The organism is Streptomyces resistomycificus (genome assembly GCF_001514265.1).
Taxonomy (GTDB): Bacteria; Actinomycetota; Actinomycetes; order Streptomycetales; family Streptomycetaceae; genus Streptomyces; species Streptomyces resistomycificus.
On sequence record NZ_KQ949006.1, the window covers coordinates 114,018 to 164,016 of the forward strand.

General features: G+C 71.4%; 41 protein-coding genes (1 of these 41 running past the window's edge). 14 read left to right on the forward strand and 27 right to left on the reverse strand.

Annotated elements, in window-relative coordinates; translation table 11 throughout:
* From AQJ84_RS38005 to AQJ84_RS38015, 3 genes are all read right to left on the reverse strand, one after another.
* Window positions 1-2,203 carry the 5' portion of a S8 family serine peptidase gene (locus tag AQJ84_RS38005; protein ID WP_053192342.1) on the reverse strand. The gene continues 1,097 nt to the left of window position 1, outside the view, so 2,203 of the gene's 3,300 nt are visible here — the first part of the coding sequence; the start codon lies at window positions 2,201-2,203; the stop codon falls past the left edge of the window.
* A 218-nt stretch (window positions 2,204-2,421) separates the two neighbouring features.
* On the reverse strand, window positions 2,422-4,182 hold the full coding sequence (locus AQJ84_RS38010) for a TIGR03767 family metallophosphoesterase (protein ID WP_030044360.1): 1,761 nt from the start codon (window positions 4,180-4,182) through the stop codon (window positions 2,422-2,424).
* A 295-nt stretch (window positions 4,183-4,477) separates the two neighbouring features.
* Complete coding sequence (locus AQJ84_RS38015; RefSeq protein ID WP_198536367.1) at window positions 4,478-4,945, reverse strand: NUDIX hydrolase; 468 nt, start codon at window positions 4,943-4,945, stop codon at window positions 4,478-4,480.
* 165 nt (window positions 4,946-5,110) lie between these two features.
* Here AQJ84_RS38015 and AQJ84_RS38020 point away from each other — a divergent pair, with 165 nt between their 5' ends.
* A complete protein-coding gene (locus AQJ84_RS38020) occupies window positions 5,111-6,256 on the forward strand; it encodes a serine hydrolase domain-containing protein (protein WP_198536366.1) in 1,146 nt (381 codons plus the stop codon).
* Between the two features lie 83 nt (window positions 6,257-6,339).
* Here the strand turns inward: AQJ84_RS38020 and AQJ84_RS38025 are convergent, their stop codons facing one another.
* Window positions 6,340-7,401: a serine/threonine-protein kinase gene (locus tag AQJ84_RS38025; protein ID WP_030044363.1), complete on the reverse strand. Its 1,062-nt coding sequence runs from the start codon at window positions 7,399-7,401 to the stop codon at window positions 6,340-6,342.
* A 209-nt stretch (window positions 7,402-7,610) separates the two neighbouring features.
* Window positions 7,611-10,190: an aminopeptidase N gene (pepN, locus tag AQJ84_RS38030; RefSeq protein WP_030044364.1), complete on the reverse strand. Its 2,580-nt coding sequence runs from the start codon at window positions 10,188-10,190 to the stop codon at window positions 7,611-7,613.
* Between the two features lie 135 nt (window positions 10,191-10,325).
* Here pepN and AQJ84_RS38035 point away from each other — a divergent pair, with 135 nt between their 5' ends.
* Window positions 10,326-10,988: a mycothiol-dependent nitroreductase Rv2466c family protein gene (locus tag AQJ84_RS38035; protein ID WP_030044365.1), complete on the forward strand. Its 663-nt coding sequence runs from the start codon at window positions 10,326-10,328 to the stop codon at window positions 10,986-10,988.
* A 6-nt stretch (window positions 10,989-10,994) separates the two neighbouring features.
* On the opposite strand, the gene AQJ84_RS38040 is transcribed toward AQJ84_RS38035, so the two are convergent.
* The 10 genes from AQJ84_RS38040 to AQJ84_RS38085 all read right to left on the reverse strand — a co-directional run bounded on the left by AQJ84_RS38040 (window position 10,995) and on the right by AQJ84_RS38085 (window position 21,040).
* Window positions 10,995-11,225, reverse strand: a complete 231-nt coding sequence (locus AQJ84_RS38040) for a hypothetical protein (RefSeq protein WP_053192338.1) — start codon at window positions 11,223-11,225, stop codon at window positions 10,995-10,997.
* Entirely contained in the window at window positions 11,222-12,343 is a 1,122-nt protein-coding gene (locus AQJ84_RS38045) for a glycerophosphodiester phosphodiesterase (protein ID WP_030044366.1), read from the reverse strand. The genes AQJ84_RS38040 and AQJ84_RS38045 overlap by 4 nt, the downstream gene beginning before the upstream one ends.
* Before the next feature lie 26 nt (window positions 12,344-12,369).
* Window positions 12,370-13,797, reverse strand: a complete 1,428-nt coding sequence (locus tag AQJ84_RS38050; protein WP_053192336.1) for an FGGY-family carbohydrate kinase — start codon at window positions 13,795-13,797, stop codon at window positions 12,370-12,372.
* Window positions 13,798-13,889: 92 nt separating this feature from the next.
* Complete coding sequence (locus tag AQJ84_RS38055) at window positions 13,890-14,924, reverse strand: 2-hydroxyacid dehydrogenase (RefSeq protein WP_053192334.1); 1,035 nt, start codon at window positions 14,922-14,924, stop codon at window positions 13,890-13,892.
* Complete coding sequence (locus tag AQJ84_RS38060) at window positions 14,921-15,997, reverse strand: ABC transporter ATP-binding protein (protein WP_030044368.1); 1,077 nt, start codon at window positions 15,995-15,997, stop codon at window positions 14,921-14,923. The genes AQJ84_RS38055 and AQJ84_RS38060 overlap by 4 nt, the downstream gene beginning before the upstream one ends.
* Complete coding sequence (locus AQJ84_RS38065) at window positions 15,975-16,817, reverse strand: DeoR/GlpR family DNA-binding transcription regulator (RefSeq protein WP_030044369.1); 843 nt, start codon at window positions 16,815-16,817, stop codon at window positions 15,975-15,977. The genes AQJ84_RS38060 and AQJ84_RS38065 overlap by 23 nt, the downstream gene beginning before the upstream one ends.
* Window positions 16,814-17,905 carry an ABC transporter ATP-binding protein gene (locus tag AQJ84_RS38070; protein WP_030044370.1) on the reverse strand — a complete coding sequence of 364 codons (1,092 nt, stop codon included), beginning with the start codon at window positions 17,903-17,905 and terminating at the stop codon, window positions 16,814-16,816. The genes AQJ84_RS38065 and AQJ84_RS38070 overlap by 4 nt, the downstream gene beginning before the upstream one ends.
* Window positions 17,902-18,732 (reverse strand): carbohydrate ABC transporter permease, encoded by an 831-nt coding sequence (locus tag AQJ84_RS38075; RefSeq protein ID WP_030044371.1) that lies wholly within the window; start codon window positions 18,730-18,732, stop codon window positions 17,902-17,904. Before AQJ84_RS38075 ends, AQJ84_RS38070 begins: the two co-directional genes overlap by 4 nt.
* On the reverse strand, window positions 18,729-19,613 hold the full coding sequence (locus AQJ84_RS38080) for a carbohydrate ABC transporter permease (protein ID WP_030044372.1): 885 nt from the start codon (window positions 19,611-19,613) through the stop codon (window positions 18,729-18,731). Before AQJ84_RS38080 ends, AQJ84_RS38075 begins: the two co-directional genes overlap by 4 nt.
* 5 nt (window positions 19,614-19,618) lie before the next feature.
* A complete protein-coding gene (locus tag AQJ84_RS38085) occupies window positions 19,619-21,040 on the reverse strand; it encodes an ABC transporter substrate-binding protein (RefSeq protein WP_030044373.1) in 1,422 nt (473 codons plus the stop codon).
* Between the two features lie 166 nt (window positions 21,041-21,206).
* On the opposite strand from AQJ84_RS38085, the gene AQJ84_RS38090 reads away from it, so the two are divergent.
* Genes AQJ84_RS38090 through AQJ84_RS38100 form a run of 3 tightly spaced genes read left to right on the forward strand, consistent with a single transcriptional unit; the run spans window position 21,207 to window position 24,162 of the window.
* Complete coding sequence (locus AQJ84_RS38090) at window positions 21,207-22,688, forward strand: FGGY-family carbohydrate kinase (protein WP_030044374.1); 1,482 nt, start codon at window positions 21,207-21,209, stop codon at window positions 22,686-22,688.
* 43 nt (window positions 22,689-22,731) lie between these two features.
* Window positions 22,732-23,370 carry a histidine phosphatase family protein gene (locus tag AQJ84_RS38095; protein ID WP_030044375.1) on the forward strand — a complete coding sequence of 213 codons (639 nt, stop codon included), beginning with the start codon at window positions 22,732-22,734 and terminating at the stop codon, window positions 23,368-23,370.
* Window positions 23,371-23,382: 12 nt separating this feature from the next.
* Window positions 23,383-24,162 (forward strand): SAM-dependent methyltransferase, encoded by a 780-nt coding sequence (locus tag AQJ84_RS38100; protein ID WP_030044376.1) that lies wholly within the window; start codon window positions 23,383-23,385, stop codon window positions 24,160-24,162.
* 110 nt (window positions 24,163-24,272) lie between these two features.
* Here the strand turns inward: AQJ84_RS38100 and AQJ84_RS38105 are convergent, their stop codons facing one another.
* A complete protein-coding gene (locus tag AQJ84_RS38105; RefSeq protein WP_030044377.1) occupies window positions 24,273-24,914 on the reverse strand; it encodes a superoxide dismutase in 642 nt (213 codons plus the stop codon).
* A gap of 150 nt (window positions 24,915-25,064) precedes the next feature.
* On the opposite strand from AQJ84_RS38105, the gene AQJ84_RS44545 reads away from it, so the two are divergent.
* Together AQJ84_RS44545 and AQJ84_RS38115 are read left to right on the forward strand one after the other, a co-directional pair.
* A complete protein-coding gene (locus AQJ84_RS44545) occupies window positions 25,065-25,484 on the forward strand; it encodes a hypothetical protein (protein ID WP_030044378.1) in 420 nt (139 codons plus the stop codon).
* Window positions 25,481-27,664: a tetratricopeptide repeat protein gene (locus AQJ84_RS38115; RefSeq protein ID WP_037804383.1), complete on the forward strand. Its 2,184-nt coding sequence runs from the start codon at window positions 25,481-25,483 to the stop codon at window positions 27,662-27,664. Before AQJ84_RS44545 ends, AQJ84_RS38115 begins: the two co-directional genes overlap by 4 nt.
* Here AQJ84_RS38115 and AQJ84_RS38120 read toward each other — a convergent pair whose 3' ends face one another.
* The 7 genes from AQJ84_RS38120 to AQJ84_RS38150 all read right to left on the reverse strand — a co-directional run bounded on the left by AQJ84_RS38120 (window position 27,665) and on the right by AQJ84_RS38150 (window position 35,742).
* Window positions 27,665-29,059: an amino acid permease gene (locus AQJ84_RS38120; protein WP_053192331.1), complete on the reverse strand. Its 1,395-nt coding sequence runs from the start codon at window positions 29,057-29,059 to the stop codon at window positions 27,665-27,667.
* 113 nt (window positions 29,060-29,172) lie between these two features.
* On the reverse strand, window positions 29,173-30,096 hold the full coding sequence (locus AQJ84_RS38125; protein ID WP_053192330.1) for a TauD/TfdA dioxygenase family protein: 924 nt from the start codon (window positions 30,094-30,096) through the stop codon (window positions 29,173-29,175).
* Between the two features lie 12 nt (window positions 30,097-30,108).
* Entirely contained in the window at window positions 30,109-31,449 is a 1,341-nt protein-coding gene (locus AQJ84_RS38130) for an LLM class flavin-dependent oxidoreductase (protein WP_107082782.1), read from the reverse strand.
* Entirely contained in the window at window positions 31,446-32,180 is a 735-nt protein-coding gene (locus AQJ84_RS38135) for an ABC transporter ATP-binding protein (protein ID WP_030044385.1), read from the reverse strand. The genes AQJ84_RS38130 and AQJ84_RS38135 overlap by 4 nt, the downstream gene beginning before the upstream one ends.
* Window positions 32,156-33,061 carry an ABC transporter permease gene (locus tag AQJ84_RS38140; protein ID WP_053192351.1) on the reverse strand — a complete coding sequence of 302 codons (906 nt, stop codon included), beginning with the start codon at window positions 33,059-33,061 and terminating at the stop codon, window positions 32,156-32,158. Before AQJ84_RS38140 ends, AQJ84_RS38135 begins: the two co-directional genes overlap by 25 nt.
* 146 nt (window positions 33,062-33,207) lie before the next feature.
* Window positions 33,208-34,272 (reverse strand): ABC transporter substrate-binding protein, encoded by a 1,065-nt coding sequence (locus AQJ84_RS38145; protein ID WP_030044386.1) that lies wholly within the window; start codon window positions 34,270-34,272, stop codon window positions 33,208-33,210.
* A gap of 264 nt (window positions 34,273-34,536) precedes the next feature.
* Window positions 34,537-35,742: an ROK family transcriptional regulator gene (locus AQJ84_RS38150; RefSeq protein WP_053192328.1), complete on the reverse strand. Its 1,206-nt coding sequence runs from the start codon at window positions 35,740-35,742 to the stop codon at window positions 34,537-34,539.
* A gap of 469 nt (window positions 35,743-36,211) precedes the next feature.
* Here AQJ84_RS38150 and AQJ84_RS38155 point away from each other — a divergent pair, with 469 nt between their 5' ends.
* On the forward strand, window positions 36,212-36,790 hold the full coding sequence (locus AQJ84_RS38155) for a biotin transporter BioY (protein ID WP_053192326.1): 579 nt from the start codon (window positions 36,212-36,214) through the stop codon (window positions 36,788-36,790).
* Here the strand turns inward: AQJ84_RS38155 and AQJ84_RS42735 are convergent.
* Both AQJ84_RS42735 and AQJ84_RS38160 read right to left on the reverse strand, forming a co-directional pair.
* On the reverse strand, window positions 36,780-36,875 hold the full coding sequence (locus AQJ84_RS42735) for a BBE domain-containing protein (RefSeq protein WP_374935424.1): 96 nt from the start codon (window positions 36,873-36,875) through the stop codon (window positions 36,780-36,782). The two genes, AQJ84_RS38155 and AQJ84_RS42735, sit on opposite strands and share 11 nt — an antisense overlap.
* Window positions 36,876-37,029: 154 nt before the next feature.
* On the reverse strand, window positions 37,030-37,752 hold the full coding sequence (locus AQJ84_RS38160; protein WP_037804385.1) for an LPXTG cell wall anchor domain-containing protein: 723 nt from the start codon (window positions 37,750-37,752) through the stop codon (window positions 37,030-37,032).
* A 230-nt stretch (window positions 37,753-37,982) separates the two neighbouring features.
* Between AQJ84_RS38160 and AQJ84_RS45280 the strand changes: the two genes are divergently transcribed.
* On the forward strand, window positions 37,983-40,754 hold the full coding sequence (locus AQJ84_RS45280; RefSeq protein ID WP_450370807.1) for a protein kinase domain-containing protein: 2,772 nt from the start codon (window positions 37,983-37,985) through the stop codon (window positions 40,752-40,754).
* A 77-nt stretch (window positions 40,755-40,831) separates the two neighbouring features.
* Here AQJ84_RS45280 and AQJ84_RS38170 read toward each other — a convergent pair whose 3' ends face one another.
* Complete coding sequence (locus AQJ84_RS38170; protein WP_037804387.1) at window positions 40,832-42,277, reverse strand: amino acid permease; 1,446 nt, start codon at window positions 42,275-42,277, stop codon at window positions 40,832-40,834.
* A 228-nt stretch (window positions 42,278-42,505) separates the two neighbouring features.
* On the opposite strand from AQJ84_RS38170, the gene AQJ84_RS38175 reads away from it, so the two are divergent.
* On the forward strand, window positions 42,506-42,991 hold the full coding sequence (locus tag AQJ84_RS38175; RefSeq protein WP_030044395.1) for a ribose-5-phosphate isomerase: 486 nt from the start codon (window positions 42,506-42,508) through the stop codon (window positions 42,989-42,991).
* Window positions 42,992-43,041: 50 nt separating this feature from the next.
* The gene (locus AQJ84_RS38180; protein WP_053190426.1) at window positions 43,042-43,848 is read left to right on the forward strand and encodes an Fpg/Nei family DNA glycosylase; all 807 of its coding nucleotides are present in this window, start codon (window positions 43,042-43,044) and stop codon (window positions 43,846-43,848) included.
* Between the two features lie 34 nt (window positions 43,849-43,882).
* Here AQJ84_RS38180 and AQJ84_RS38185 read toward each other — a convergent pair whose 3' ends face one another.
* Complete coding sequence (locus tag AQJ84_RS38185; protein WP_030044397.1) at window positions 43,883-45,112, reverse strand: GNAT family N-acetyltransferase; 1,230 nt, start codon at window positions 45,110-45,112, stop codon at window positions 43,883-43,885.
* Between the two features lie 162 nt (window positions 45,113-45,274).
* Between AQJ84_RS38185 and AQJ84_RS38190 the strand changes: the two genes are divergently transcribed.
* From AQJ84_RS38190 to AQJ84_RS38200, 3 genes are all read left to right on the forward strand, one after another.
* A complete protein-coding gene (locus AQJ84_RS38190) occupies window positions 45,275-46,462 on the forward strand; it encodes a PP2C family protein-serine/threonine phosphatase (protein ID WP_053190425.1) in 1,188 nt (395 codons plus the stop codon).
* Between the two features lie 222 nt (window positions 46,463-46,684).
* The gene (locus AQJ84_RS44550; protein WP_225889252.1) at window positions 46,685-49,108 is read left to right on the forward strand and encodes a hypothetical protein; all 2,424 of its coding nucleotides are present in this window, start codon (window positions 46,685-46,687) and stop codon (window positions 49,106-49,108) included.
* Window positions 49,109-49,159: 51 nt separating this feature from the next.
* Window positions 49,160-49,870 (forward strand): hypothetical protein, encoded by a 711-nt coding sequence (locus AQJ84_RS38200; protein ID WP_051870225.1) that lies wholly within the window; start codon window positions 49,160-49,162, stop codon window positions 49,868-49,870.
* The last annotated feature ends 129 nt before the right edge of the window (window positions 49,871-49,999 follow it).

The window sequence follows — 49,999 nt, forward strand, 5'->3', positions numbered from 1 at the left end:
GGTTCAGCGGCAGCTTCACCTCGTCGGAGCCGACGATCTTGAAGGTGTTCGCCGCGTTGTTCTCGAAGTACAGCTCGTGGCGGACCGGCTTGTCGGCACCGGACGTACGGGTGATCGTGACGTCGTACGTCTTCTTCTTGCCGGCCTTGAGGCCGCCCTCACGGTCGTACAGGCCCGTGCCGAAGCCCGGGGTCTTCAGGAACTGGTCGACCGCGGTGTCGACCGGCGCCTTCACCGTGTAGTCGTGCGCGGTGGCGCCGTCGAGGATCGAGTCCCAGGCGTCCGGGATGTTGATGAGGCCGACACCCTCCTCGTACGCCTGCGTCCCCTTGATGTGGTCGGCGGTCGAGGTCAGCGCGGTGCGCAGGGCGGCGGGCTTCAGCTCGAAACCCTTGGCCTTGGCGGCGGACAGCAGCAGCGCGGAGGCACCGGCGGCCTGCGGGGACGCCATCGAGGTGCCCTGCAGCATGCCGTAGCCGGCCGGCAGGGTGTAGCCCGCCTCGGCGACCGGGGCGCCCGGCAGCCAGGTCTGGATGGTGTTGATCGCGGCACCCGGGGCGACCAGGGTGGGCGTGAACCCGCCGTCCTCACGCGGACCGCGCGAGGAGAACGGCATCATGGCGTACTTCTTCTCCACGGCCGAGCCGTAGTTGGCGGCCCAGGTCTCCTTGGAGATGGACGCGCCGACCGAGATGACCTTGTCGGCCAGACCGGGGTCGCCGATCGTGTTGGCACCGGGGCCGGAGTTGCCGGCCGAGATCACCAGCTGGACGCCGTAGGTGTCGATGAGGCGCGTGTACAGCTCGGCGCGCGCGTTGTTGCCGTCGTTCAGCGCGGGCAGACCGCCGATCGACATGTTGACGATGTCGACACCGCGGTTGGCGACGAGGTCGATCATGCCCTCGGTGAGGGCGACGTTGGTGCAGCCGCCGGTCCAGGTGCAGGCACGGGAGGAGACGATCTTCGCGCCGGGCGCGGCACCGTCCATCCGGCCGCCGAAGAGGCCGTTGGCCGCGGTGATACCGGCGACGTGCGTGCCGTGCTCGGACTCGATGACGCCGATGTTGACGAAGTCGGTCTTCGCGCCGGCGGCGTTGTAGACGACGTCCTTGCGGATCTCGACGACGAACGGCTGCCGTTCGGCGACGTCGGTCGCCGGGTTGTCGGTGCCGAACCAGCCGATCTGGAAGCCGTCCTTGTACGGCTTCATCGGGGTGTCGTCACCGAAGTCGTTGTTGTTGTTCAGGTCGACCCGGACGGTGCCGTTCGCCTTGTCGTACAGCACACCCCACACGTCGGTGGTGTCGCCGTCGCGGTTCGCGTCGCCCTTGGCGTCGCCGCCCGTGGTGGCGGACTCGCGGAACACGTTGATCTCGTACGACCCGGCGGGCGCCGTCCAGCTCTGGCCGCCGTAGGTGAAGGTGGGGCCGGCCACCGCGGTCAGCATCGCGCGCCAGGTGGCGTCACCGTCGGCGACCGGGTCGGTCGCCGTCACCCAGTCGACGATCTTGCGCTCGCCGGTGGTGGTCTTCTGCAGCGCCGGGTGGGAGAGGTCCACGCCCGAGTCCAGGACACCGATGGTGACGCCCCGGCCGTCCGCCTTCGGGTGGTCCTCCACGAAGTCGACGGCGCCCGTCTCGAAGGACGGGTTGTACGGGTTCTCGGCGGGGGTCCGCTTGTTCGGCGCGGCGGCGGCGGCGGTGGTGCCCTTGCCCGCGGCGCCCTTGACGGTGTCGGCGCTCGGCGTCGGGTCGTCCAGCGGGATGTCCTGGCGCAGGTCGATGCCGTGCACGGAGGACAGCTTCGCGGCGGCGGCGATGGCCGAGTCCGCCTTGCCGGTGGGAACCGTGGCGCGGACGTAGCCGAGCTTGTCGTAGGTACGGCCGACCAGGCCGCCCTTGACCGAGTCGAGCTGCTCGGCGACCGTCTCGGTCTGCCCGGGCGCGGTGGCCACCATCATCGTGACGGTCTTGTCGCCGGCGGCCTTCGCCTCGGCGAGCAGGTCCGCGTCGTCGGAACCGAGCTTGTCGTGGGCGGACTTCACGCCCGGGTCGGCTGCGACGGGTGCGTCGTCCGCGGCGAGGGCCATGGGTAGCGGCCCCGCCGCGGAGAGTGCGGCCACCAGACCGGCGGCCACGGCTATCCGCGCCGCGCGTCTCGCTCCCGGTATCGGTTCACGGTCGCGCTGGGGGGTGAGGGTCATCGGCATCCCTTGTAGGTAAAGGAACGAGCGGGTTGCGGCCGGGTCGATCGGTCCTGACCGCGGTGGCCCGGAATGCGATCCCGGACGATCGCACAGCTTTACTCATGGGAAGGATGTTTAGGGAGAGTTGACCGAATCGATATGGACGGATGGGGAAAACCCCCGATGCCCTTTGAGGAGATGCGCGGCGAAAGGGGCGAAACGGCTCGGGTCGGGGTTCAGCCCTTCCTCAGCAGCAGCTCCGTGTTGCGGTCCTTCGACTCCCCGGCCAGGTCCGTCCGGGCGCCGGGGGCGTTGAAGGACAGTTCGCGGTAGAGGGCGGCCAGACCGGTCTGGGAGAGGTCGGCGAAGTCGGTGCGGTGCGGGGCCGTGGACTCGACGCAGGTGGTGAAGAGCGAGAGGGTGCCGTCCTTGTTGTCCACCAGCTCGATGACGCGGGCGAGCTGCGGGTAGTCGACGTGGGAGGCGGTGGAGATCTCCCAGAAGGAGCGGCCGTCGGGGGCGGAGTGCGGGGTGATGTCGTTGCGGTGGATGTGCCCGTTCACCCAGGCCAGGACGTTGGCGTGGCTGCCGAGGAGAGCGACGACCTCCTTGCCGTTGTGCCGCCGCTCGCCGGGCCGGGCCGGGTCGGGACGGGTGTTGGTCATGCTCTTGCTGGTGTGGTGGCTGAAGACGACCGCGTACGAGTCCTTGTTGTCGCGCAGCGTCCTGTCCAGCCACCTCAGCTGGGCCGTCCCGATGGAGCCGTTGTAGTGGCCGCCGGGGTCGGTGGTGTCGAGGCTGATGCCGATGACGTCGTCGGCGATGCGGAAGCTGTAGTACTGGGTGCCCGCGTCGACGTTCGCCGAGGAGTAGCCGTGCCCTACCGGGCCGACACCCCGGTAGGCGGGGTCGAGGTGGGCCTTGAGGTAGTCGGTGGCCGTGTAGGGGGCGCGCTTCTCGTCCGGCGTGACCGAGCGCATGTCCCGGGTGTGCGCCTTGAGCAGGTCGCGGAACGCCGTCCCCTTCGGGTCCTTGCCGTTCGTGATGGCGTCCTGGAGCTTCTTCGCCTCCGACGCGGACAGGCTCATCAGTTTCTTGCCGCCGACGGCGTACTCGGCGAGCCAGGAGTCGCCGTGGCCGTAGCAGCCCAGCGGCATGGCGTCGTGGTTGCCGACCGTGGAGTACCAGGGCAGGTTGAGGCCCGGGCTGTTCAACTCCCGTACGGCCGCCGTCAGGAAGCCCTCCAGGTGCGGGAAGCCGAGCTGCTTGTCGGCGTCGCGCACGCTCGCGTCGGGCTGCCAGTACTGCTTGAGACCACTGTTCTGGACGCCCTCGTAGCGGCGCGGGTCACCGGAGTTGGGGGTGATCCGGCCGCCGCTCATGACGGTCAGAAACCACTCCAGCTCGGTCCTGGCGTTGTTGTCCGTGTTGTCGCCGGTCGTCATGGCGAAGTGCAGCGGGGCGCCGGTGACGGGGGCCCCGCGCAGCGCGTTGACCCGCTCCACCAGCGAGACCGCGCCGTGCACCGTCAGCGCCTCGTGCGGCCGCCAGGCGTGCACGTCCGTCGAGCGCAGGTACTCCAGGCGCATCGGGTGCTGGGCGTCGATCAGGTGCATGTCGGTGAGCTGCACGAACGCGGCGAGGGTGGTCCGGCGTCCGGCCCGGCCGGTCTTCGGCGCGGCGAGCTCGCCACGGACCCGCCGCTTCCAGCCCGGGCCGTCCCCCAGACGCCGGTAGCCGGAGCTGGTCCGCGGGGTGGCGACGGAGGAGAGGGTGGTGCCGCGGGTGTACGGCGCCAGGGGCGCGGCCGGCGCCCGACGGGACTGGGCGACGGGCGCCCCGGCGGCCTCGGTGCCGGTGCCGGTGGCGGCCCGGCTGTCGGTGGGCCGCAGGGCGTAGCCGACGCCCGCGGAGACGGTCACGGCCGCTGCGGCGGCGAGGGCGGAACGGCGGTTGATCTCCAGCGTGGAGCCGGCGACAGAGCGTGTGCGCGGCATGGCGCGATCTCCCCGGGTGACGAACGCGTCGACAGTGGTCGCGGGGGTTCACCGCCGGTCGCAGCCGCGAACTTCCCGCTCACTTCGGATCGTTGGCACCGGGGATGACCTGTGCGTGAACGAGACGGCAACGCGCAACGCCGATCACCGTACGTCGATCTTGGACTACCCTGCGCGCCCACGGGCGCTCCCCGGACGGCCGGGGAGCGGTCACGCGGTGTTCATCTCCGCGGGCAGGAGGGGTGTTCCGGGGCCCCTCGGGCGGTGGCGCGGCCGAGCGGGTCGGAGGGTGCGGTCAGGCCGGCTCCCGGCCCTCCGCCGCCCGCCCCGACGGCGGCCGCTCCCGCCACAGCCGCAGCCCGATGTCGACGAGGCCCACCCGGTTCAGGCCTGGCACGGCGTCCAGGTCGTGCCAGGCGGCCATGTCCGTGGAGCCGCCGACCTCGTAGCACAGCTCACCGCCGGTGATCCGGGCCTCGTAGACCAGGCGGACGCCGTGGCGGTCGAGCGCGCGGCCGAGGCGGCGGGGGAAGGCGCGGCGGCTGGAGTGGACGCCGAGCAGGGCGGTGACCTCGGCGCGGTAGCCGGTCTCCTCGGCCAGCTCCCGCAGGACGGTGTCGTGGGGGTCCTCGCCGTGCTCCATGCCGCCGCCGGGCAGCACCCACTCCGGCGGGCCGCCGTCCGGCGCGGGGGAGCGGGAGAGCAGGAGCTGTCCGTCGCGGACGCATACGGCGTAGGCCGCCACCCTCAACCTTCTTCGCACCCACGGACGTTAACGCAGCGAACGAAGAAGGGCCGAAACCCGCTCAACCGACCTAAGGCACCTCAACCCCGGCGGCCCCTGCCGGGTCTGTCCCCGCGACCCCGCTCGACGACCTGACGACGAGCGGACAGGCGCGACGACGACAACGACAACGGGGAGCAGGACATGACCGTACGGACGACCTTCGTGGCGGTGACCGCCGTGGCACTCACGGCGGCCCTGGCGGCGCCCGCCATCGCGGCGGCGCCCAACGGGAGCGGCAGCCGGCACGACGCGACCCGCGAGGCGATCCAGGCCGCGGTGGCGGACGGCGTGCCCGGCGTGACGGCGACGGCGAGGGACTCCCACGGGCCCTGGTCGGCGACGGCCGGCGTGGGGGACCTCAAGACGCAGAAGCCGCGTTCACCGCACGACCGTTACCGGGTCGGCAGCATCACCAAGACCTTCGTCGCCACGGTGCTGCTCCAACTGGAGGCGGAGGGGCGTCTGTCGCTGGACGACAAGGTGGACACGTGGCTGCCGGGCCTGGTCCGGGGCAACGGCCACGACGGCAGGAGGATCACCCTGCGCCAACTCCTCAACCACACCAGCGGGATCTTCAACTACACGGACGACGAGACCTTCGTCCGCACGCACTTCCTCAAGGAAGGTTTCTTCGAGCACCGTTACGACCGCAAGAAGCCCGAGGAACTCGTCGCGATCGCCATGTCCCACAAGCCCGACTTCGCGCCGGGCACGTCCTGGAACTACTCCAACACCAACTACACCCTGGCCGCGCTGGTGATCGAGAGCGTCACGGACCGCCCGTACGGCGCGGCGGTCCGCGACCGTGTCATCGAGCCCCTGCACCTGCGCGCCACGTCGGTGCCCGGCACGAGGTCCACCCTTCCGCGGCCCAGCAGCCGCGCCTACGGCAAGCTGGCCCGGACGACGACCGGTCCGACGTACGACGTCACGGAACTGAACCCGTCCCTGGCCTTCGGATCCGGGGACATGATCTCCAACTCCGGCGACCTGAACCGCTTCTACACGGCCCTGCTCCGCGGCCGCCTCCTGCCGGCCGAGCAACTGAAGGAGATGAAGACCACGGTGGCCGTCGACGTCATCCCTGACGCCGGGTACGGCCTCGGCCTCATCGACCGCGAGCTGAGCTGCGGCGTCCACGTCTGGGGCCACGGCGGCGGCATCCACGGCTCCTCGTCGGAGGCCGTGACCACGGCCGACGGCCGCCACTCCCTCGCCCTCAACTTCAACGGCGACTGGACGGGCGACAGCGACGCGGTGATCGAGGCGGAGTACTGCGGCAAGTAGCGGAAGACGGCACGAGGAGGGGCCGCCGGGTGCGTGCGCCCGCGGCCCCTCCTCTCCCCTCCTGATTCCGCCCCGGTCCGTCACTACCGGGGCAGCACCACGACATACGCGGCGGGATCGCGGTCGCCGGACGCCATCAGCGCCGTGCGGACCACCGCCGCCTGCTGCTCCCTCGCGTCGCGCAGCTTCTTGGGCGTGATGTGGACGACCGTGATGCCGAGCCGCTCCAGGTGCTCGCGCTTGCGGGCGTATTCGGACCACAGGGCGTCGTCGTCCTGGCGCGGGGCGCGGGTGTCGAGCTCGACCGCCACCGCCTGCTCCGGCCAGTAGGCGTCCAGGCCGCCCAGGTGCGGACCGCCCGGCAGGCGCAGGTCCACGTTCCAGACCGGGTCGGGGAGGCCGTACTCGTGGACCATCGCGTACAGGCGGCCCTCCGCGATCGACCTGCCCTCCGCCAGCAACGAGTCCACCGCGTCCACCACGTGCGGCCGGCTCAGCAGCTTGGCGTTGTTCAACTCCCGTACGACCGCCGCGGGTTCGCAGTGACCGGCGCGTACCGCCTCCGTCAGCAGCCGGCGTACGGCCCCCGCGTCGGTCAGTTCGGTCACCGCGTCGGCCAGGGCGCGCGGGACCGGGGCGACCGGGACGCCGGTGACCATCTGCGGGGTCGGCAGGGCGGCGCTGCGGACGATGTGGGCGCAGCCCGTCGTGCGCAGCCGGCGCAGGCGCGGGACCAGGACGTCGATCCGGTCCAGGGCGGTGAGCGGGGGCGTCGTGGAGAAGCCGTACAGGGTCAGCGCCGCCAGGCCCGTGATCATCGCCTCCGCGTACATCGGCCGCCGGTGCGGGTCCTCCGCGCCGGGCTGGCTCGGGACGCCGGTCGCCGCCCGCTCCTTCGCCGCGTACATCAGCACCGCGTGCAGCCGCTCCTCGCTGGTCGGCGGGCCGGGGTGGAGCAGGACGACGCCGGGGAGGAACTGCTGCCAGGGGCCACCGGGGCGGCACTGCTCGTTCGTCTCGGCCGACGAGACGCCGTGCGCACGCAGCTGCGCGGCCGTCAGGACGCGGCGGTGGACCTCGGAGAGGTGGAGCACGGGGCGGGGGGAGAGCGGCGGGACCGGGGGGAGCGGGGCGTTGTGGTTCATGGCGGGGAGTTTCCCGCCATCCGGCGCCGCTGTAACCGCTGTTACACGCCTGTCGACAAATACGGACAAGGCGGCACTAAAGGACGGGTGTTCGGATGCCGAGTAGGTAGGGAAAACCCCTGGTCCATTCGGGTGGGGCCAGGGGTTACGGCTCCTATTGCCCGCATTCCGTAACGGTCACGGAAAGCGGAATCGTGGGCCAAAGGTCCCTAGACATCCGCTCCCGCGTCGCACGCCTGTCCGCGCAGCCCCCGCGCCAGGTCGTCCCGTGCCTCCAGCACCAGCCTGCGCAGCGCCGGTGCCGCGTCCTCGTGGGCCGTCAGCCAGGCGTCCGTCGCGTCCAGCGTCGCCTGCGAGTGCTGGAGCGCCGGGAACAGGCCCTCGACCACGTGCATGGCGATCTGGATGGACCGCTCGGCCCACACCCGCTCGATCGCCGCGAAGTACTTCTCGGCGTACGGCGCGAGCAGCTCCCGCTGGGACGACTGGCCCCACCCCGCGATCGTGGCCTCGACCAGCGCGTTCGAGAGCGCGTCGGACTCCACGACCTGCGCCCACGCCTGGGCCTTGACCGCCGCCGAGGGGCGGGCGGCGAGGCAGCGGACCTGGTGGCGCCGCCCGGACGCCGTGTTGTCCCGGGCCAGTTCGGCGGACAGCGTCCCCTCGTCGGCGACCGCGTGGGCCGCCAGCGGCTGCAGGAACGCCCAGCGCAGCTCCTGGTCCACCTCGAGGCCGTCGATCTTCTCGGTCCCCGCGAGCAGGGCCCGCAGCAGCTCCAGATCGCCCGCGCCGGACGCCACCGTCGCGAAGAACCGCGCCCAGGCCAGCTGGTGCTGACTGCCCGGCCCGGCGGAGCGCAGTTCGCGCAGGGCGCCCTCGGCGAGGAGCCGCTCGCCGGTCGCCCGCCACCCCGGCGCCACGTAGTTGACCAGCGACGAGTTGGCCCACGCGTGCAGCATCTGCAGCACGCCGATGTCGGACTCGCGGCCCGCGAACCGCAGCACCAGGTCCACGAAGTCCCGCGCCGGCAGCAGCGCGTCCCGCGTCATGTTCCACAGCGCCGACCAGCACAGGGCGCGGGCCAGCGGGTCGGTGAGGTCGCCCAGCCCGTCCCGCAGCGTCTCCAGCGAGGTCGCGTCGAAGCGGATCTTGCAGTACGTCAGGTCGTCGTCGTTGACCAGGACCAGGTCGGGGGCGTCCGAACCGGCCAGTTGTGTCACGACGGTCCGCGGGCCGTCGACGTCCACCTCGGCCCGGGCGTAGCGCTCCACTGCCCCGGATCCGGTACGCCGGTACAGGCCCACCGCCACCCGGTGCGGGCGCAGCTCGGGGTGCGACTCGGCCGCCTCCTGCACGACGGCCAGCTCGTCGACGCTGCCGTCCGCCGCCAACAGCACCTGCGGGGTCAGGGAGTTGACGCCCGCCGACTGCAGCCAGGCCCGCGACCACGCCGTCATGTCCCGCCCGCTGGTCTCCTCCAGCACCGACAGCAGATCGCCCAGGCGCGTGTTGCCGTACGCGTGCCGCTTGAAGTAGCGCCGTGCGCCCTCCAGGAAGGCGTCCTGGCCGACGTACGCCACCAGCTGCTTGAGGACCGAGGCACCCTTGGCGTAGGTGATGCCGTCGAAGTTGAGCTTGGCGTCCTGGAGGTCGCGGATGTCCGCGGTGATCGGATGCGTGGACGGCAGCTGGTCGGCACGGTACGCCCAGGCCTTGCGGCGGTTGGCGAAGGTGATCCAGGCGTCGGTGAAGCGGGTCGCGCCGACGCCCGCGAAGGTGCCCATGAAGTCGGCGAAGGACTCCTTGAGCCACAGGTCGTCCCACCACACCATGGTGACCAGGTCGCCGAACCACATGTGGGCCATCTCGTGCAGGATCACGGTGGCCCGGCTCTCGTAGGACGCCTGCGTGACCCTGCCCCGGAAGATGTACTCCTCGCGGAAGGTCACCAGGCCCGGGTTCTCCATCGCGCCGAGGTTGTACTCGGGCACGAAGGCCTGGTCGTACTTCCCGAAGGGGTACGGGTAGTCGAAGTGGTCGTGGAAGAAGTCCAGGCCCTGCTTGGTGACCAGGAAGACGTCGTCGGAGTCGAAGTAGGGGGCGAGACCCTTGCGGCACATGGCGCCGAGGGGGATCTCCAGCGTGGAGCCGTCGTCCAGGGCCCGGGAGTAGGAGTCCGTGACGTAGTGGTAGGGGCCCGCCACCACACAGGTGATGTACGTCGAGATCGGCCTGGTCTCAGCGAACCGCCACACCCCGTCGGCGCGTTCCCCGACGCCGTTGCTCCAGACCGTCCACTCCTCGGGCGCCCGCACCTCGAAGCGGAAGGGCGCCTTGAGGTCCGGCTGCTCGAAGTTCGCGAAGACGCGCCGGGAGTCGGCCGGCTCGTACTGGGTGTAGAGGTAGACCTCGCCGTCCTCCGGGTCGACGAAGCGGTGCAGACCCTCGCCGGTACGGGAGTACGCGCACCGCGCGTCGACGACCAGCTCGTTCTCGGCGGCCAGGTCCTCCAGGACGATCCGGGAGCCGTCGAAGACCTCGCCGGGGTCGAGGTCGTGGCCGTTGAGGGTGACGGCACTGACGGCGGGCGCGATCAGGTCCGCGAAGCTCGACGCGCCGGGCTCGGCGCAGCGGAAGCGGATCGTGGTGACCGAGCGGAAGGTGCGCGGACCGTCTCCGGCGTCGTCTCCGACGGCCGAGCGGACGTCGAGAAAGACGTCGTAGCCGTCCACGGACAGCAGGGCGGCCCGCTCCCGGGCCTCGTCGCGGGACAGATTCTCACCGGGCACGGGCGGCACTTCCTCGGGTGGTGTTCAGTATGCGGACAGGCCGATCCTGTCATGTGCCGCCGCCGTCCGGCAGCAGGGAATGGACCGGGGGCCGGCGACTGTTGCAGGGCGAAAGACCGCTTTGTGAGGAGACCCATGTCCCAGACCGCGACCGACTCCGGCAAGACCCCCGTCGACTTCTGGTTCGACCCGCTGTGCCCGTGGGCCTGGATGACCTCCCGCTGGGTCCTGGAGGTGGAGAAGGTCCGCGACATCGAGGTGCGCTGGCACATCATGAGCCTCGCGGTGCTGAACGAGGACCGGATAGACGAGTTGCCCGAGGAGTACCGGGAGATGCTCGCGACCAAGGCATGGAAGCCGGTACGGGTGGTGACCGCCGCCTGGCAGAAGCACGGTGCGGACGTCCTCGGCCCGCTCTACACCGCCCTCGGCACCCGCTTCCACAACCAGGGCGAGGGCCCGACGACCGAGGCCATCGCCGGTGCCCTGGCGGACGTGGGTCTGCCCGCCGACCTGATCGAGTACGCCGACCAGAAGGACTTCGAGTTCGAGGCCGAGCTGCGCGCCTCCCACAAGGAGGGCATCGAGAAGGTCGGCCAGGAGGTCGGCACCCCGGTCATCGCGGTGCCCGGCCCGGACGGCGAGCAGATCGCCTTCTTCGGCCCGGTCGTCACCCCCGCGCCCAAGGGCGAGGAGGCCGCCCGGCTGTGGGACGGCACGCTCGCCGTGGCCTCGGTCCCCGGCTTCTACGAGATCAAGCGCACGCGGACCAAGGGCCCGGACTTCAGCAACCTGTGAGGTAGGTCACTTCGAAGTGGCGGCCTGCTCCCCGAACTTCTCGGGGAGCAGGCCGCCGCCGCGTGTGTGGAGGTACGGCTGGTACCACCGGCATCCGGCGGCGGTGCACCGCCAGAGGTTGTCCACGTAGTGCCGCTCGCCCTTCTCCTCCCGGACCGCCGCCTTCTCGGCGCGGTCGAGTCTGCGGAACCTGTGTCTGCCACGGCAGGTGGGGCACTCTCTCTCGATCTCGGTCATCGATCCCTCCGCGCTGTCGCCGCCAGGTCCGGGAAGTCGGTTACGACCGCGTCGACTCCCAGTCGGTAGTACAGCGCGTACTCGGCGAACGCGTCCCCGAAATCGTTGGCTCCGCCGCCCCGGCGGAAGTCCGCCGGCAGGAACTGGTTCTCCGCCCGGAAGGTGTACGGCCCGATCCGCAGCCCCGCCGCGTGGGCGTCCGCCACCAGAGTGGTCGGGGCCCCGAGCCGTCCGTCCGCGCCGACGGGGACGACCGACGTCCGGTCCGGACCGATCCAGTCCGCGTACTCGGCGATCCTCGCCAGCCCCGCGGGCGTCATCATGTCCCGGTACGTCGTCGGATCCCCGCCGGACACCAGGTCGTAGGGTCCGCCCGTCGTCCCCAGCGCCTGCCACAGCGGCACGCCCGGCCGGGCGGCGGCGACGCGCCTGAGGCTCGTCGGCTCGAAGGACTGCACCACGCACTCGCGGGGGCCGAGACGGTTGCGGCCGATCAGCCGGACCAGCTCCGGTTCCAGCTCCAGGCCGATCGAGCGGAAGTACGTCGGGTGCTTGGTCTCCGGGAAGGCGGCGATCGTCCGGCCGTGTGCCTTCGACAGCCTCCGCGCCAGGTCCACCACCTCCTGGAAGGTGAGGATCTCCTCGCGGCCGTCGAACACGGTGTTGCGGTTGCGGACCAGGGGGAGGCGTTCCACCGCCCGCAGGGTCTTCAGCTCGGCGAGGGTGAAGTCCTCGGTGAACCAGCCGGTCACCGACCGCCCGTCCACGGTCCTCGTCGTACGGCGGTCCGCGAACTCCGGGTGCCCGGCCACGTCCGTGGTCTGGGAGATCTCGTTCTCGTGCCGGACCACCAGCACATGGTCCCTGGTCGGCACCAGGTCCGGTTCGATCCAGTCGGCGCCCGTCTGGACGCCGTACGTGTACGCGGCCGCGGTGTGCTCGGGGCGCCAGCCGGCCGCGCCGCGATGGCCGATGACCAACGGGCGTCTCGCGCCCGGCTCCTCGACCGAGGCGGAGGCGGAGGCCGTGGAGGCGGAGGCGGAGGCGGGGGCGGGTAACCCGGCGGCCGCCGGGGCGGTGGCGGCCGCGAGCAGCAGGGATCGGCGTTGGAGGTGCATACGACAGCCCTTCTTCGTAGGTGGGTTCAGGACCGGGCCCGGGCCCGCGCCTCGTCCAGCCGGGCCAGGTGCTCCTCGTAGCCCTTCGTGTAGAACGCGGCCCGGCCCGCCTCCGGCTCGACGATCACCGTCGGCCGGGTCCAGGCGGGGGCGTCCAGCGCCACCCCGTACCGCTCGGCCGCGGCGAGGACCGCGCCCCGGGCACCCACCTCGCCTTCGACGACCCGCAGGGGCCGGCCGAGGACGTCCGCGAGCAGCCGCATCCAGGCGGGACTTCGGGTGCCGCCGCCGCAGACGGCCAGCGAACCCGTCAGGCCGGCCGCCTCCAGGCAGTGCCGGGCCGCGTAGCCGATGCCCTCGCAGGTCGCCCGGATCAGGTCGGCCGGGGTCGACTCCAGGGACACCCCGGTGAGTTCGGCGCGCAGGTGCGGCTCGACGAAGGGGGCGCGCTCGCCGGAGGGCGCGAAGTACGGCAGCACCCGGACCCCGTGCGCACCGGGCGGGGTGCGTGCCAGCAGGTCGTCCACCTCGTCGTGGCGTACGCCGGTCGTCGACAGGACCCAGTCCAGCGCGGCCGTGCCGACCATCGCGGGCATGGCGCGCAGCCGGTGACCGGGGCGGTCGGTGGAGATGTACAGGCCGGCCGGCTCACCGGTGAGGTCGAGGCCGGTCGTCGCGACCAGGGCGGCCAGGCAGGTGCCGACGATGAGCAGGCCGTCCCCGGCGGTGGTCACCCCGGCGCCGAGCGCACAGGCCGGCAGGTCGTAGGGGCCGTTCGCGATCCGGGTGCCGGGCGGCAGGCCCTCCCCCTGTGTCCGGGCCGTCGCGACCGGGTCGCTGACCGGGGCGAGCAGGCCGCGACGGTGGGTCAGGCCGAGCAGCTCCACGATCCGGTTGTCGTACAGACGTGTCTTCGGGTCGAGGAACGGCATCGACGCGTCCGACACGTCCGTCACCGCCCGGGACGCCCCGGTCAGCCGCTGGAAGACCATGTCCTTGCAGGAGACGGCGGCCCGCGCCGCGTCCAGGGACTTCGGGTCGTTGCGGTCCAGCCAGGCGAGCAGTGGGCCCGGGCAGCCCGGGAACATGGCGCTGCCGGTCCGCCGGAACACCGTCTCGAAGGTGCCGTCGGCCAGCCACTGGTCGAGCAGTTCGTGGGCCCGCCCGTCCATCCAGGAGGCCGCCGCCCGCACCGGACGGCCCTGCCCGTCCACCAGCCACACCCCGTCGCCCTGCCCGGTGAGGCCGGCCAGCTCGACCGGCTCCGCCACCCGTGCGGTCAGCTCCTCGAGGACGGCGACGACTGCCCCGTACACCTCCTCCATGTCCTGCTCGACGAAGCCCTCGTGCAGGGCGAGACCCACCGGGCGGGCCTCGACGGCCAGTTCACGGCCGCCGGCGTCGAAGCCGGCGGCCTTCACCATAGACGTGCCCACGTCGATACCGACGTACATGCCAGTCTCCTCAGCCAGTCGTCGCGGATGCCAGGGGCGGATGTCGGGGAGGGATGTCGGGGGTGGGTGCCCGGCGGACGCCAGGGCGGACGTCAGGTCAGGCAGTGCGCCAGCGGCTCGCCGCGCACCCAGCGGCCCACCTCCGCCGCCGCGATCCTCGCCGCCTTCTCGGCCACGGCCCGGCTCGCCCCGCCGAGGTGCGGGGTGAGGACCACGCGTTCACCCAGATCCAGCAGTCGTGAGCGGGCCGGCAGCGGCTCCTGCTCGTAGGTGTCCAGCGCCGCCGCCGACAGCCGCCCGCTCTCCAGCGCGTCGCACAGGGCGGCCTCGTCCAGCAGCGGACCACGGGCCGCGTTCACCACCACCGCGCCGGGCGGCAGCAGGGCGAGTTCACGGGCGCCGACCAGGCCGCGGGTCTCGTCGGTGAGCCGGGCGTGCAGGGTGATCACGCGGGACCTGCGCAGGAGTTCGTCGAGGTCGGCCAGGCGCAGGCCGTGGATCTCGTGGTGGTGCACGTACGGGTCGTACACCATCACCCGCGCCCCGAAGGCGCACAGCACGCGGGCGACCCGGCTGCCCACGGCTCCGTAACCGATCAGCCCGACGGGCAGGTCCTCCAGTTCCAGACCGCTGTGCTCGTACGTGTAGTACGCGGCCCCCTCCCAACTCCCCTGCCGGGCGAGGAGGTCGTGGGCCTGGGGGATGCGGCGCAGGGCCGCCAGCATCAGACCGACGGTGAACTCGGCGGTGGCGGCGGCGTTCCGGCCCGGCGCGTAACAGACCCTCACCTCACGGGACTTGGCCGCCTCAAGGTTCACGTTGACCGGGCCGCCCCGGCACACGACGACCAGCCGCAGGTCCGGTGCGGCCGCCAGGACGCGCTCGGTGACCGGGCCCATCTGGGTGACCAGCACCTCCGCCCCGGCCAGCGCCTCGATCAGCGCGTCCTCGGCGTCGCTCGCCTCACTGACCTCCGCCACCGCACCGAACGGCTCCAGAGGCCAGCCGAGCTTCAGCTCCGTTGTCCGTAGGGGGTGTTCACCGACCTCGTGGGCCACCGCCCGGGCGATCAGATCCGGCAGGACGAAGTGGTCGCCGGCGGCCACCACACGCAGGGTCTCGCTCATCGGAGGGCGTCTCCCGTCTCGGCGTCGAACACATGGGTGAGCTGGGCGTCCGCGGTGACATGGACCCGCTCGTCGTGCGCGAGCCGTGTCTCCGGGCCGGTGAGGACGACGAGCGGGCGCTCGATGCCGCCGAGGGCGAGGGTGGCGATGCCCGACTCCAGGAGGGGCTCGTGGGCGACCACGCGGGCGGACAGGCCCTCGGGGGACAGGCACAGGTCCTCCGGACGGATCCCGACCACCACCTCACGGCCCGCCGCCACCGGCACCGGCAGGGCGATCCGCGCCGCGTCCGAGAGCCGGGCGTGCCCCTCGCCGTCCGCGACGCCGGGCAGCAGGTTGATCGGGGGTTCGCCGACGAAGTCCGCGACGAAGAGGTTGGCCGGACTGTCGTAGATCTCGTAGGGCGTCCCGAGCTGCTGGATGACACCGTCCTTCATCACGGCGATCCGGTCGGCGAGGGAGAGTGCCTCCTCCTGGTCGTGCGTCACCAGGATCGTCGTATGGCCCAGGTCCTTCTGGATCCGCTTGAGTTCACGGCGGGTCGTGTCGCGCTGGGCCGCGTCGAGGTGGGACAGCGGCTCGTCCAGGAGCAGCACGTCCGGCTCGCGGATCAGGGCCCGGGCCAGCGAGACGCGTTGCTTCTGGCCGCTGGACAGGCCGGCCGGGCGGGCGTCGAGGAGACCGGTGAGGCCGACCCGCTCGGCGATGTCGGCGACCTTGCGCTCGACGTCCTTGCGGGCTGCGCGCCCCCGGGCCCGAAGCCCGAACGCGAGGTTCCCGGCCACCGTCAGCGGCGGGTACAGCGCGTAGTTCTCGAACGCCACCCCGATGTTGCGCTGTTGCGCGGGCCTGCCGACCAGCGACGACCCGGCCACCAGGATGTCCCCGCCGGTCACCGTCTCCAGGCCGGCGATCATCCGCAGGGTGGTGGACTTGCCGCAGCCCGACGGGCCGAGGAGGCCCAGCAGCTCGCCCGAGCGCAGCGCGAGGTCGAGCCCGCGCACCGCCTCCACCGCGGGGCGGCCCCGCGCGCGGTAGGTCTTGCGCAGATCACGTAGCTCCAGCTCGGTCATGGCGGCCCTCCGTGGCACACACCTCGTAACGGACCTTGTGCTCGTCCAGGTCACGCAGGGCGTCCGCGGACGCCCCGTCGTCGACCAGGACCAGGTCGAAGCGGGACAGCGGGACGACCCGGTGCAGGGCGGTCCGGGCGAGCTTCGAGTGGTCGATCAGCAGGACGTTGCGGGCGGCCGCGTCGAGCATCGCCCGCTTCACGGACACGATGTGCTGCTCCTGGTGGTAGGCGTACCCCCCGTGCACCGCGGACGTCGAGGCGAAGCAGACGTCCACCCGCAGCGACTGCACCGCCTCCACGCAGGACACCCCGAGGAACGACGAGTGCAGCGGGTCGTAGTCCCCGCCCAGGGCCATCAGATGGATGCCCCGCTGGTCGGAGAGCAGGTTGATCGCCTCCAGGAAGTTGGTGACGACCGTGAGGGGGGTGATCTCGCCCAGCCGCAGCCTGCGGGCTATCTCCAGGGTGGAGGTGGAGTCGTCGAGCATCACCGCCATGCCGGGTTCCACGAGCCGGAGCGCGTGCTCGGCCACCGCGGCCTTCTCCCGCCGCATGGTCTTCAGCCGGTACTGCACGTTCGACTCGAACACCCCGGACGGCTGGGCGGTCACCCCGCCCCTGAACTTGCGCACGACACCCTGCCGTTCGAGCTCGTCGAGGTCGCGGTGGATGGTCATCAGGCTCACCCCGAAGTGCTCGGCGAGGTCGGCGGCGGTCGCCGATCCGTCGGCCAGGACCCGCTCGGCCATCGCGGCCTGCCGGGCCGCCGGCCCCTGCTGGGCGCTGCCGCTCGTGCTGCTGTGGTTGCTGCTGCTCATCGCGCGCTCTTCCCGATCCGTCGTCCTGGGCGCCCTGGCCGGTCGGCCTCGAACAGCAGCAGGTTCTCAGGCCGGACCGTCAGCCGTACCGGATCGTCGGCGCGAAGACCGGACGCGTCGCCGCGCGGGACGATCAGCGACACCTGCTGCCCGCCGAGCCGGACGGTCACCTCCACCGACCGGCCGAGGACCTCGGTGACGTAGACGGTGCCGGTGAGCGCGTGGCCGGGCCCGCCCAGCCCCAGGTCCCGCGGGCGCACGCCGAGCAGGACCTCGGTGTCCTCCCGCACCGGCGCCCCGACCGGCACCTCGAGCGACCCGTCCGCCGACCGGAAGACCCCGCCGGCCGCGACGACCCCCGGCAGCAGGTTGATCCGCGGCCGCCCGAAGGCCCGGGCGACCTCCGTGTCGCGGGGCCGGTACCAGATCTCCTCCCGCGTCCCCGTCTGCACGATCCGCCCGTCCCGGATCACGCCGATCCGGTCGCCGAGCGCCAGCGCCTCGACCGAGTCGTGCGTGACGTACAGGGTGGTCGTGCGCCGGACCGCCCCGAGCGCCTTCAGCTCGGCCCGCATCTGCTGACGCAGCTTGGCGTCCAGATGGGACAGCGGCTCGTCCAGCAGGAAGGCGCGGGCCGGACGGACCAGGACCCGGCCGAGGGCGACGCGCTGGCGCTGGCCGTTGGACAGCCGGCCCACCGGACGGTCCAGCAGGGCGCCGATGCCGAGGAGTTCGGCGACCTCGGTGATCCGGGCGCGGGCCTCGGCGGCGGGCAGCCGGTGCCGGGGCGAGCGCAGCGGAGAGGCGAGGTTGTCGTAGGCCGAGCGGTGCGGGTAGAGGGCGTAGCTCTCGAAGCACATGGCCACGCCCCGGTCGTAGGGCTCGACGGTGCTCATGTCCTCGCCGTCGATCTCGACCGTGCCGGAGTCGGGGCGTTCGAGGCCGGCGACGGTCTTCAGCGTGGTGGTCTTGCCTGCGCCGGACGGGCCGAGCAGGCAGAAGAACTCGCCTTCGCCGACGTCCAGGTCGAGGCCGTCCAGGGCGGTGGCCCTGCCGTACGTCTTGTGGACGCCCGTCAGCCGGATCACGACTTCACCGCCCCGAACGACAGCCCCCGCACCAGATACCGCTGGATGGTCAGCGCGAGCAGCAGCGGCGGCACGACGGACACCAGCGCGGCCGCGGCCGTGAGGTTGTACTTGGGCCGGTCGCCGCCGAGGAAGGACAGCGCGCCCACGGTCACCGTCTGGGCCTCGTTGGAGGTGAGGATCAGCGGGAAGACGAAGTTGTTCCAGGCGAAGATGAAGGCGAGCAGCGACACGGCCGCGACGCCCGGCTTGACCAGCGGGAGCGCCACCCGGAAGAACGCCTGTCTGCGCGTGTAGCCGTCCAGCAGCGCGGCCTGCTCCAGCTCCGGCGTCAGATCCGCGAAGTAGGACCGCATGATCCACACGATCAGGGGCAGCGTGACGAGCTGGAGCACCCAGACCATGCCGACGTACGTGTCGAAGAGGCCGAGCTTCTGGTACAGCACGAACAGCGGGATGATCACGGTGAGTTCGGGCGCGAAGCGGAACGACAGCAGCGTGAACATCAGGTTCTCGGAGCCCCTGAACCGCCACCGCGCCGACGCGTACGCCGCGGGCAGCCCCACGACGAGCGACAGCGCCACCGCGCCCACCGACACGACCAGGCTGTTGACGAAGAAGCGGACGAACGGGATGCCCTCGCTGTCCCCGAGGACCGTCCGGTAGCCGTCGAGGGTCGGGGAGAAGGAGAAGTACGTGCTGAAGAGCTGGTCGGCCGGCTTCAGGGACAGGATCACCATCCAGGCGATCGGGAACAGGGCGAAAACGAAGTAGAGGATCAGGGCGAGGTCGGCCAGCACGCCCGACAGGCGTTTTCCCGTGCTCATCTGGTCACCTCCGCGGCCCGCCGCTGGATCTTCCCCAGATGCCGCACCAGCACCATCGCGGCGAGGTACACCACGGCCCACAGCACGATCGTGTAGCTGATCCCGAAGGAGTAGCGCTGGAAGCGGATGGCCTCCAGGTAGGCGCGGATCTGCAGCACGACCGTGGAGTCGCCGGGCCCGCCCTCGGTGAGGGCGTAGATGATGTCGAACACCTTCAGCGAGTCCATGAACCGGAAGATCACCGCCACCAGCACGTACGGCCACAGCATCGGCAGGGTCAGTCGGCGGAACGTGTACCACCAGCCCGCCCCGTCGACCGCCGCCGCCTCGAACGGCGAGGTGGGCAGCGACCGCAGCCCGGCGAGCGCGAGGATCGCCACGAACGGCGTGTACACCCACACGTCGACGGCGATCGACGAGAGCAGCGCGCCGGTCGGGGTGTCCGTCCACTGCACACCGCCGAGCCCGACCGGTTCCAGGAGGTGGTTGACGACCCCCACGGACGGCTGCAGCATCAGTTTCCAGATGATCGCCGCGATCACCGGGGCGATCATCAGCGGCAGGATCAGGATCTTCTCCAGGATCCGCCCGACCACCGAGGAGCGGTGCAGCAGCAGGGCGACGGCGACCCCGAGCACGGTCTCGACGGCGGCGGCACCGACCGCGTACAGCACGGTCACCCACGCCGAGTTCCAGAACGCCTCCTGGGTGAAGACCGTCCGGTAGTTCTCGAAGCCCACCATGTCGGGCTGCGGCTTGCTCGCCGAGAAGTCGAACAGCGTGTAGTACAGCCCGAGTCCGAAGGGATAGAGGATTCCGCAGGTGAGCAGGAGCGCCGGGACGATGAGCACGTACGGGCGCAGGGCGAGCCGCAGACCCATCGCGCTCAGTCCACCTTGTCGGCGAGGTCGCCGGCCAGGTCGTCGAGGACCGACTTCGCGCCCTGGCCGCCGTAGATCTCCTGGAGGGCGGCGGCCCAGCTGGTCGTCGCGTCGAAGAACTGGGCCTGCGGGGTGAACTGGATCCTCGTCTGGTCGACGACGGTCTCGAAGGTCTCGAGGAAGCCGGGCAGCTTCCTCATCTTGTCCTTGTAGGCGGCGTCCTGGCTGACCGACTTCCGCACCGGGTCGATGTGGTTGTGGGTGACCGCGCTCCGGCGCAGGTGCTCCTTGCCGGTCGCCCACTGCAGGAACAGCCAACCGGCGCTCTTCTTCTTGCTCTTGGCGTTCATGCCGAGCGACCAGATCCACATGTTGGTGGCGAGGGACCCGTCCGGTCCCTTGGGGCCCGGATGGAAGGCGATCCTCCCGGAGGCGGGACTGGCCCCTTCGACGGCCTGGAAGTAGGCGGCCGTGTCCGCGTCGAACAGCATCCCGGCCTTCTTCGCGCCGAGGTCGCTGGAGCACTGGTACCAGGAGTACGACGTCCACGACGGCGGGCCGCCCTGCTTGACCATGCCCGCCCAGTCCTCGGTGAACGCGACGGCCTGAGGGGTGTTCATCGCGGGTGTGAGCTTCCCGCCGTCGACCGTGAAGTCCCGCAGCCCGTTGCGGGCGTACATCGTCATGAAGCCGGGATGGATGGTCGCCCAGCTGCGCGAGCCGCGCACCGCGATGCCGTACATGCCGTCGTAACCGGCGCCGGGCGCCTTCTTCTTGATGGCCGAGGCGAGTTCGCGCAGCTCGTCGAAGGTCTCGGCGGGCTTCAGCCCCAGCTTGCCGAACACCTCCGTGTTGTAGGCGACGACGTTGGTCTCCCAGCCCCACGGCAGCGCGTACTGCCCGCCCTGTCCGAGCGGGGCGCCGGCCTTCAGGGACCACTGGTCGGCCTGGAGGAGGTTGGGGAAGAAGTCGCCCTGGTCCCAGTCCCCGTCGGTGGCCGAGGAGTTGCTCATCCAGGGCCCGAGATCCTCCAGCCAGCCCGGCGGTCCGTACTGCCAGACCATGTACGCGCCGAGCATGAACACGTCGTAGGAGGCGCGCCCGCTGGACAGGTCCACGGTGAGCTTGTCGAAGTAGTTGTCCTCGGGGAAGACGTCGTACTCGACCTTGATCCCGGTCTGTTCGGTGAACGCCTTCAGATCGGCGACCAGCGCGTCCGTGTACGGGTGCTTGTTGAGCAGCGCCTTGACGGTGGTGCCCTGCTCCCGCTTCCAGTCGAACGAGCCGGTGACGTCGTCCGCGGCCGAGCCGTCGCCCTGCTGGTCGTCCCCGCCGAAGCCGGCACCGCAGGCGGTGAGCAGAGGGGCCGCGGCCGCGGCGGCGGTCAGGGTGAGGAAGCGGCGACGGTCGTGCGCGTGCGTGTCCATCCGTGACCTCCAGGTGGGGCTGGGTCCGGTGCTCGGCCAACACGGTGAGTCGATTCGTTAACAGAGGGTGGAACGGCGGAAGTTGGCCGTCAATCCCTCGCGCACACCAAAATCTCGGTGCAGAGTGAGAAGTTCACGTCCGGGGGCGCGAAGAACGGAGGTCTGGATGGTGGGTGAGAACGAGGCATGGCTGGGCATCGATCTGGGCACGCAGAGCGTCAGGGTTTTGGTGGTCACCGGCGACGGGACGGTCCTCGGCACCGGCAGCGTTCCCCTGGCCGGACGCCGGGAGGGCGGGCGGCACGAGCAGGACCCGGGGGAGTGGTGGGAGGCGGTGCGCACGGCGTGCCGGGCGGCGCTGGCGCCCGACCCGGTCACACGGCCGGGCGCCGGGAAGGGTGTCCGGATCGGCGGGCTCGCGGTGTGCGGGACGTCCGGGACCGTGCTGCTGACGGACGGCTCGGGACGCCCGGTGACCCCCGCGTTGATGTACGACGACACGCGGGCGGCGGCGGAGGCCGCGCGGCTCCGGGCGTCCGGGCTCGCGGTGCAGGACAGCTGGGCGCTGCCGAAGGCGCTGTGGCTGGTCGGCGCCCAGGGGCGGGACCGGGGCTCGAGGGTCACCCACCAGCCCGACGTGATCACCGCACGGCTCGTCGGCCGACCGGTGCCGACCGACTCCAGCCACGCCCTCAAGACGGGGTATGACGTGGAGCGCGAGGCGTGGCCCGACCTCGCCCTGGACCTGCCCGAGGTCGTACGGCCCGGCACCCGCCTGGGGGAGGTCTGCCCGGCCGCCGCCGAGGCCACCGGCGTTCCCGCCGGGACCCCCGTGTTCGCCGGGATGACGGACGGCTGCGCGGCGCAGATCGCCTCGGGGGCGCTGCGGCCGGGTTCCTGGAACTCGGTGCTCGGGACGACGCTCGTCCTGAAGGGCGCCTGCGCCACTCCCGTGCGGGACGCCACCGGCGTCGTCTACAACCACCGGGCCCCGGACGGGACCTGGCTGCCGGGCGGGGCGTCCAGCGTGGGGGCGGGGGTGCTGACCGCAGGCTTCGCGGGCGCGGATCCCGCGGCCATGGACCGGCGGGCTGCCGCCTTCGAACCGTCCGGCGTGGTCGCCTACCCGCTGGTGTCGCCGGGCGAACGGTTCCCCTTCCTGGCTCCGGACGCCACCGCCCTGCTGCTCGGCGAGCCCGCCGGTGACGCCGACCTGTGGGCCGGCCTGCTCCAGGGGGTCGCCTTCACCGAGCGGCTGTGCCTGGACTACCTGCACCTTCTGGGCGCCCCGCTCGACGGGCCCCTCACCTTCACCGGGGGCGCCGCGCGCAGCGCCTACTGGAACCAGCTGCGCGCCGACATCCTGGGACGCCCGGTGCGCGTACCGAAGCAGACCGAACCGGCGCTGGGGATGGCGGTGCTGGCGGCGTACGGGAGTGCGTACGGGACCGGCCCGGACCGGGGTCTGGCGGACGTCGCCGAACGCATGACCCGGCTGAGCGAGGTCGTCCACCCCCGCCCCGGCCGCACGGCCCTGTTCGCCGAGCCGTACGTCCGTCTCGTCGACGAACTGACGGTCCGCGGCTGGCTGCCGGCGCCCGTCGCGGCACACGCGCGCGACCGGTCGAACCGGGATACTGCGGGCTGATGAGCCCAGCCCTGTCGCCGGCCCTCCACGGACGGACCCATCCATGAACACCACACCCACCCCCGCCACCCTGCTGCTGGCCCGCCACGGGCAGACGGTCTGGCACGCCGAGAACCGGTACGCCGGGGTCAGCGACGTGTCCCTCACGGACACCGGGCGCGAGCAGGCCGAGGCGCTCGGGCGCTGGGCCGCCGCGCACCCGGTCGACGCGGTCTGGACGTCACCGGTGTCCCGGGCCGTCGTCACGGCGGAGCCCGCCTGCCGGGCCCTCGGCCTCACCCCGCACCGCGAGCCCGGCCTGCGCGAGTGCGACTTCGGTGTGGTGGAGGGCCGAACCCTCGCGGAGTTCGCCGCCGAGGACCCGGCGGGGGCCGCGGCCTACCGGGCCGACCCCGTGGCGCACCCCTTCCCCGGCGCCGAGGACCCGAAGGCCGCCGCCGCCCGCGGCGCCGAGGCCCTGCGCCGGATCGCCGCCGCCCACCCCGGCGAACGGGTCCTCGTGGTCGCCCACAACACCCTGTTCCGTCTGGTGCTGTGCACGCTGCTGTCGATCCCGGCCGGGGAGTACCGCAGGGTGTTCCCTCGGTTGCTCAACGCCGCGATCAGTGAACTCCGCGTGACCCCGGACGGATCCGCCGCACTTCTCTCCCTCAATGTGCCGTGCGAGCCGGGCATCTCGTAGCACTATGTGCGCATGACGGAGATCGACACCTCGGTGCCGCATTCGGCCCGGATCTGGAACTACTGGCTCGGGGGCAAGGACAACTACCCGGTGGACGAGGCGGCCGGTGACGCCTACACCGCCGTCTTCCCCGGCATCGTCACCATCGCCCGAGGCAGCCGCGCCTTCCTCGGGCGCAGCATCCGCTACCTGGTGCGGGAGGCGGGCGTACGCCAGTTCCTCGACGTCGGCACCGGCCTGCCCACCGTGGACAACACCCACGAGGTCGCCCAGGGCGCCGCCCCCGAGTCGAGGATCGTCTACGTCGACAACGACCCGTTGGTGCTCGCGCACGCCCGCGCCCTGCTCACCTCCACGCCCGAGGGCGCGACGGCGTACGAGGCGATCAGCCTCTTCGAGCCGGAGCAGATCCTGCGGGCCGCCGCGAAGACCCTGGACCTGACGCAGCCGACCGCCCTGATCCTCAGCGGCATCCTCGGCCACGTCGCCGACTACGACGGGGCCCGCGCCATCGTGCACAGCCTCCTGGAGGGCCTGCCCTCCGGCAGCTACCTCTGCGTCAACGACGGCTCCCGGGGCACCGACCCGGCCTACGAGCAGGCCCAGGACGCCTACAACGAGACCGGCGCGGTCCCGTACTTCCTGCGCCCGGTCGACCAGATCGCGGCCTTCTTCGACGGGCTGGAGCTGGTGGAGCCGGGCGTGGTGTCCGTCCCCCTGTGGCGCCCCGAGCCCGGCACCGACGAGCCACAGCCGATCGGCCAGCACGGCGGCCTGGGCCGCAAGCCGTAACGGCACCGGAGAGCCCCCGCGAGTCACGTCCTCGCGGGGGCTCCCGTCTTTCCGCCTGCCGACGTGAAGGGTGAGAAGACGATCACGAGGCAGGACGCTCTACGGAGGCGTCAGGGCGCCAGCAGCAGCACGTCCGCACGGGACTTGGCGGCCTCGTACCGCCGGGCCACGTCCTGCCAGTCGACGACCTGCCACATGGCCTCGATGAAGTCGACCTTCTGGTTCTTGTACTGCAGGTAGAAGGCGTGCTCCCAGGCGTCGAAGACGAGGATCGGCACCGAGCCCTGACCCACGTTGCCCTGGTGGTCGTAGACCTGCTCGACGACGAGCCGGCCGCTCAGCGGCTCGTAGGCGAGGACACCCCACCCGGAACCCTGCGTGGTCGCGGAGGCCTTGGTCAGCTGGGCCTTGAACCCGGCGAACGACCCGAACGACTCCGCGATCGCGTCCGCGAGCTCCCCCACCCCGTCGACGGCGAGCGGCTCACCGCCGCCCTCGCCGGTCATGTTCCGCCAGTAGATGCTGTGCAGGATGTGCCCGGACAGATGAAAGGCCAGGTTCTTCTCCAGGCCGTTGACCGCGCCCCAGCTCTCCTTGTCACGCGCCTCCGCCAGCTGCTCCAGCGTGTCGTTCGCGCCCTTCACATAGGCGGCGTGGTGCTTGTCGTGATGCAGCTCGATGATCTCGGGGCTGATCACGGGGGCGAGCGCGGAGTAGTCGTAGGGCAGTTCGGGCAGCGTGTACACGGGCATGACGGGGTCCCCTCCGAACCTCTTATTGCACATAGATTGCAAGTGCAGGCTAGCAGCAGCAAGCGGGAAGCGGGTGTCCGGCATGCCGACAGGGCCTGCGCGCTCCGCCACGGGCGACCTACGATCGGACCTCGTAGAAAGGGGGCGGCCATGGGGCCCGAGATCGCCGAGCTCGCCAGAACCGCGGGGACCACGATGGTGACGCTGATGGCCGGCCAGGCATGGGAGTCCGCCCGCGACGGACTGGTCTCCCTCTGGCAACGCTTCCAGCCCGGCCGGGCCGAGGTCGTCGGCAGCGAACTCGAGGCGACACGCGAGGACCTGCTCCTCGCCCGCGAGTCCGGCGACACCGGCACCGAGGCCGAACTGACCGACGAATGGCAGGCACGCGTACGCCGACTGCTGCTCGCCCAGCCGGAGGTCGCCGACGAACTGCGGCGCATCCTCGCGGAGTTGAGCCCCGAACTCCCGGAGCGGCAGCCCTCGGTGGACGTCCGCCTACGCGCCGAGGTCTCCGGCAGCGGCCGGGTCTACCAGGCCGGACGCGACCAGCACATCACCGAACGATGAGCGAACTCGGCGCCCGCGCCTCGGGCCAGGGCCGGATCTTCCAGACCTCCGGCGACCAGTACATCGAGGAACACCACCATCACTACGACGCCGGGACGGGCGGCCCGCTCTTCGGCCGTCAGGTCGTCCCCCCGGCGCCGGCCGCCCCGGACTCCGTCCGGATGCCACTGGTCGGCCGTACGCCAGGCGTCCTGCGCGACCGCGAGGAACTGCGCCGGGTGCTCGGCGCCGCGGTCGCCGGGCCCGGCGGCGAGGTCCACGTCGTGCACGGCATGGGCGGCTGCGGCAAGACCGCGCTGGCGCACTGGCTGTTCACCGAGGCGGTACGCGAACACGGCCGCGTCGGCTTCTGGGTCAACGCGTCCGAACGGATGTCCCTCCGCGCCGGCATGCTGGCGGTCGCGGGCGACCGGGGCGCGGCGGCGGGCGAACTGGCGGCCGCGGCTGCCGGACAGCGAGCGGCGTCCGACCTGGTCTGGCACTACCTCGACCAGTCCCCCGAGCCCTGGCTGCTCGTCCTCGACAACGCCGACGACCCGACGGTCCTGGAGGACGGGGCGTGGCTGCGGGCCGGCGGGCGCGGGACGGTGCTGGTCACGACACGGCACGCGACGTCCGCGCTGTGGAACGTGCCGGGTGTGCGTCGGCACGCCCTGGGGGTCCTTCCCCTGGACGACGCGGCGCAGATCCTGTGCGACCTGGCGCCGGACGCGGGTGATCTGGAGGCGGCGCGGAAGGTGGCCGAGCGGTTGGGCCGGCTCCCGCTGGCGCTCACCCTCGCCGGGTCCCATCTCGCCCACCAACTCCTGGAGTCGTGGTCCATGGACGAGTACGACCGCAAGCTCGACGAGGAGTCGACGGCGATCGTGGACCGGGGTGCCTCGGGGTACGGAGGCAGTCAGGCGCGTCATCTGGTGGGCCGCACCTGGCAGTTGTCGCTGGACGCGCTGGCCGGGCAGGGGTTGCCGGAGGCCACGACGTTGTTGCGGCTGTTGTCGTTCCTGGCGGCGGATCCAGTGCCGTTGAGCATGCTGGCGCCGGTGGCCCGGGGAGAGTTGGTGCTCGACGGGCTCGAACCCGCTCTGAGCGCAGGACAGTTGGAGCCCGCACTGCGGGGGCTCCTGGACCATTCGCTTGCCGCGCTGGTCGCGTCGGAGGGGGAGCGGTGCGTCCAGGCGCACGGGGTGCTGCTGGACAGCGTGAGAACAGGGGTCTCGGCAGGACAGCGGTCGACTTTCGCTGAAGGGGCGGCCGCCCTCCTGGAGGGCGCGCTGCCCGAACCGGGCGTTGACTCGCCCGACGCGCGGGGGCGGCTCACCTTGCTGACGCCGCATGCCTCGGCGCTCCTTGCCGCGGCTCCCGGGGAGCGCACCGGCACGCTTGCTGTGCGTGTCGTCCGGCAGGTGTTCGACTCCGGGGACTACGCGGGTGCCCTCGGCCTCGCTCCGGGCATCGCCGACCGGATCGAGTCCCTTCTTGGGGTACAGCACCCCGTGGCCCTGGAGGCTCGGGACGTCGAGGCCAGGGCTCTGTTCAGGATGGGGCGTTACCCGGAGTCCGAGGCGCTGCACCGCCGGGTTCTCGGACGTCGCGAGCTCGTGCTGGGTCCTGACCACCCGGACACGCTGCGCAGTTGCTTCGGACTGCACCAGCCGCTCGATCTCCTGGACAAGGACGAGGAGGCGGAGGGCCTGCTCCGCCGGGCTCTCGAGGGGCAGCGGCGAATTCTGGGAGCGGACTCCCCGGAGACCCTCCTCACCTGGGCGCTTCTGCCCGAGGTGCTGGCCCAGCTCGGCAAGGAGGGGGAGTTCGATGCCGAGGTGCGTGCGCTCACAGCGGCGTGCGAGCGCAGCCTGTCGCCGGACCACTTCACGGCGGTGGGCGCGCGGCACAGCATTGCCTGCGGCCTGTGGATGTTGGGGCGGTTCCAAGAGGCAGAGCCCCTCGCCCGTGAAGTGTTGGCCGACAGGATCAGACTGCAAGGGCGGGACCACCCCTTGGCCCTGTCGGTGATGTACCTGACGGTCCTGATCGCCCGGGACCTCGGCAGGACCGGCGAGGCCGTCGAAACGCTCAAGGAAGTCCTGGAGCGCCGTGAACGGGTGCTGGGGCGCGAGCACCCGTTCGTCACGCCGGACCGCGAACGCCTCGCCGCCTGGCAAGCCGAAGTCCAGCTCTGATCAGCTCTTGGCCCTGGCCCGCTGCCACGCGTACCCCGCGACCGCCAGGACCACCGTCATCCCGCCCGTCGCGTACAGCTGCACCCGGGTGTCGGGCTCGCGGGCCATCAGTACGAGGATCGCCGCCATCCCGGCCAGGGCCACCCACGTCAGGGCCGGGAACGCCCACATCCGTACCGTCAGCTTCTCCGGGGTCTCGCGTTCCAGGCGGCCGCGCAGGCGCAGCTGGGAGACGGCGATGAAGATCCAGACGACGAGGATGACCGCGCCGATCATGTTGAGCAGCCAGGGGAAGACGTCGTCCGGGCGCCAGTAGCTCAGGACCACGCAGGCGAAGCCGAAGACGCAGGAGGCGAGAACGGCCACACGGGGGACGCCGCCCGAGACCCGGCCCAGCGCCCGGGGGCCCTGGCCGCGCTCGACGAGGGAGTAGGCGATGCGCGAGGAGCCGTAGATGTTCGCGTTCATGGCGGAGAGCAGGGCCACCAGGACGACCACGTTCATCAGCTGGCCGGCGCCCGGGATGCCGAGCTCGTCCAGGGCGGCGACGTACGGGCCCTTCTCCACGACCGCCGCCGAGTCCCACGGGACCAGCGTGACGATGACCGCCATCGAGCCGATGTAGAAGAGCGCGATGCGCCACATCGCCGTACGGACCGCGCTCGCCACCCCGCGCACCGGGTCCTCGGACTCGGCGGCCGCGATCGTGACGGTCTCCAGGCCGCCGTAGGCGAAGACGGAGGCGAGCAGGCCGACGACCAGGCCCTCGCTGCCGTTCGGGAGGAAGCCGCCCTCGCCGGTGAGGTTCGCGGTGCCCGGCGCGTCCGTGCCGGGGAGCACGCCCGCGATGGCCAGGACACCCAGCACCAGGAACAGGGTGATCGCGCCGACCTTCAGCGCCGCGAACCAGAACTCGAACTCGCCGAAGTTCTTCACCGCGGCCAGGTTCGCGCCGCAGAAGACCAGCATGAACAGCGCCACCCAGGCCCACTCCGGTGTGCCCGGTAGCCAGCCCGTCACGATCTTCGCGGCCCCGATGCCCTCCAGGCCCACGGCCGTGCAGAGCAGGACCCAGAACGACCAGCCGGCGGTGAAGCCGGCCCACGGGCCGATCGCGCGTTCGGCGTGTGCGGAGAAGGAGCCGGACGACGGGTGGGCCGCCGACATCTCGCCCAGCATCCGCATCACCAGCATCACGAGGAGGCCGGAGAGGGCGTAGGCGACGACGATGGAGGGGCCGGCGGCGGCGATCCCCGCGCCGGAGCCGACGAACAGGCCGGCGCCGATGACACCCCCGAGGGCGATCATCGACAGATGGCGCTGCTTGAGTCCGTGCGAGAGGGCGACGCCGTCCCGCTGTTTTGGCGGGGACGTCTCGGTGGTGGTGCGGGGCATGGGCGCGGTTCGTCCAATGCGTGAGATGGGCAAAAACGCCCACAGTCTGGGCGGCCTCCCCGACCGGAAGGGAAGACCGCCCAGTATGCGGACACCCGCCGTACGCAGCGTGGTTACGCCGCCACGGAGACGGAGGGGGTCCGCGTCGCCACCGACGTGTAGTGGGACGCGTCCCCCTCGACCGAGTAGCTCTCCTTGCCCTCGATGCCCACCGGCACGTCACCCGCGATGGTCACCCGGTGCAGGCGGCGCGGCAGGCCGTCGTAGTTGTCGACCGCGTAGTGCTGCGTGATGCGGTTGTCGAAGAGGACGAGCTGGTTCTCCGACCAGCGGTGGCGCAGGACGTTCTCCGGTCGGGTGACGTAGGACTGGAGCAGGTCGAGCAGCTTGCGGGACTCGCCGGCCGACAGGCCCACGATCCGCTGCGCGAACCCGCCGATGAACAGGCCGCGTTCGCCGGTCAGCGGGTGCACGCGGACGACCGGGTGGACCGTGCGGTACTTGATCGAGGTGAACTGGGCGCGCGCGGCGGCCTGCGCCTCGTCGACCGCCTCCTCCGGCACCGCGTAGTCGTAGTCGTTGGTGTGCTCGGCCCACAGGGAGTCGGCCAGCAGCCGCAGCGGCTGCGGCAGGTCGCGGTAGGCGGCCGCCGAGCTGGCGATCAGGGTCTCGCCCCCGTACGGCGGGATCGTGATGCTGCGCAGGGTGCTGGCCTGCGGCGGGTTGAGGACGAAGGTGACGTCCGTGTGCCAGTTGTTGGCGGCGCGGCCCCGCTCGCTGTCGACGGGCAGGACGTTCGGTACGCCGTCGACGGACGGCACGGTCGGGTGGGCGGTGGTGACGTCCCCGAAGTGCCGGACGAAGGCCTGCTGGCCCTCGTCGTCGAGGTTCACGTCGTCGAAGACCAGGGCCTTGTGGGCGTTGAGGGCGTCCCGGAGGGCGGTGACCGTGGCCTCGTCCAGGGGCTGGGCGAGGTCGACGCCGCCGACGTGGGCGCCGATGTTCGCGGTGACCTTGCGGAGCTGGATGCCGGACATGTGGGGGTCCTTTCAGGCTCGGGCGAGTGCGGGGGTGACGTACTGGTTGGCGGGGCGGGGGAGGCCGTAGCGCTCCCGCAGGGTCCGGCGCGGGCCGTACTCCCGGCGGAGCAGGCCACGGGCGCGGAGGATCGGGACCACGTGGTCGACGAAGGCGTCGAGGCCGGAGGGCAGGACGGCGGGCATGATGTTGAAGCCGTCGGCGGCCCCCTGGGTGAACCAGGTCTCGATCGCGTCGGCCACCTGCTCCGGTGTGCCGGCGAAGGTGAGGTGCCCGCGGCCGCCGCCGAGGCGCCCGACCAGCTGCCGCACGGTGAGCCGTTCGCGGCGGGCCAGGTCCACGACGAGCGTGTAGCGGCTCTTGGCGCCCTCGATGGCGCTCTCCGGGGGGAGGTCGGGCAGTCGGCCGTCCAGTTCGAGGGTGCCCGGCTCCAGTTGCAGCAGGTTCTCCAGCCGGTTCACACCATGCGTGTACACGATGTGGTCCTCCAGGACCCGTTCGGCGGCCAGCGCCTCGGCCTCCGTCGACCCGATCACCGGGACGATGCCCGGCAGCACCTTGATGTGGCCGGGGTCGCGACCGGCTTCTGCCGTACGGGACTTGAGGTCGGCGTAGAAGGCCCGCGCGTCCTCGATGGTCTGCTGGGCGGTGAACACGGCCTCCGCGTACCGCGCCGCGAAGCGCTTCCCGTCCTCGCTCGACCCCGCCTGCACCAGCAGCGGGTAACCCTGCGGGGTACGCGGCACGTTGAGGGCGCCCGCGACGCTGAAGTACCGCCCCTCGTGCCGGGGCGGGTGGATCTTCGTGTCGTCGCCCCACACGCCGGCCGCCTTGTCGGCGACGACCGCGTCGTCCTCCCAGCTGTCCCACAGCTTCTGGGCCACGTCGAGGAACTCGGCGGCGCGGGCGTACCGCTCGGCGTGCGCGGGCTCGGCGGCGAGACCGAAGTTGCGGGCGGCTTCGGCGCCGGCCGTGGTGACGATGTTCCAGCCCGCCCGGCCCCCGCTGACGATGTCCAGCGAGGCGAACTTGCGGGCCAGGTTGTAGGGGGAGTTGTAGGAGGTGGAGGCCGTGGCGATGAGGCCGATGTGCTCGGTGGCCGTCGCCAGCGCGGTCAGCAGGGTGAGCGGTTCCAGGGCGCCGGCGGGCCGCTGGGCGAGGTTGTTCCACAGCTGTGGACCGTCGGCGAGGAACAGTGAGTCGAAGGTGCCGCGTTCGGCGATCCGGGCCAGGTGGACGTAGTGGGCGAGGTCCACGTGCGCGTACGGGTCGCTCTCCGGCAGCCGCCAGGACGCCTCGTGGTGCCCGGTGCTCATCAGGAACGCGTTCAGGTGCAGCTGTCTGGTGGTCACTGGTGGTCCTCCGTCACGCCGAGCGCGGCCAGCAGCCGCTCCCGGTACTCGCCCAGCAGCGGATCCCGGTACGAGCGCGGGTGCGGGCGGTCGATGGTCAGGTCGAGGCCGATCCGGCCGTGGTCGAGGACGAGGACCCGGTCGGCGAGCACGATCGCCTCGTCCACGTCGTGGGTGACGAGCAGCACGGAGGGCCGGTGGCGCTCCCACAGCTCCCGCAGCAGGACGTGCATCCGGATCCGGGTGAGCGCGTCCAGGGCGCCGAACGGCTCGTCCGCCAGCAGCAGTTCCGGCTCGCGGACGAGGGAGCGGGCCAGGGCGGCGCGCTGGGCCTCGCCGCCGGACAGCTCGCTCGGCCAGGCGCCCTCGCGGCCCTTCAGGCCCACTTCGGCGAGGGCCTCGCGGCCCTTGCGGTCGGCCTCCTTGCCGTCGAGGCCGAGAAGGACGTTGTCGAGGACGCGCTGCCAGGGCAGCAGCCGGGAGTCCTGGAAGACGACCGACACCCTCTCCGGCGCGGTCAGCCGGCCGCTTCCGGTGACCTCGTGGTCGAGACCGGCGACCGCCCGCAGCAGCGTGCTCTTGCCGGAGCCACTGTGCCCGAGCAGGGCGGTGAACTGGCCGGCGGGCAGGTCGAGGTCGAGGGAGTCGAGAACCGTACGCCCGTCGAACGACCTGGTCAGGCCCCTGAGCCGGACGGCCGGTCGGGTCAGCTGCTCAGTGTGCGTCGCCATGACAGCACCCTCCGTTCGATGAGACGGACCGCGCTGTCGGAGATCAGGCCGAAGATGCCGTAGACGACCAGGCCGACGAGGATGACGTCCGTCTGGCCGTAGTTCTGGGCCTGGAACATCATGTAGCCGAGTCCGCTGGTGGCGTTGATCTGCTCCAGCACGACCAGGCCCAGCCAGGAACCGGTCACCCCGAGCCGCAGCCCGACGAAGAAGCCGGGCAGGGCGCCGGGGATGACGATCCGCCGGATGAAGGCGTACCTCGACAGGCCCTGCACCTCGGCGAGTTCGACGAAGCGGCTGTCGATGCCGGACAGCGCGGCATGCGTGTTCAGGTAGATCGGGATGTAGACGACGATCGCGATGATCGCGATCTTGAAGGTCTCGCCGATGCCCAGCCAGAGGATGAACAGCGGGATCAGACCGAGGGTCGGAATCGCCCGGTTGAGCTGCACCGACCCGTCGATCAGCGCCTCACCGGTCCGGCTGAGCCCGGAGGCGAGCGCCAGGGCGACGCCCGCGGTCAGACCGATCGCGAAGCCGGAGGCGGCTCGCTGGAGCGAGGTCAGGATGTCCTTGGGCAGCGTCCCGTCGGTCCACAGGTGGACGCCGGTCTCCAGGACCGTCCAGGGCGCCGGGATCGCGGCCGGGTCGAGCTGCCCGGCGGCGGAGGCCGCGGCCCACAGGACGAGCAGCAGGGCGGGGCCGGCGAGACGGGTGGCGGGCAGCCGCCTGCCGGGGGAGAGCCGGCGGCGCCTGCGGACCTGGAGCTCCTCCCCGGCGCCGACGGGGGCGGTGACCGCGGTGACCGCAGTGACTGCGGTGGCGGCGGTGGCGGCGGTGCCCGTGTCGGTGACGGGCGCGGCCGCGGGGTCCGCGGTCACGGTGTCCGCGTCCGTCGTGTCCGCGTCCGTCGTGTCCGCGTCCGTCGTGTCCGCGTTCGTCGTGTCCGCGGTCGACACGGCAGGGTTCGTCGTGTCCGCGGTCGACACGACAGCGTTCGTCGTGGCTGCGTTCGTGGTCACGGCGCTCACCTCCGGTACTCCGCCGGCACGGCCTTCGCCGCGATGTCCTCGAAACGCCGGTCGAAGAGCGAGCCGACCTCGAACTCCTTCACGAAACCGCCCTCCGCCAGCAGATCGGCGGTCTCCTGCTCCCACTTGACGGCCTCGTCCCAACTCGGCGGGAAAAGCGGCTTGTTGGCGAGTGCCGTGATCGACTGGGCCTGCGGCAGGGTCAGGTTCTGCGTCTTGACGTAGAACTCCTTGTTCCAGACGTCGGGGTGCTCGTACGCCCAGACCTGGCCCTTGGCCCAGTACGGGATGTACGCGGCGACCGCGGCGGCCTTCGCGGAGTCGGACAGCACGGAGGTCGGTGCCCACAGCAGGTTGAGCAGGTCGACCACGTCCGTGGTGATGGTGCGGGCGCCCTTGGACTCGTACTGCGACAGATAGGCGGGCGCCTGGGTGTTGCCGAGCGGCGCGACGTCCACCTGGCCCGACTGCAGGGCCGTGAGGAACTGGTTGCTGGTCAGCGGGACGAGCTCGACCTCGTCGTAGGCCAGCCCCGCCTTCTTCAACGCCCGCAGCAGGACCACGCCCTGGGCCTGGCCCTGCGAGAAGGCCAGCTTCCTCCCCCTGAACCCCTCGACCGAGGTGATGTCGCTGCCCGGCTTGGTGGCGAAGAGGTAGTTCGGCTTGCGGGTGATGTTGATGGCGACGATCTTCGCGTCGTAACCCTGGTAGTGCGCCTGGATCGGCGGGATGCCCGCGTTGTTGGCGACGTCCAGGGATCCGGCGCGGAAGGCGTTGATGACGTCCGGGCCGGCGCCGATGTTCGCCCAGCTGCTGACCTTGAACGGCAGCCTGCCGAACTTGGCGAGCCTGAACTGGAGTTCCTGGGTGTTCTGGTAGGAGGCGATCTTCAGGCTGGTGCCGGCGGGCACCTTCGTCGCCAGCGGCTCGGAGACGGACGTCTTCGAGGCCGCGGCGCTGCTGCCCGCGCAGCCGCTCAGCCCGGCGGCGGCCGCCGAGACGCCGAGCACGGAGGTGAGAAAGAGCCGTCGGTCGATTCCGGGTACGAGTGGAGAAGGCATGGGAGGACTCCGTGAGCCGAAGTGAAAGGAAAGCGCGCGAAATTCCGGGCAGGAGAAGGCTCGGCAAAAGCTGTGCAGAAGCCGTTGAAAAGCCCTGCGAAGGCCCTGCGAAGGCCCTGCGAAGGCCCGCCAAGGGAAGTCACGCGAGTGGAGAAGGGCACGCGCCTCAAGCGCGGCGACGCGTCAGCAACAGAGGGTGCGACAGCTCATGACCAGGATGTTCCTTCCCTCGGACCGGGCCTGTCAACATTCCGCGATTCTGAATTAATTCGCCTCAGGTGAGGCGCCCAGCGGATCCCGGTACAGCATGTCCAGAGCCACCGATCCGCCGGCCACGGCGAGTACGGAATCGGGGAAACTGGACGGCAGCACGGCCGCCGCCCGCTGCTCGCCGACCGTTTCCCGCAGCGCGGAAAGACAGTCCTCCCGGTGCAGGACGCCGATCTCGGTGACGACGACGGTCTCCGGGTTGAGCACGTCGAGCAGCAGCCCGACCGTCCGCCCGACCCGCCGCGCACGGTCCACCAGCAGCGCCACGGCGGCCCGGTCGCCGTCGGCGGCCGCGGCGACCACGTGCATCGGGTTCACGCCGTCGGTGACCCCCGCCTCCCGCGCCCGCCGGCACAGCGTGCGCTCGCTCAACTCCGCCTGGAGGCAGCCCGTGCGCCCGCACTCGCAGGACTCCGTGCCGCCCGGCACCGGCAGATGGGCGATCGCGCCCGCCTGGGAGCGCGGCCCGTGGTGGACCTCGTCGTGGGTGGCGAACGCCGCGTCGACCACGTTGCCGACGAACAGGTGCAGGACGCTGCCGCTGCCCCGCACCCGCCCGAACAGCCGCTCCGCGTTGACCAACGCCCGCGCGTGCCCGTCCACATGGACCGGCAGCCCGGTACGCGCGCCGACCACCTCCCGCACCGGCACGTCCCGCCAGCCCAGCAGCGGATGCGCCACCACCGTCCCGGAGTCCCGGTCCACCCAGCCGCCGACCGCCACCCCGACGCCCAGGGCCCGGCATTCCGGCGCCCCGGCCAGCAGCGCCGCCAGCCCGTCGGCGGCCCGCGCCAGCACCTGCCCGGGCTCGACGGCTCCGGCGTGCTTCAGTCGTCGCTCGGCCACCACCCGGCCGCGCAGATCCAGCAGGGCGACCGTGGTGTAGGGGACGGCCACATGGACGCCGCCCACGACGAACCGCGAGTCGTCCAGGTCGACGGGCACATGGGGGCGTCCCACACCCTTGGAGCGGCGGGGCGCGGTGGCCTCACGGATGAGACCGGCACGCGCGAACCGGGCGCAGTAGTCGGTCACGGACGCGGGGGACAGCCCGGTCAGCCGGGCGATGGTGCTGCGCGCGACCGGCCCGTGCTCCAGCACGGAGCGCAGCACGACGCTGGCACTGGTCCGGCGCCGGTCCGGGTCGGCGGCGCGCGGAATCGACGAGACAGAAGGGGGAGCCGCCACGGTACGGGGCATGGGGAATCATCCTCGGGAACGGGGTCCGACAGTGCGCCGTCTCGGAAGTCGAGGCGCACCGGATCCGCTCCGCCCGCCCCGCCTACCGGAGGCGACAGACGGCCGTGCCCACGCGTCGCAGATCGACGTGGCGACGCGACGAGAAGTTCAGGGCCTGGGCAACCATGCGCCCGAAGCTAGCAAAACGGTCCCGCGCTGCCCAGACGGCGACCGACGGGCGAGACGGCGGGTGTCCACCCCCGCGACCCGGTTGGCCGGACCCTACAGATCCCGCACACGCCCCTCGCGTAGCGCAGACCACTTCACCTCAGTGACCGGCATCACCCCGTACCCGGTGTAACCGCCACCCTTTGTCCGGAGCCCACCAAGCTCGCGTTCCCCGCTTTGTCGAGCGCTGACGGTGATCGGCCCGTGGGCGCTGGGATAGCGTCACCGTTGTCCCTGCCTGCCCATACTCCGCGGAGTCCCCATGAGCACCGCTGCCGCCCTTCCCGCCCGCTCCGGGCAGGTCCTCGCCGACCTGCTGCCCGCCTCCCGTGTCCGGGACGTGGCCCTCGTGGTCGGCGGCGCCGCGCTCACCGGCCTCGCCGCCCAGATCGCGGTGCCGGTGCCGGGCTCGCCGGTGCCGGTGACCGGTCAGACCTTCGCCGCCCTGCTGGTCGGCACGGCCCTGGGCGCCCGCCGTGGTTTCGCCGCACTCGCCCTGTACGCGCTGGCGGGCGTCGCCGGCATGCCGTGGTTCGCGAGCGGCACCTCGGGCTTCTCCGTCTCCTTCGGTTACATCCTCGGCATGCTGCTCGCGTCCGCCGCCGTCGGCGCCCTGGCCCGCCGCGGCGCCGACCGCTCGATGCTCCGCATGGCCGGCACGATGCTGGTGGGCGAGGCGATCATCTACGCCGTCGGCGTCCCGTACCTCGCCTACGCCGCCGGCCTCTCCGCCTCCGCCGCCGTCGCGGCCGGCCTCACCCCGTTCCTGATCGGCGACGCCCTGAAGGCGGCCCTGGCGATGGGCGTGCTGCCCACCGCCTGGAAGCTGCTCAAGCGCTGACCCCGTAGCGGTCGCGGAAGAGGTTCGCCGGGTCGTACTGCGACTTCAGTCCGGCGAGCCTCTTCCGCGTCCCGGCGTCGTGCAGCCGCTCGGCCCGGTCGCCCGCCCCGAACGCGAAGTTGCCCGGGGCGGAGGACGTGCGGGTCTGCGAGGTTCATACGGGTTGATGGTGGAGGCATAACCTGACAGGTTCCGTCAGGTTATGCCTCGTCATGTCCCTTTGTGGTCCCGCTCCGGTCTCAGCTCTCCCGCGGGCTCGGCCGTCGCTGCGACCACCACAGCCCCGCCACACCGGCGGCCATCAGCGCCGCTCCGGCCGCCCCCAGCGGCAGGGCGGCGCTTTCCGGGCCGGTCTTGGGCAGTTCGTCGCCGCCCGGTCCGACCGGCTTGTTGTCGGTTCCCAGCAGCAGCGGGGTGGCCGGGGCGTTCGGTGACGGGTTCGTCGTACCGAACGGAACCGGGCCCTGCTGCCAGAACGTCTTCTTCCCGTCGCCGGTCTGCACCGGCAGACAGATCTTCCCGGTCTTGCCGAGATCGAATGTCGCGGCCACGGCGTACGACTTCGACGCGCCGGCCGCGAGATTGTCGATGGCGCAGGCGAAACCGCTGTTCGAACCCTCCGGCAGATCACCTTCCGCAATCGGAGAACAGCCTTGGACGTTTTTGACCGTGAGGCCGTCGAAACCGACGACCAAAAGCCTGATCTTGCCGCTTTCCTTGGTCCCCTCGTTCTTCACCGTGGCGGTGAGATCGGTTTCTTTCGAACTGTTGTCGACCGAGATCTTCTCGGGCAGCAGCGTCGTCAGCTTCACGCCCGCCGGTGCCTCGTCAACGGCCTTTCCCCCCTTGCTGCTTCCGGGCCCCTGGTCCTCCGCGCCGGCGGTGGTGGAAAGGATCAGCACGGCCGAAAAAGATGCCGCGACCAGCGATCCCGTGATGGTCGTCGCACGACGAGAACTCATGTTCGTCCCCCTTGGCTGCGCCTGAATTCGCAGTACTTGAAGAGGTACCACAAGATTTCTCCGCACTATGCTGGTACGGCTCGAAGTGTGACCATTGTGTTCCCGTCGGGAACGCTCGGAAGGCATTGAGGGGGTGCAGCGGATTGCCGGGGAATGCGAGAAGTGGTGGAGTTCCAGGGGTGCTGGTGGCGGGGCGCTACCGATTGGTCGAAAGTATCGGCCAGGGGGGAATGGGGCGGGTGTGGCGGGCCGCCGACGAGATACTCGACCGGCAGGTCGCCGTCAAGGAGATGCGCATAGACGGCCTCGACGCCGAGGACGCCCGCACCCGTCGTGAACGCACCCTGCGCGAGGCCAGGGCCACGGCTCGGATCGACCACCCCAACGTGGTGCGCGTGTACGACGTGGTGGACGAGGGCGAACGCCTGTGGATCGTCATGGAGTTGGTCACCGGCCGCTCCCTGGAACGGATCATGGCGGAGGACGGCCCGCTCGGCCCGCGCGAGACGGCACTGCTGGGACTCGGCCTGGTGGAGGCGCTGCGCCAGGTGCACGAACGGGGTGTCCTGCACCGGGACATCAAACCCGGCAACGTCCTGGTGGAGGCCCGTGCGGGGCGCATCGTGCTCACGGACTTCGGCATCGCCGCGATCCAGGACGCCAAGGCGCTCACCATGGTCGGCATGCTGGTCGGCTCACCCGACTACATGGCCCCCGAACGCGTCTCCGGCCGCCCCCAGGGCCCGCCGTCCGACGTGTGGTCCCTCGGCGCGACGCTGTGCGCCGCGATGGGCGGCCGCTCCCCGTTCTCCCGCGACACCACGCTGGCGACCCTGCACGCGGTCCTGTACGAGGAGCCCGAACTTCCCGCGCTGCAAGGCCCCCTGAGGGACATCCTGGCCGCCCTCCTGGAGAAGGACCCGACGGTACGGCCGAACCTGGAGGAACTCGAGGCATCCCTGCGCCTCCTCGCCCACCCGCCACCGACACCGACGGTCCGGGTACTCGGCGGGGACACGGGCGGTGTTCCACCCTGGGGCAGGGATGAGCCGACCGGGGGACGTCAGCAGGGCGCACCGCGGGAACTCACTCCGCGGCTGCCGGTGGAGTCGGACGCGTCGGCGGGTCCTGAGACCCCGGTGACGTCCCCACCGGCGGAGCACGAACCGTTCGCGCACCGCCGATCGCCGACGCGGCGCGACCCCGTACCGGAACGTGAGCCGGGCGAACCGACGGGGGAGCGGGGGCAGCCCGACCCGACGGTGGCCGGAGCGCCGTTCACGGGCCCCGAACGGTTGCCTGACCGGGCGGCGTTCGCCGCACCCGGGCCGGGCGTCGACAGCGGACGGGTGGCGCCCGCCGGCGTCTCTGCCGACGAGGCGGGAACGGGCCGCGAGACGACGTCCGCCGACGAGCGGGTTGCTGACGGCGAGGCGGTGGCGCCCCCCGAGCTCGGCGTGGAGGGAGAGCGGGCGTCCGACGGCGAGGTGCCGACGGGCAGAGCGCCAGACGTACGCCGCGACGCGGTGCCCGCCGACGGGCCGCGCGCAGACGGCGGACGCGGGCTGGACCACGAGCCGGGTACGGACCGCGTGGCGCCGCCAGCCCCCGGACCGGGCGTGGGCGGCGGGCGGGTGGCCGACCGTGAGGCCGTGACGGACCGCGAGCCCGGCACGGGCCGCGAACCGACGACTGACCGCGAACGCCTTGCGGGCCCCGGCCCGACGGCCGCACCCGATCCCGACCCGGCGGACGTCCAGGACGCGTCCCCGTCCCACCCGTCTCCACAACACGACCAGCCCACGCGCCCCTACGGCAGGACGCGCTACCTGCGCACCGTGCGCGACCCCCGGACGACCGCGCCACCGCCCGAGCCCGGACACAGGCCCCGGCCGGATCCGGAAGCAGCGCCCTCGCCCGAGCACACCCCCGCGCCCGGACCTGACCCCGACCTCGCGCCCGCGCCCGCGCTCGGGCCTGGCCACGCTCCCGCGCCCGTGCCCGGACCTCACCACGCTCCCGCCCCCGGACCTGACCACGCCCCCGCGTCCCCGCCCCCGTCGGCACCCGCACCCCTGTTTGGTCCCGCCCCTGCCCCGCAACCCCCCAGAGCCTCCAGCGAGGCCGCGTCCGAGCTGCGTTCGGAGGTTCGTTCCGAAACCCCGTCCGGCAACTCCGCCGGCGCCGCTCCCCACAGCGCCGCCACCTCCACCTCCGCCACCTCCTCCTCCACCCGTTCCTCCACGCCCTCCACCACGGGCGTCTCGCTCGCCCGCGCCCAAGCGGTGACCGAGCATCGTCCCGCCCCGACGCCCACCCCCCTCGTGATGCCGCCGGGTGAGCTGCCCGGCCCCGCGATCCCGGCGGATCCCCGTCCAGGGCGTCGGGCGGCTCTGATCGCCTCCGTGGGTGTGGTCACCGCGGGGGCCGTCGTCGCGATCGTGCTCGCGGCCGCCGGCGGGCCGCCGGACGACAACCGGGCCGGAGGGTCGCCGTCACCCTCGTCGGCGCGGTCGCAGCCCGCGACGCCGAGCGACGGCCCGTCGCCCACCGTCGAGGGCACGTCGAGGCCGCAGAGCCTGCCGCCGGGCGCACACCGGGAGGCGGGCGGGTTCGCGTGGGCGACGCCCACAGGCTGGCGGCGGGACATCAAGACGGGCGCCGAGGTGCACTACACGTCCCCGGACGGCAAACAGGAGCTCGCCGCCAAGTCGTCCCTCGCCCGCGGCGATCTGATGGAGACCTGGCGCACCTCGGAACAGAACGCCCACCAGGGCAAGGACTATCGCAAGATCCGCCTGGAGGAGTCGACGTTCCGTGGCAACCCCGCGGTCGTGTGGGAGTACACCTTCACCCTGGAAGGCGTCCCCTGGCACGCCCGGCTCCTCGGCTTCAACGAGAACGGCAAGTCGTACCAGATCAACACCTGGTACCAGCCGGACGTGGAGACGCAGGCCCTCAAGACCTACGGCGAGGTCAGGGACAGCTTCACGGTGCTGTGAGACGCCGGAGGAGCCGTACGGGCACGTGTCCTCGTGCCGTACGGCCCCTCGGGCCCACTGTCGACGTGCCGCGGGTGTCAGACCTTCGTGACCGCCCGCCCGCGGTCGCCCTTGACCTTCTCCTTCACGACGGCGATGACGAGCACGGCCGCCGCGACCAGCAGCGACAGCAGCACGGTGTCGCGGCCGTCGTGCTCGGTGTCGGTCAGCATGTAGCCGAGCACGAACACGATCAGCGCGGCCGTCGCCCAGGTCAGGTACGGGTACAGCCACATCCGCACGACCAGCTTCTCCGGCGCCTCGGCCTGGATGATCTTCCGCATCCGCAGCTGCGAGAAGCAGATCACCAGCCACACGAACAGCGCGACCGCACCACTGGAGTTGACGAGGAAGAGGAAGATCTTGTCCGGGGACAGGTAGTTGAAGAACACCGCGACGAAGCCGAAGACGACCGACGCGAGGATCGCCGCCATCGGCACGCCCCGGCTGTTGACCCGCGCGAACGCCTTCGGGGCGTCCCCCCGCTCACCGAGTGAGAAGGCCATGCGGGAGGCCGTGTAGAGCCCGGAGTTGAGACAGGACAGCACCGAGGTCAGCACGATGAAGTTCATGATCTGGCCGGCGTGCGCGATACCGAGGGAGTCGAGCGCGGCGACGTAGGAGCCCTTGTCGGCGATGGACTTGTCGTCCCACGGCAGCAGCGTGACGACGACGAAGATCGAGCCGAGGTAGAAGACGCCGATACGCCAGATGATGCTGTTGGTCGACTTCGTCACGGCCCGCTGCGGGTCCTCGGACTCGCCGGCCGCGAGGGTCGCGATCTCGCTGCCCATGAAGGAGAAGACGACGAGCAGGACGCCCGTGAGGATCGCGCCGGGCCCGTTGGGCAGGAAGCCGCCGTGTTCGGTGAGGTTGCCCAGCCCGGCCTTGTCGCTGTCCACGCCCGGCAGCACGCCGAAGACGGCGAGCCCGCCGACGACGATGAAGGCACCGATCGCCACGACCTTGATCCCGGCGAACCAGAACTCGAACTCGCCGTAGGAGCCGACGGAGACCAGGTTGGTGGCGGTGAGCACCACCATCACGATCAGGGCCCAGCCCCACTGGGGCACGGCCGGTATCCACCCTTCGAGGATCTTCGCTCCCGCGGTCGCCTCCACCGCCAGCACCACGACCCAGAAGAACCAGTACAGCCAGCCGATGGAGAACCCGGCCCACGGCCCGAGCGCCCGGTCGGCGTGCGCCGAGAACGAACCCGAGGTCGGGTTGGCGGCCGACATCTCGCCGAGCATCCGCATCACCAGCACCACGAGCGTGCCGACGAGCGCGTACGACAGGAGGATGCCGGGACCGGCGGTGGCGATGCCGGAGCTGGAGCCCACGAACAGGCCGGCCCCGATGACGCCACCGATGGCGATCATCGACAGATGACGGTTCTTGAGTCCGGCCTGGAGGCCGTTGCCGGGTTCGCCGGGGGTCCCAGGGTCATGACCGGCCTTGGGGAGAGTCGGCTGCGAGGTCATAGGACGGATTCCTTTGCGCCGGGTGAGCTGTTTCCCATACGGGGGCGGTATGGGGTCCCGTACGAGCGGCGTACGGGTCGGTCCAGTGAATCGGAGGCAAAGGAATTGGAGAACCTTTGATTCCGGATCGTTACTTGAGCTTTTCCTGAGGTTCGGTGGTGTTACCCCTGTTTTTCGGGCTTGGCCCCCGGAGCTGCTGCCCCGAAACCCGCGTGTCACACTCATCCCATGCGCGTGTATCTCGGCTCCGACCATGCCGGCTTCGAACTCAAGAACCACCTCGTCGAGTGGCTCCGGGAAGCGGGCCACGAACCGGTCGACTGTGGTCCCCACATCTACGACGCCCAGGACGACTACCCGCCGTTCTGCCTGCGTGCCGCCGAGCGGACGGCCGCGGACCCCGACGCCCTCGGCGTCGTGATCGGCGGCTCCGGCAACGGCGAGCAGATCGCCGCCAACAAGGTCAAGGGCGTGCGCTCGGCGCTCGCCTGGAGCGAGGAGACCGCGTCCCTGGGCCGGCAGCACAACAACGCCAACGTCGTCGCGGTAGGCGCCCGCATGCACACCCGGGAAGAGGCGACCAAGTTCGTCGAGACCTTCCTCAACACCCCGTTCTCGGGTGACGAACGCCACATCCGTCGCATCGACATGCTGGCCGGCTACGAGACGACGGGCGACCTGCCCCCGATCCCGGCGCACCACCCGCAGCAGTAGGAGTCGGATCCGGGGCGGAGGCGCCCCGGAGACAGACCGAAGGGAGCACCGTGCCGGAGGGGCACACGATCCACCGGCTGGCGCAGGACTACGCGGCCGCCTTCACCGGCACCGCGCCACGGGTGACCAGCCCCCAGGGCAAGTTCACCGACTCCGCCGGCCTCCTCACCGGTACGGAACTCACCCACACCGAGGCCCACGGCAAGCACCTCTTCCTCGGCTTCACCGAGTCCTGGGTCCACATCCACCTCGGCCTCTTCGGCAAGGTCGCCTTCGGCCCCGCCCCCGCGCCCCCGCCCACGGACACCGTCCGGCTCCGCCTCGCGAACAGCACGTCGTACGTCGATCTCCGCGGTCCGACGACCTGCGCCCTGATCACGGACGCCGAGAAGCGCGCGATACACGACCGTCTCGGACCCGACCCGCTCCGCGAGGACGCCGACCCGGACACCGCCTACCGACGGATCTCCCGCAGCCGTACGACGATCGCCGCCCTGCTGATGGACCAGAAGGTCGTCGCCGGCGTCGGCAACGTCTACCGCGCCGAGGTCCTCTTCCGCCACCGCGTCGACCCGTACCGAGCCGGCCGGGACCTCACGCCCACCGAGTGGGACCTGATCTGGCACGACCTGGTCGAGCTGATGCGCGAGGGCGTGCGCAACAACCGCATCGACACCGTCCGCCCGGAACACACCCCGGAGGCGATGGCCCGCCCGCCACGCGTCGACGACCACGGCGGCGAGGTCTACGTCTACCGCCGGGCGAACCTGCCCTGCCACATCTGTGGCGGCGAGATCCGCACCGCCGATCTCGCCGCCCGCAACCTCTTCTGGTGCCCGTCCTGCCAGAAACCCTGACGCCGGCCGGGCCCCGGGGTCTGTCTCACACCCCCTAGAACCCGTGCGGCAGCCAGGGCGCGACCGCCGACCCGAACCCGACCGCCGCCTCCGCCAGCGCCCCCTGCCGCAGCTCGCGTACCCGCCCGGCCGCGCCCAGAGCCGCCAAGGACACGCCGCCGAGATACGCCGCCCCCAACTCCCTTACGGACAGGGCCAGATCGGCGGCATCCGTCGTACGAGCGCACGACGCGCCCTTCGCGTCCCCGCTGAGCCGCCAACGGCCCGCGTTCCAGCCGCAGAAGTCGTCCTCGACCTCCAACACCACGTCCACCGGCGCCTGATACGTCCGCGCCTCCAGGGCCGCGCCGACGTCCACCAGCCGGACGAAGAGCGAATCCCGCACCAGCAGTTCGCACCGCCGGATGTCGGACGCCATGTTCAGCCACGCCTCGTCCATCGGCCGCCCGCGCACGCTCAGCGTCGACGTCAGGTCGATCTCGAACAGGAACCGCCACAGCGCCGCGTGTGCCGCCGGGTCCAGCGCGTCCACGTCCTGCGCCACCACCGTGCCCTTCGGCCCCGCCGCCTCCCAGTCCGCCTTGATCCGGAAGCGCGCGTACCCGACGACCTCCCCGTCCCGCTCAGCGACCACGCACTGCAGCGGCGACGCGCCGTCCCTGCCGCCCTCCGGGTCGAGCACCCCCAGCCGCTCCCAGCCGGGAAGCCGCGCGACCATCCCCGGCCGCCGGGACACCAGCCGCGCGTACACCGCCTCGCACGCGTCGAGTACGTCGGAGGGCGCCGCGTACCGCAGCCGTACGTCATCGGTGCCGGGCGGCACGGACAGCCGTACGCGACTGGTGTCGACCACGGCGTTGAGGTGGTGGGTGGCGGCGCCGTACCCGAACCGCCCGTAGATCACGGGCTCGGACGCCGTCAGCACCGCGAGCGGCTCACCCCACTCCCGTACGTCGTCCAGCTGCCGCCGCATCATGGAGCGCAGTACCCCGCGCCGGCGATGCGTGGCGGCCACGCTGACCATGGTCACGCCGGCCGCCGGCACCGCGGCGCCACCCGGCACGGTCAGCCGGAAGCTGAACGCCCCCGCCGAGCCCACACACGCGTCCCCGTCCCATACCCCGATGGAACGGCCCACCTCGGTGAGCTCGCGCCACAGCTCCCGCTCCTCGGACGACTCCGGAACCCCGCCGAAGGCGCGGATCAGGTTGTCGTACCACTCGTCCCAGTCGTCCTGCCGCAGTACTCGTACGTCTGTCCCCATGAACCATGCCTACCAGGGCATTGCGGGACGGGCCAGCCAATTTCGACTTGGTGGCGGCGCGGCGGCTTTCTGTGAAGTTCACTGTGAAGTTGAACCTCGGACGGGGGACAAGTGGGACCTCCCGTGCCAAGCAGCTGGTCCGATGGATAGGGTCCCGAACTAATGGCAGCAGGACGAGAGCGGCGCGCGGAGGCCGACACGTTCACGGCCCGGTTGAAGATGCAGTGGCACCGGGTCCGCGTCGGCATGCGCCGAAGCGCCGTCGACTACTTCCGCGGCGACGGCTCGGACTGGGTCGCGCTGGCGGGCCTGCTCATCACCGTGCCCGTGATCGCGGCCGTCACGCTCATGAACTCGGTGTGGTGCTCACCGGCCGCGCTGGTCCTGCCGATCGTCGCGGGCGGCCTGCTGCTGCGTCCGGCGAGCCTGCTCGGCCTGTACGCGGCGGCCGCGACGGCGCTGATCGTGGAGTCGGTGCAGCTCGGGCCGTACACCGAGGGTCCCTCCCGGGTCACCCCGGGCATCGTGCTGGTGGTCGCCGCCTGCGGCTTCTTCGGCCTGCTGATCGCCCAGTTCCGCAGCCGGGTCGGCGTGCCCTGGCGGCGCGGCGGCACCATGCTCTTCGACCTGCGCGAACGCATCCGCGTCCAGAGCAAGCTGCCGCAACTGCCGCAGGGCTGGCACCGCGAGATGGCGCTGCGGCCGGCGGGCGGCCAGTCGTTCTCCGGTGACTTCGTCGTCGCGGCCCGCACGAACGGTGGCCGCACCCTGGAGGTCGTCCTGACGGACGTGTCCGGCAAGGGCATGGACGCGGGCTCGCGCGCCCTGCTCCTCTCGGGCGCCTTCGGCGGCCTGCTCGGCTCCCTGCCTCCGCACGCCTTCCTCCCGGCGGCGAACGGCTATCTCCTGCGCCAGGACTGGGACGAGGGCTTCGCGACCTCGATCCACCTGGTCCTGGACCTCGACTCGGGGGACTACGAGCTGTACTCCGCGGGCCACCCGCCGGGCCTGCAACTCAGCGCCGGCAGCGGCCGCTGGGAGGAGAAGGCGGCCGAAGGCCCGCTGCTGGGTGTGTACGACGGCGCGCAGTTCGACCCCGTGAAGGGGGCGCTGCGCCCGGGTGACGTGTTGATGCTGTTCACGGACGGCTTGGTGGAGACGTCCGACCGCGACATCGTCGAGGGCATCGACCGCCTCACCGGTGAGGCCGACCGATATGTCGCCGGCGGTTTCCACGGCGCGGCCTGGCACCTGATCGAAGCGGTGGCGAAGGACGTCAACGACGACCGGGCCCTGCTCCTGATCTGCCGAGAGGGACCGACGGCGACGTCCGGACCGTCCGCCGCCTGACAGAACCAGCCAGGACGGCTGGACCATGCCGTCGCTTCGGACGATCACGCGTCGGGCAACAGATTGCACAGGCAACTATCGGGTTGATAGAGATGCCCGAGAGTTCCGAGGTGATCGGACCGGTCCGCCCCAGCGGCCTGACGGGCAAGGCGAGTTCAGAGTGAAGTTAGACATAGAGCAGCACGCGACAACGAGGCTGGACACGCCGGGGAAGTGCGAGGCGTGATCAAGCCCGATCAGATTCCCCAGTTCACCGGTGACCTGGCCCAGTTGGAGACGGACTACGCGGACCTGAGGAAGGACGCGGGCAGCGTCCGTGAGACCGGCGGGGGCGTGCACTCGCAGTTCCAGGGGCTGTCGGCGTACTACACCGCACCTGAGGCCGAGCAGCTGTTCGCGACGACGAAGCCGGTCAAGGAGCGCGCCGACACGTTCGCGGACGGTCTGGAGACGGTGTCCGGCGCTCTGTCGTCGTACGCGACGGAGATTCGTCCTCTTGCCGACAGGCTCAGGCAGTTGAAGGCGGACGCCACGACGTTCCTCGCGTCCGTGAAGGACGACGACGAGTGGGAGTACGACGGCGACAAGGTCGACGAGCACAACCAGATCCGGGACGACATCACCACGACGGTGGCGGCGTTCTGGGCGGCGGAACGCACCTGCCACAACAAGATAACCGCCCTGTGGGGCGGGACGCAGATGGTGGCGGGGGACGGTTCGGAGCGTAAGGACCAGTACGGGTTCGACGCCGAGGACATGAAGGACGCGAAGCTTCCCTGGGGCGACGCGGTGGAGGAGAAGCACCACTGGTGGGAGATGGGCCACTGGCTGAAGTCGTTCTTCTGGGACGGCCTGATCGTGGACGGTATCTGGGGCACCATCAAGGGCCTGGGCACACTGCTCGGGTTCAATGGTCTGGAGGCGATGGGCCAGGCGTGGAAGGGCCTCGCCCAGTTGGTCACGGGCTTGGTCATCTCCGTCGTTCCCGGTGCGAACGCGCTGTTCTGGACGCTGCCGGACGACGAGATGCCGTCGTGGCTGCGTGATTCGCGTACGGCGATGAAGGAGACCGGCAAGGCGCTGGTGGCGTGGGACCAGTGGGGCGAGAACCCCGCCCGTGCGGCCGGTGCGGTCACCTTCAACATCCTCACCACCGTGTTCACCGGCGGTGCGGGTGCCGCCGCGGCGGGAGTGAGCAGGGCCGGTGCGGTGGCCAAGGTGTTGTCGGTGGCGGGGAAGGCGGGCAAGGTCATCGACCCGATGACCTACATCGCCAAGGGCGCGGGCGCGGGCCTGTCGAAGATCGGCGACATCATCAGGGGCCTCAGGGGCGTTGGTGACGTCGACATCCCCACCCTCCCGGACAACGCTGTCACCCTGCCGGAGGGCTCGGTCACCCTCCCGGACGGCACGGTGCGGCTTCCGGAGGGCGCGGCCGTCCCCGAGGGCGCCACCAGACTCCCCGACGGGAGCGTGCGGCTGCCCGAGCAGACGGTGGCGTTGCCGGAGGGCACCGTCGACCTGGGGGCACCCGAAGGCGCTCCCGCCCGGTACCTGGACGGTGACGGCAACCTCCTGGACAGCCAGGGTGGTGTCGTCCAGCAGGCCGGCCAGGCGCCCGCGGAGACAGCCGTCCACACGGCCGACAGCACGCCGACGGCAGGTGCTGCCGGGGTGTCTCAGGTCGATGCCGCGCCCAGGGAACCGGCCCTCGTCGGCGCCGGCGACAACACGGCGAGCGGTGTGGGCCGCTCCTCCGGCACCGAAGGCGTACCCGCCCAGCAGGCCGACGGCCTGCCCGGTGGCGCGCACTCCAGCGAACCCGCCCCCGGACACGAACACGGACACGAACACGGACACGGCAACGACGTGCCCTCGCGTGGCGGCGACGACGTACCCCCGCGTGGCGATGACGCACCCCCGCACAGCGACGGCGCGGGCAACCCCGCCGAGCAGCACGCCGACGGCGACGGCTCTTCCGCCGCGGATCACGGCGACGACGCGACAGGGGGCTCCGGGGGCGACGGGGCGGCATCAGCCACGGACGGGACACCGCCCAAGACCCCGGGGGAGGACGAACCCCCCATCATCCGGCAGGACGACGACTTCAGCGCCACCCACAATCCGTACGGCTTGCGCAAGTCGCGCTTCGACCCGGACACCGGCATCGTCCCGGCCAATCCGGACGGCAACATCACCCCGCTGGAGCACGTGCTCGGCGGCGCGAACCCCAAGGCCAAGGAGTCGAGCCAGTTCACGTCCTTCGCTCCGAAGGACGGCACCGGAAAGGTCTACGGCGCCCAGGAGGTCAGCATCGACTACCGGCGGCTGCAGGCGGACATCGACGCGGGCAAGGTCTCCAACGTGGAGATCCTGCGCCCTGAGCAGATCCAGCAGAGCATCAGCGACGACATCACCAAGACGGCGGGCAAGGAAGTCGAGGTGCCGACGACGCTCAAGCCGACGGACACCGACGCGGTGACCAGGTTCGTCAACGACCTCGGTCTGAGCAAGGGCAAGACCAGCAAGGTGCACCGACGGGTCATGGCCCTGCTCAACACCCGACGCGACGGTGAATGGCTGATCAGCGGGGTGGTCCCGAAGGACTACGTGACCGGGCCCTATCCGACGACCAAGACGCCGTGACGAGCCGGATAACGTGATCCAGCGAGTCGACCTGAGCACAGGAGTACCGAGTTGTCCGACAGCCAGAGTCCCTGGGAGCCGAGCGCCAGAGTCGCCGAACTGCTCTACCAGGACTTCGACGGCGCGGCCGCCGACCCCGACGACGTCATCAGCGAGGGGCTCGACGGCGGCTACCAGGAACGTTCCGAGGCGCTGCGGGAGGTTCTGCGCGATCCGGACGAGGATCCGGCAGGGCGCTTCCTGGCCTGTGTCGCGCTCACCCGCTGGGCGGACGCCGCCGGGTACGAGGCGGTGCTCCGGTCTGCCCGCTCGCCGGAATCCACCGCATGGCGTGGAGCGTCGTACGACCGGCTGCACGGCCAGGACGACACCTTCGGCGTGCTCGCCGACGCGGTCGGGGACAGTGTCGACATGGTCGAGGAGCGCGGCACGGCGGCCGAGCGGCTGCGGGCGGCGGAGGCACTGCTGAGCGTCGCGGACCGCGTGCAGTTCGACCGGCACGTCAGCTCCCTGCTGCGTCAGGAACTTGTCGTCGCCCTCCTGCCCGCCGTGAGAGCGGCGGTGGAGCGCGGCATCGCAAGGCCGGCCGACGAGCAACCCACGTACGACCTCGGTCTGCAACTGGCGCTGATGATCGCAGCGGCCCATCGTGCCGACGCGACATGGGCCCTGGACGCCGCCCGCCGCCTCATCGCCACCCGGCCGGGTGCGCGCGCCCTGGCAGAGCTGCACGATGCGATCCCGGAGACCCGGGAGAGATGACCGCCTCCGGTCCGAGTTGTGGTGCTTGTGTGCGTGCCTCGACCCCCGATTGCACAGGTAACTGTCGAGTTGATAGAGATGGACGAGAGTTTGAGGTGGATCGGACAGGGTCCGCCGTAGCAGCCCGAC

Excerpts from the sequence above, each read along its gene's own strand:
- AQJ84_RS38175 (WP_030044395.1), top strand. The coding sequence starts at position 42,506 with ATGCGCGTGTATCTCGGCTCCGACCATGCCGGCTTCGAACTCAAGAAC.
- AQJ84_RS38100 (WP_030044376.1), top strand. The coding sequence starts at position 23,383 with ATGACGGAGATCGACACCTCGGTGCCGCATTCGGCCCGGATCTGGAAC.
- AQJ84_RS38190 (WP_053190425.1), top strand. The coding sequence starts at position 45,275 with ATGGCAGCAGGACGAGAGCGGCGCGCGGAGGCCGACACGTTCACGGCC.
- AQJ84_RS38120 (WP_053192331.1), bottom strand. The coding sequence starts at position 29,059 with ATGCCCCGCACCACCACCGAGACGTCCCCGCCAAAACAGCGGGACGGC.
- AQJ84_RS38185 (WP_030044397.1), bottom strand. The coding sequence starts at position 45,112 with ATGGGGACAGACGTACGAGTACTGCGGCAGGACGACTGGGACGAGTGG.
- AQJ84_RS38125 (WP_053192330.1), bottom strand. The coding sequence starts at position 30,096 with ATGTCCGGCATCCAGCTCCGCAAGGTCACCGCGAACATCGGCGCCCAC.
- AQJ84_RS38155 (WP_053192326.1), top strand. The coding sequence starts at position 36,212 with ATGAGCACCGCTGCCGCCCTTCCCGCCCGCTCCGGGCAGGTCCTCGCC.
- AQJ84_RS38065 (WP_030044369.1), bottom strand. The coding sequence starts at position 16,817 with ATGAGCAGCAGCAACCACAGCAGCACGAGCGGCAGCGCCCAGCAGGGG.
- AQJ84_RS38115 (WP_037804383.1), top strand. The coding sequence starts at position 25,481 with ATGAGCGAACTCGGCGCCCGCGCCTCGGGCCAGGGCCGGATCTTCCAG.
- AQJ84_RS38010 (WP_030044360.1), bottom strand. The coding sequence starts at position 4,182 with ATGCCGCGCACACGCTCTGTCGCCGGCTCCACGCTGGAGATCAACCGC.
- AQJ84_RS38150 (WP_053192328.1), bottom strand. The coding sequence starts at position 35,742 with ATGCCCCGTACCGTGGCGGCTCCCCCTTCTGTCTCGTCGATTCCGCGC.
- AQJ84_RS38080 (WP_030044372.1), bottom strand. The coding sequence starts at position 19,613 with ATGGGTCTGCGGCTCGCCCTGCGCCCGTACGTGCTCATCGTCCCGGCG.
- AQJ84_RS38060 (WP_030044368.1), bottom strand. The coding sequence starts at position 15,997 with ATGACCGAGCTGGAGCTACGTGATCTGCGCAAGACCTACCGCGCGCGG.
- AQJ84_RS38025 (WP_030044363.1), bottom strand. The coding sequence starts at position 7,401 with ATGAACCACAACGCCCCGCTCCCCCCGGTCCCGCCGCTCTCCCCCCGC.
- AQJ84_RS38055 (WP_053192334.1), bottom strand. The coding sequence starts at position 14,924 with ATGAGCGAGACCCTGCGTGTGGTGGCCGCCGGCGACCACTTCGTCCTG.
- AQJ84_RS38170 (WP_037804387.1), bottom strand. The coding sequence starts at position 42,277 with ATGACCTCGCAGCCGACTCTCCCCAAGGCCGGTCATGACCCTGGGACC.
- AQJ84_RS38020 (WP_198536366.1), top strand. The coding sequence starts at position 5,111 with ATGACCGTACGGACGACCTTCGTGGCGGTGACCGCCGTGGCACTCACG.
- AQJ84_RS38050 (WP_053192336.1), bottom strand. The coding sequence starts at position 13,797 with ATGTACGTCGGTATCGACGTGGGCACGTCTATGGTGAAGGCCGCCGGC.
- AQJ84_RS38040 (WP_053192338.1), bottom strand. The coding sequence starts at position 11,225 with ATGACCGAGATCGAGAGAGAGTGCCCCACCTGCCGTGGCAGACACAGG.
- AQJ84_RS38075 (WP_030044371.1), bottom strand. The coding sequence starts at position 18,732 with ATGAGCACGGGAAAACGCCTGTCGGGCGTGCTGGCCGACCTCGCCCTG.
- AQJ84_RS38160 (WP_037804385.1), bottom strand. The coding sequence starts at position 37,752 with ATGAGTTCTCGTCGTGCGACGACCATCACGGGATCGCTGGTCGCGGCA.
- AQJ84_RS38095 (WP_030044375.1), top strand. The coding sequence starts at position 22,732 with ATGAACACCACACCCACCCCCGCCACCCTGCTGCTGGCCCGCCACGGG.
- AQJ84_RS38135 (WP_030044385.1), bottom strand. The coding sequence starts at position 32,180 with ATGGCGACGCACACTGAGCAGCTGACCCGACCGGCCGTCCGGCTCAGG.
- AQJ84_RS38035 (WP_030044365.1), top strand. The coding sequence starts at position 10,326 with ATGTCCCAGACCGCGACCGACTCCGGCAAGACCCCCGTCGACTTCTGG.
- AQJ84_RS44545 (WP_030044378.1), top strand. The coding sequence starts at position 25,065 with ATGGGGCCCGAGATCGCCGAGCTCGCCAGAACCGCGGGGACCACGATG.
- AQJ84_RS45280 (WP_450370807.1), top strand. The coding sequence starts at position 37,983 with ATGGGGCGGGTGTGGCGGGCCGCCGACGAGATACTCGACCGGCAGGTC.
- AQJ84_RS38090 (WP_030044374.1), top strand. The coding sequence starts at position 21,207 with ATGGTGGGTGAGAACGAGGCATGGCTGGGCATCGATCTGGGCACGCAG.
- AQJ84_RS38085 (WP_030044373.1), bottom strand. The coding sequence starts at position 21,040 with ATGGACACGCACGCGCACGACCGTCGCCGCTTCCTCACCCTGACCGCC.
- AQJ84_RS38105 (WP_030044377.1), bottom strand. The coding sequence starts at position 24,914 with ATGCCCGTGTACACGCTGCCCGAACTGCCCTACGACTACTCCGCGCTC.
- AQJ84_RS38045 (WP_030044366.1), bottom strand. The coding sequence starts at position 12,343 with ATGCACCTCCAACGCCGATCCCTGCTGCTCGCGGCCGCCACCGCCCCG.
- AQJ84_RS38145 (WP_030044386.1), bottom strand. The coding sequence starts at position 34,272 with ATGCCTTCTCCACTCGTACCCGGAATCGACCGACGGCTCTTTCTCACC.